This is a genomic window from Streptomyces sp. NPDC031418 (assembly GCF_055581605.1).
On sequence record NZ_JBVIJC010000013.1, the window covers coordinates 167,576 to 220,942 of the forward strand.

54 protein-coding genes and 3 pseudogenes (2 of these 57 only partly in view) are annotated in these 53,367 nt (G+C 73.0%); 16 read left to right on the forward strand and 41 right to left on the reverse strand.

Features of this window, described 5'->3' with window-relative positions:
• The 4 genes in view from ACZ5CZ_RS21270 to ACZ5CZ_RS21285 are tightly spaced (at most 35 nt apart) and all read right to left on the reverse strand, a layout consistent with a single transcriptional unit that may run on beyond the window.
• Positions 1-363: the start of an acetoacetate--CoA ligase gene (locus ACZ5CZ_RS21270; protein ID WP_468944927.1), read on the reverse strand. 1,608 nt of this gene lie to the left of the window's left edge; 363 of the gene's 1,971 nt are visible here — the first part of the coding sequence; it begins with the start codon at positions 361-363; its stop codon lies off the left edge, out of view.
• Positions 360-1,940, reverse strand: coding sequence for a bifunctional 3-(3-hydroxy-phenyl)propionate/3-hydroxycinnamic acid hydroxylase MhpA (gene mhpA, locus ACZ5CZ_RS21275; RefSeq protein WP_468944930.1), 1,581 nt, complete (start codon positions 1,938-1,940; stop codon positions 360-362). The genes ACZ5CZ_RS21270 and mhpA overlap by 4 nt, the downstream gene beginning before the upstream one ends.
• Before the next feature lie 19 nt (positions 1,941-1,959).
• On the reverse strand, positions 1,960-2,898 hold the full coding sequence (locus tag ACZ5CZ_RS21280; RefSeq protein WP_385841154.1) for a fumarylacetoacetate hydrolase family protein: 939 nt from the start codon (positions 2,896-2,898) through the stop codon (positions 1,960-1,962).
• 35 nt (positions 2,899-2,933) lie between these two features.
• Positions 2,934-4,076, reverse strand: a complete 1,143-nt coding sequence (locus ACZ5CZ_RS21285) for a VOC family protein (RefSeq protein WP_385841155.1) — start codon at positions 4,074-4,076, stop codon at positions 2,934-2,936.
• Between the two features lie 134 nt (positions 4,077-4,210).
• Here ACZ5CZ_RS21285 and ACZ5CZ_RS21290 point away from each other — a divergent pair, with 134 nt between their 5' ends.
• On the forward strand, positions 4,211-4,846 hold the full coding sequence (locus ACZ5CZ_RS21290) for a TetR/AcrR family transcriptional regulator (RefSeq protein WP_468944934.1): 636 nt from the start codon (positions 4,211-4,213) through the stop codon (positions 4,844-4,846).
• 2 nt (positions 4,847-4,848) lie between these two features.
• Here the strand turns inward: ACZ5CZ_RS21290 and ACZ5CZ_RS21295 are convergent, their stop codons facing one another.
• The gene (locus tag ACZ5CZ_RS21295) at positions 4,849-5,520 is read right to left on the reverse strand and encodes an LmeA family phospholipid-binding protein (protein ID WP_468944937.1); all 672 of its coding nucleotides are present in this window, start codon (positions 5,518-5,520) and stop codon (positions 4,849-4,851) included.
• A gap of 262 nt (positions 5,521-5,782) precedes the next feature.
• Between ACZ5CZ_RS21295 and ACZ5CZ_RS21300 the strand changes: the two genes are divergently transcribed.
• Positions 5,783-7,384 (forward strand): MFS transporter, encoded by a 1,602-nt coding sequence (locus ACZ5CZ_RS21300; RefSeq protein ID WP_385841158.1) that lies wholly within the window; start codon positions 5,783-5,785, stop codon positions 7,382-7,384.
• A gap of 153 nt (positions 7,385-7,537) precedes the next feature.
• Here ACZ5CZ_RS21300 and ACZ5CZ_RS21305 read toward each other — a convergent pair whose 3' ends face one another.
• From ACZ5CZ_RS21305 to ACZ5CZ_RS21315, 3 genes are all read right to left on the reverse strand, one after another.
• A complete protein-coding gene (locus tag ACZ5CZ_RS21305; RefSeq protein WP_468944940.1) occupies positions 7,538-8,164 on the reverse strand; it encodes a TetR/AcrR family transcriptional regulator in 627 nt (208 codons plus the stop codon).
• Between the two features lie 102 nt (positions 8,165-8,266).
• Complete coding sequence (locus ACZ5CZ_RS21310; protein WP_468944943.1) at positions 8,267-9,355, reverse strand: catalase family protein; 1,089 nt, start codon at positions 9,353-9,355, stop codon at positions 8,267-8,269.
• Positions 9,356-9,382: 27 nt separating this feature from the next.
• The gene (locus ACZ5CZ_RS21315) at positions 9,383-10,723 is read right to left on the reverse strand and encodes a Dyp-type peroxidase (protein WP_468944945.1); all 1,341 of its coding nucleotides are present in this window, start codon (positions 10,721-10,723) and stop codon (positions 9,383-9,385) included.
• 196 nt (positions 10,724-10,919) lie between these two features.
• On the opposite strand from ACZ5CZ_RS21315, the gene ACZ5CZ_RS21320 reads away from it, so the two are divergent.
• Positions 10,920-11,645 carry a response regulator gene (locus ACZ5CZ_RS21320; RefSeq protein WP_385841163.1) on the forward strand — a complete coding sequence of 242 codons (726 nt, stop codon included), beginning with the start codon at positions 10,920-10,922 and terminating at the stop codon, positions 11,643-11,645.
• Between the two features lie 12 nt (positions 11,646-11,657).
• On the opposite strand, the gene ACZ5CZ_RS21325 is transcribed toward ACZ5CZ_RS21320, so the two are convergent.
• Positions 11,658-11,780, reverse strand: coding sequence for a hypothetical protein (locus ACZ5CZ_RS21325; protein ID WP_468944948.1), 123 nt, complete (start codon positions 11,778-11,780; stop codon positions 11,658-11,660).
• Between the two features lie 658 nt (positions 11,781-12,438).
• Here ACZ5CZ_RS21325 and ACZ5CZ_RS21330 point away from each other — a divergent pair.
• From ACZ5CZ_RS21330 to ACZ5CZ_RS21340, 3 genes and pseudogenes are all read left to right on the forward strand, one after another.
• Positions 12,439-12,729, forward strand: a complete 291-nt coding sequence (locus ACZ5CZ_RS21330; protein ID WP_468944951.1) for a DUF1918 domain-containing protein — start codon at positions 12,439-12,441, stop codon at positions 12,727-12,729.
• Positions 12,713-13,589, forward strand: a pseudogene (locus ACZ5CZ_RS21335) (universal stress protein). Before ACZ5CZ_RS21330 ends, ACZ5CZ_RS21335 begins: the two are co-directional and overlap by 17 nt.
• Positions 13,590-13,619: 30 nt before the next feature.
• Positions 13,620-14,609 carry an Acg family FMN-binding oxidoreductase gene (locus ACZ5CZ_RS21340; protein ID WP_468944954.1) on the forward strand — a complete coding sequence of 330 codons (990 nt, stop codon included), beginning with the start codon at positions 13,620-13,622 and terminating at the stop codon, positions 14,607-14,609.
• Between the two features lie 392 nt (positions 14,610-15,001).
• Here ACZ5CZ_RS21340 and ACZ5CZ_RS21345 read toward each other — a convergent pair whose 3' ends face one another.
• Together ACZ5CZ_RS21345 and ACZ5CZ_RS21350 are read right to left on the reverse strand one after the other, a co-directional pair.
• The gene (locus tag ACZ5CZ_RS21345) at positions 15,002-16,057 is read right to left on the reverse strand and encodes a DUF2599 domain-containing protein (protein ID WP_385841168.1); all 1,056 of its coding nucleotides are present in this window, start codon (positions 16,055-16,057) and stop codon (positions 15,002-15,004) included.
• Between the two features lie 218 nt (positions 16,058-16,275).
• The gene (locus ACZ5CZ_RS21350) at positions 16,276-16,587 is read right to left on the reverse strand and encodes a SpoIIE family protein phosphatase (protein ID WP_468944957.1); all 312 of its coding nucleotides are present in this window, start codon (positions 16,585-16,587) and stop codon (positions 16,276-16,278) included.
• 14 nt (positions 16,588-16,601) lie between these two features.
• On the opposite strand from ACZ5CZ_RS21350, the gene ACZ5CZ_RS21355 reads away from it, so the two are divergent.
• On the forward strand, positions 16,602-16,805 hold the full coding sequence (locus ACZ5CZ_RS21355) for a hypothetical protein (protein ID WP_468945082.1): 204 nt from the start codon (positions 16,602-16,604) through the stop codon (positions 16,803-16,805).
• A 54-nt stretch (positions 16,806-16,859) separates the two neighbouring features.
• Here ACZ5CZ_RS21355 and ACZ5CZ_RS21360 read toward each other — a convergent pair.
• The 7 genes and pseudogenes from ACZ5CZ_RS21360 to ACZ5CZ_RS21390 all read right to left on the reverse strand — a co-directional run bounded on the left by ACZ5CZ_RS21360 (position 16,860) and on the right by ACZ5CZ_RS21390 (position 22,311).
• Positions 16,860-17,302, reverse strand: a pseudogene (locus ACZ5CZ_RS21360) (universal stress protein).
• Between the two features lie 161 nt (positions 17,303-17,463).
• Positions 17,464-17,580 (reverse strand): annotated as a pseudogene (locus tag ACZ5CZ_RS21365) (universal stress protein); the annotation flags it as partial.
• 33 nt (positions 17,581-17,613) lie between these two features.
• Positions 17,614-18,093, reverse strand: a complete 480-nt coding sequence (locus ACZ5CZ_RS21370) for a hydrogenase maturation protease (RefSeq protein WP_385841171.1) — start codon at positions 18,091-18,093, stop codon at positions 17,614-17,616.
• Entirely contained in the window at positions 18,090-19,436 is a 1,347-nt protein-coding gene (locus ACZ5CZ_RS21375; RefSeq protein WP_468944959.1) for a Ni/Fe hydrogenase subunit alpha, read from the reverse strand. The genes ACZ5CZ_RS21370 and ACZ5CZ_RS21375 overlap by 4 nt, the downstream gene beginning before the upstream one ends.
• A gap of 25 nt (positions 19,437-19,461) precedes the next feature.
• Positions 19,462-20,310, reverse strand: a complete 849-nt coding sequence (locus ACZ5CZ_RS21380) for an NADH-quinone oxidoreductase subunit B family protein (protein ID WP_385841173.1) — start codon at positions 20,308-20,310, stop codon at positions 19,462-19,464.
• Position 20,311: 1 nt separating this feature from the next.
• The gene (locus ACZ5CZ_RS21385; RefSeq protein WP_385841174.1) at positions 20,312-21,130 is read right to left on the reverse strand and encodes an FAD/NAD(P)-binding protein; all 819 of its coding nucleotides are present in this window, start codon (positions 21,128-21,130) and stop codon (positions 20,312-20,314) included.
• A complete protein-coding gene (locus ACZ5CZ_RS21390) occupies positions 21,127-22,311 on the reverse strand; it encodes a 4Fe-4S dicluster domain-containing protein (protein ID WP_468944963.1) in 1,185 nt (394 codons plus the stop codon). The genes ACZ5CZ_RS21385 and ACZ5CZ_RS21390 overlap by 4 nt, the downstream gene beginning before the upstream one ends.
• A 366-nt stretch (positions 22,312-22,677) precedes the next feature.
• Between ACZ5CZ_RS21390 and ACZ5CZ_RS21395 the strand changes: the two genes are divergently transcribed.
• Positions 22,678-23,121 carry a universal stress protein gene (locus tag ACZ5CZ_RS21395; RefSeq protein WP_468944965.1) on the forward strand — a complete coding sequence of 148 codons (444 nt, stop codon included), beginning with the start codon at positions 22,678-22,680 and terminating at the stop codon, positions 23,119-23,121.
• 529 nt (positions 23,122-23,650) lie between these two features.
• Positions 23,651-23,779 carry a hypothetical protein gene (locus ACZ5CZ_RS21400; protein WP_385841176.1) on the forward strand — a complete coding sequence of 43 codons (129 nt, stop codon included), beginning with the start codon at positions 23,651-23,653 and terminating at the stop codon, positions 23,777-23,779.
• A gap of 253 nt (positions 23,780-24,032) precedes the next feature.
• Here the strand turns inward: ACZ5CZ_RS21400 and ACZ5CZ_RS21405 are convergent, their stop codons facing one another.
• The 3 genes from ACZ5CZ_RS21405 to ACZ5CZ_RS21415 are packed head-to-tail and all read right to left on the reverse strand — an operon-like array spanning position 24,033 to position 26,885.
• The gene (locus ACZ5CZ_RS21405; RefSeq protein ID WP_468944968.1) at positions 24,033-25,253 is read right to left on the reverse strand and encodes a cytochrome P450; all 1,221 of its coding nucleotides are present in this window, start codon (positions 25,251-25,253) and stop codon (positions 24,033-24,035) included.
• A gap of 13 nt (positions 25,254-25,266) precedes the next feature.
• Positions 25,267-26,661, reverse strand: a complete 1,395-nt coding sequence (locus tag ACZ5CZ_RS21410; protein WP_385841178.1) for an NAD(P)/FAD-dependent oxidoreductase — start codon at positions 26,659-26,661, stop codon at positions 25,267-25,269.
• Positions 26,658-26,885 carry a ferredoxin gene (locus ACZ5CZ_RS21415; RefSeq protein WP_385841179.1) on the reverse strand — a complete coding sequence of 76 codons (228 nt, stop codon included), beginning with the start codon at positions 26,883-26,885 and terminating at the stop codon, positions 26,658-26,660. The genes ACZ5CZ_RS21410 and ACZ5CZ_RS21415 overlap by 4 nt, the downstream gene beginning before the upstream one ends.
• 435 nt (positions 26,886-27,320) lie before the next feature.
• Between ACZ5CZ_RS21415 and ACZ5CZ_RS21420 the strand changes: the two genes are divergently transcribed.
• Positions 27,321-28,160: an SDR family oxidoreductase gene (locus ACZ5CZ_RS21420; protein WP_385841180.1), complete on the forward strand. Its 840-nt coding sequence runs from the start codon at positions 27,321-27,323 to the stop codon at positions 28,158-28,160.
• Between the two features lie 516 nt (positions 28,161-28,676).
• Here ACZ5CZ_RS21420 and ACZ5CZ_RS21425 read toward each other — a convergent pair.
• Both ACZ5CZ_RS21425 and ACZ5CZ_RS21430 read right to left on the reverse strand, forming a co-directional pair.
• Positions 28,677-29,855: an acyl-CoA dehydrogenase family protein gene (locus tag ACZ5CZ_RS21425; protein ID WP_385841181.1), complete on the reverse strand. Its 1,179-nt coding sequence runs from the start codon at positions 29,853-29,855 to the stop codon at positions 28,677-28,679.
• Positions 29,856-29,942: 87 nt separating this feature from the next.
• Positions 29,943-30,317: a four-helix bundle copper-binding protein gene (locus ACZ5CZ_RS21430; RefSeq protein ID WP_385841182.1), complete on the reverse strand. Its 375-nt coding sequence runs from the start codon at positions 30,315-30,317 to the stop codon at positions 29,943-29,945.
• Between the two features lie 108 nt (positions 30,318-30,425).
• Between ACZ5CZ_RS21430 and ACZ5CZ_RS21435 the strand changes: the two genes are divergently transcribed.
• On the forward strand, positions 30,426-30,791 hold the full coding sequence (locus tag ACZ5CZ_RS21435; protein ID WP_385841183.1) for a DUF6479 family protein: 366 nt from the start codon (positions 30,426-30,428) through the stop codon (positions 30,789-30,791).
• A 56-nt stretch (positions 30,792-30,847) separates the two neighbouring features.
• On the opposite strand, the gene ACZ5CZ_RS21440 is transcribed toward ACZ5CZ_RS21435, so the two are convergent.
• From ACZ5CZ_RS21440 to ACZ5CZ_RS21510, 15 genes are all read right to left on the reverse strand, one after another.
• A complete protein-coding gene (locus ACZ5CZ_RS21440) occupies positions 30,848-31,303 on the reverse strand; it encodes an RpiB/LacA/LacB family sugar-phosphate isomerase (RefSeq protein WP_385841184.1) in 456 nt (151 codons plus the stop codon).
• Between the two features lie 85 nt (positions 31,304-31,388).
• Positions 31,389-32,918: an ANTAR domain-containing protein gene (locus ACZ5CZ_RS21445; protein WP_385841185.1), complete on the reverse strand. Its 1,530-nt coding sequence runs from the start codon at positions 32,916-32,918 to the stop codon at positions 31,389-31,391.
• An 84-nt stretch (positions 32,919-33,002) separates the two neighbouring features.
• On the reverse strand, positions 33,003-33,473 hold the full coding sequence (locus ACZ5CZ_RS21450) for an STAS domain-containing protein (protein ID WP_468944976.1): 471 nt from the start codon (positions 33,471-33,473) through the stop codon (positions 33,003-33,005).
• Between the two features lie 128 nt (positions 33,474-33,601).
• The gene (locus ACZ5CZ_RS21455) at positions 33,602-34,510 is read right to left on the reverse strand and encodes a glycosyltransferase family 2 protein (protein WP_468944979.1); all 909 of its coding nucleotides are present in this window, start codon (positions 34,508-34,510) and stop codon (positions 33,602-33,604) included.
• Positions 34,507-35,559 (reverse strand): glycosyltransferase family 2 protein, encoded by a 1,053-nt coding sequence (locus ACZ5CZ_RS21460; RefSeq protein WP_468944981.1) that lies wholly within the window; start codon positions 35,557-35,559, stop codon positions 34,507-34,509. The genes ACZ5CZ_RS21455 and ACZ5CZ_RS21460 overlap by 4 nt, the downstream gene beginning before the upstream one ends.
• Positions 35,549-36,541: a glycosyltransferase family 9 protein gene (locus ACZ5CZ_RS21465; RefSeq protein WP_468945085.1), complete on the reverse strand. Its 993-nt coding sequence runs from the start codon at positions 36,539-36,541 to the stop codon at positions 35,549-35,551. The genes ACZ5CZ_RS21460 and ACZ5CZ_RS21465 overlap by 11 nt, the downstream gene beginning before the upstream one ends.
• Positions 36,542-37,107: 566 nt before the next feature.
• Positions 37,108-38,526: a PfkB family carbohydrate kinase gene (locus ACZ5CZ_RS21470; protein ID WP_468944984.1), complete on the reverse strand. Its 1,419-nt coding sequence runs from the start codon at positions 38,524-38,526 to the stop codon at positions 37,108-37,110.
• On the reverse strand, positions 38,523-39,266 hold the full coding sequence (locus ACZ5CZ_RS21475) for a D-sedoheptulose-7-phosphate isomerase (protein ID WP_468944986.1): 744 nt from the start codon (positions 39,264-39,266) through the stop codon (positions 38,523-38,525). Before ACZ5CZ_RS21475 ends, ACZ5CZ_RS21470 begins: the two co-directional genes overlap by 4 nt.
• Complete coding sequence (locus tag ACZ5CZ_RS21480; protein WP_385841192.1) at positions 39,263-40,495, reverse strand: glycosyltransferase; 1,233 nt, start codon at positions 40,493-40,495, stop codon at positions 39,263-39,265. The genes ACZ5CZ_RS21475 and ACZ5CZ_RS21480 overlap by 4 nt, the downstream gene beginning before the upstream one ends.
• Positions 40,492-41,454 (reverse strand): glycosyltransferase, encoded by a 963-nt coding sequence (locus ACZ5CZ_RS21485; RefSeq protein WP_468944990.1) that lies wholly within the window; start codon positions 41,452-41,454, stop codon positions 40,492-40,494. Before ACZ5CZ_RS21485 ends, ACZ5CZ_RS21480 begins: the two co-directional genes overlap by 4 nt.
• Entirely contained in the window at positions 41,451-42,461 is a 1,011-nt protein-coding gene (locus ACZ5CZ_RS21490; protein WP_468944993.1) for a glycosyltransferase family 9 protein, read from the reverse strand. Before ACZ5CZ_RS21490 ends, ACZ5CZ_RS21485 begins: the two co-directional genes overlap by 4 nt.
• Entirely contained in the window at positions 42,458-43,636 is a 1,179-nt protein-coding gene (locus tag ACZ5CZ_RS21495; RefSeq protein WP_468944996.1) for a D-glycero-alpha-D-manno-heptose-1,7-bisphosphate 7-phosphatase, read from the reverse strand. Before ACZ5CZ_RS21495 ends, ACZ5CZ_RS21490 begins: the two co-directional genes overlap by 4 nt.
• The gene (locus ACZ5CZ_RS21500) at positions 43,633-44,634 is read right to left on the reverse strand and encodes a glycosyltransferase family 2 protein (protein WP_468944999.1); all 1,002 of its coding nucleotides are present in this window, start codon (positions 44,632-44,634) and stop codon (positions 43,633-43,635) included. Before ACZ5CZ_RS21500 ends, ACZ5CZ_RS21495 begins: the two co-directional genes overlap by 4 nt.
• Complete coding sequence (locus tag ACZ5CZ_RS21505; RefSeq protein WP_468945001.1) at positions 44,631-46,265, reverse strand: carbamoyltransferase family protein; 1,635 nt, start codon at positions 46,263-46,265, stop codon at positions 44,631-44,633. The genes ACZ5CZ_RS21500 and ACZ5CZ_RS21505 overlap by 4 nt, the downstream gene beginning before the upstream one ends.
• Before the next feature lie 31 nt (positions 46,266-46,296).
• Positions 46,297-47,298, reverse strand: coding sequence for an NAD-dependent epimerase/dehydratase family protein (locus ACZ5CZ_RS21510; RefSeq protein WP_468945003.1), 1,002 nt, complete (start codon positions 47,296-47,298; stop codon positions 46,297-46,299).
• Positions 47,299-47,812: 514 nt separating this feature from the next.
• Between ACZ5CZ_RS21510 and ACZ5CZ_RS21515 the strand changes: the two genes are divergently transcribed.
• Together ACZ5CZ_RS21515 and ACZ5CZ_RS21520 are read left to right on the forward strand one after the other, a co-directional pair.
• Positions 47,813-48,460: a polysaccharide pyruvyl transferase family protein gene (locus tag ACZ5CZ_RS21515; RefSeq protein ID WP_468945006.1), complete on the forward strand. Its 648-nt coding sequence runs from the start codon at positions 47,813-47,815 to the stop codon at positions 48,458-48,460.
• Positions 48,461-48,571: 111 nt separating this feature from the next.
• Positions 48,572-49,135, forward strand: coding sequence for a hemerythrin domain-containing protein (locus ACZ5CZ_RS21520; protein ID WP_385841201.1), 564 nt, complete (start codon positions 48,572-48,574; stop codon positions 49,133-49,135).
• 87 nt (positions 49,136-49,222) lie between these two features.
• Here the strand turns inward: ACZ5CZ_RS21520 and ACZ5CZ_RS21525 are convergent, their stop codons facing one another.
• From ACZ5CZ_RS21525 to ACZ5CZ_RS21535, 3 genes are all read right to left on the reverse strand, one after another.
• Positions 49,223-49,561, reverse strand: coding sequence for a DUF3040 domain-containing protein (locus ACZ5CZ_RS21525; RefSeq protein WP_468945009.1), 339 nt, complete (start codon positions 49,559-49,561; stop codon positions 49,223-49,225).
• A gap of 110 nt (positions 49,562-49,671) precedes the next feature.
• A complete protein-coding gene (locus ACZ5CZ_RS21530; protein WP_468945012.1) occupies positions 49,672-50,202 on the reverse strand; it encodes a MarR family winged helix-turn-helix transcriptional regulator in 531 nt (176 codons plus the stop codon).
• A gap of 103 nt (positions 50,203-50,305) precedes the next feature.
• Positions 50,306-50,710, reverse strand: coding sequence for a DUF302 domain-containing protein (locus ACZ5CZ_RS21535; protein ID WP_468945014.1), 405 nt, complete (start codon positions 50,708-50,710; stop codon positions 50,306-50,308).
• 164 nt (positions 50,711-50,874) lie between these two features.
• Here ACZ5CZ_RS21535 and ACZ5CZ_RS21540 point away from each other — a divergent pair, with 164 nt between their 5' ends.
• The 3 genes in view from ACZ5CZ_RS21540 to ACZ5CZ_RS21550 are tightly spaced (at most 41 nt apart) and all read left to right on the forward strand, a layout consistent with a single transcriptional unit that may run on beyond the window.
• On the forward strand, positions 50,875-52,239 hold the full coding sequence (locus ACZ5CZ_RS21540) for an MBL fold metallo-hydrolase (RefSeq protein ID WP_468945017.1): 1,365 nt from the start codon (positions 50,875-50,877) through the stop codon (positions 52,237-52,239).
• Positions 52,240-52,280: 41 nt separating this feature from the next.
• Entirely contained in the window at positions 52,281-52,631 is a 351-nt protein-coding gene (locus ACZ5CZ_RS21545; protein ID WP_468945020.1) for a rhodanese-like domain-containing protein, read from the forward strand.
• Positions 52,628-53,367 carry the 5' portion of a sulfite exporter TauE/SafE family protein gene (locus ACZ5CZ_RS21550; protein ID WP_468945023.1) on the forward strand. The gene runs 7 nt beyond the window's last position, so 740 of the gene's 747 nt are visible here — the first part of the coding sequence; it begins with the start codon at positions 52,628-52,630; its stop codon lies beyond the right edge, outside the window. Before ACZ5CZ_RS21545 ends, ACZ5CZ_RS21550 begins: the two co-directional genes overlap by 4 nt.

Sequence of the window (53,367 nt, forward strand, 5' to 3'; positions counted from 1 at the left end):
TGCCACCAGGGCACGCAACCGGGCGCCGGTCACCTCGTACCCGGAGCCGGTCTCGTCGAGGGCGAGGATCGCCACCTCGTCGTCGGCCAGGTTGCGCAGGGCGTGGTGGGCGTAGTTGAGGGTGGCGCCGGGGAACCAGCGGGCGCCCGGCATCCGCTCCTCGGCCAGCACCTGCTCGTAGGGGGTGGCGGCGTCGATGTCGAAGTACTCCCACACCGCGCCCCAGAAGCCCTCCAGGTCGGTGACCGACCAGCGGTGCAGGGCGGCGTAGTCCTCCGGGTCCACGCCCTGGAGCCGGGCGAAGTCCGCGATGCGACTGGCGGCCGCCGTCTGCGGATCGGGGGCGAAGAAGGGCGTGCTCATCGCGTCGTACTCCTCAACAGGCTTTGCGGGGCCGTCCGTGGGGAAGGGACGGGGGTTCGTGTGGTGTGCAGCAGGGAGGCCCAGGCGGCGGTCGACGTGAAGTCGCGGCCGCCCGAGGGGACGACGTCCATCACGACGCGGTCGGGCCGCAGCAGGACGGCGTCCGCGCGTCCGGCGCGCAGCCAGCCGGCGAGGGTGCCGTCGTCGCCGAGGCCGGCCACCGGGACCGCGTGCACGCCGAGACCGTGCGCGAGCGCGGTCAGGGAGGGTCCGGGTTCGGTGGCGGTCAGCACGGCGAAGGAGTCGCCGAGCGCCTCGTCGAGACGGGTACGTCGTCCGCCGGCGCTCACCCACGGCTGGGGGCAGTGCGTGCCTGCCAGGCCCCGGCGGACCCCGCGCCGCACCAGGGGCCCGGCGGTGAGGGGCGGGCTGAGGTCGCGGCCGGCCAGCTCGGCCAGGCCGGGTATGCGGCAGGCGGCGGCCAGCGCCCTGCGGCGGATCGCGGCGGCGCCGTCCTGGCCGCCGGTCATGGCCCAGCCCATGGCGACCGCGACGCGGACCACATGGAGTGCGTGTGGCTTGCGTTCGCTCTCGTAGGTGTCCAACAGCCGTTCGTCGCCGCCCTGTTGGAGGACGCGGGCGAGTTTCCAGGTGAGGTTGTAGGCGTCCCGCAGTCCCGAGCACAGGCCCTGCCCGACGAACGGCGGGGTGAGGTGGGCGGCGTCGCCGAGCAGGAAGACGCGTCCGTGGCGCCAGCGGTCGGCGACGCGGGCCCGGAAGGTGTACTGTGTCTCTCGGACGACCTCGAAGTCCCCGTCGTACGTGGGCGGCAGCCACGGGGCGATCAGCTCACGGACCGTCTCTTGTCCTTCCCCGAGCCGGAACTCCCAGCGGTAGCGGTTGTCGCTCACGCGCATGAAGGTGGCCGGCCGGACCGGGTCGCAGATCTGGTCGACGCCTTCCCAGCAGCGGACGGGGCCCGTCGTGTCGACGTCGATGACCTTCCAGCGTTCCTCGAAGCGCAGGTCCTCCCAGGCGCCGCCGATGGCTTCGCGGGTGAGGCTGTTGGCGCCGTCGCAGCCGAGGACCGCGTCGGCCCACAGTTCGTGCTCGCCGGTGTCGTCGCGGTAGGTGACACGGACGGGGCCGGTGGAGTCCGGGCCGACGCCGGTGACCTCCACGCCATCGCGCAGTGCGCACTCGGGGCGCCGGGCCAGGGCGTTCCGCAGTACGCGCTCCAGCTCGGGCTGGTCGAACATGCTGGTCTGCGGGTAGCCGTGCCGGCCGTGCTCGGTGCGCCGGAACTCGGCCATCACCCGGTGCCGGGCGTCCAGCAGCCGCAGCCCCTTCGCCGGCCGGGCGATCGCGGCGAACTGCTCACCGACGCCTGCCGCTTGGAGGATCCGGTGGATCTCGTCGTCGGCTGCGACGGCGCGGGGAAGCGGGTAGACGTCCTGGTGGCGTTCGAGGACGACACTGCGGACTCCGCGCCGGGCCAGGAGCAGGGCGGCGGTCACGCCCACCGGCCCGGCCCCGACGATCACGACGGGCACACGGGCGGCTTCATCGACGGTCATGTGCGGCTCACCTCGGGGTTTAGTTCGCGGCCGCGACGGGCGTGCGCTGCTCGCCGAGGTCGATGCGGCCGTCGGGGGTCGCGATCGTCGCCGTGATCATGTCGCCCGGGTGCAGGTAGTGCGGGTTCTTGGCCTGGCTCTTGAAGAAGGCCTTCCACTTCACCGCCGGGGGCAGCAGCGCGCCGATCTTCTCGACGGCCTTCGGCGGCGCCTTCAGGGCCGTGCCGCCGGGAGTACCGGTGAGCAGCAGGTCGCCGGCGTCCAGGGTCTGGAAGCGGGCCAGCAGGGTGAGCGCCTGCGCCGGGCGGACGATCATGTCGGCGAGGGTGCGGTCCTGGCGCAGCTCGCCGTTGACGCTCAACTTCAGCCGCAGGTCGAGGAGATGAGCGAAGTCCTCCGGCTCCAGCAACGCCAGGTACGGACCGGTCGGCGTGAAGGTGGGGTACGACTTGCTCTCGTAGAACTGGGTCTTGGTCAGCTGCACCTCACGGGCGCTGACGTCGTTGGTGATCACCAGTCCGGCGACGTACGACGGCAGGTCCCGCTCCTCCACGACGGTGCCGACGGGCAGGGGCGCGCCCATGACGAGGCCCAGCTCGATCTCGTAGTCGAGGAATTTCACGTGTGACGGCCGGACGACGGTGTCACCGGGGCCGCCGACGGAGCCGGACGCCTTGCGGAAGAAGGCGGGCGGGATGTCGCCCTTGAAACCCGAATCGCGGGCGTGGCTGCGGTAGTTGACCATCTGGGCGACCACCCGGCAGGGCGTGGTGACCGGTGAGAGCGCCACCAGGTCGGCGACAGGCGTGCCCGGTTCGCCGGAGGCGGCGGCCTCGCGGACGGCCGGCCGGTCGGCCAGCAGTTCTGCCGTGGTCACGGCCTTGGTCTCGACGGGGACGGCTCGGTCGCCTCGGACGACCCACCAGCCGTCGGCGGTGCGCAGGACATTGGTGCTCATGTCAGTGCCTTTGTGAGGGATTCGCGTGCGGGGGTTCAGGATGTGGCGGCCTTGAGCAGGCCGAACAGTCGTGCCGGGTCCATTTCGTTGTCGCCGCGCAGGGCCTCGATGACATCGCGGACCCGCTGCGGGGAGGGGTTCGCGCCGAGGAAGTCGCGGGTGGCCGGCGGGCCCCACTGAGCGAGGCCGCTGGTGGACATCGGCGCCCAGCCGGGCTCGACGTCGCTGGAGAACAGGTCGCCGTCGGCGAAGTGCTCCAGCATGAAGCGGTCGGGGTCGCGCCAGTAGTCGAAGAGCTGGCTGCCCTGGATGTGCCGGCCGATGCCCCAACTGCGCTTGTAGCCGCGCTCCTTGAGGTATTCACCGCCGGTGGCGATGGAGTCGAGGTCGGTGACCTGGTAGGCGGAGTGGATGTATCCCGTGCCCGGCCCCAGGTGCATCGCGAGGGTGTGGTGGTCGGCGGGCACACCGCCCAGGTCGCAGCGGATGAACGCCATCGTCGGGCCGCGATCGCGCTGTCCGTCCAGGAACAGGAAGTCGGACACGATCATGCCGAGCGTGTCCAGGTACCAGTCCAGGGCCCGGCCGAACACCCGTGTCTCCAGCACCACATGGCCGAGCCGCTGGATGCGGGACGGCTCGCGCGGCGGCCGCTGGGGGGCGTTGGTACGACGGTGCTCCGTGCCGAAGTTGAGGAGCAGCGGCTGCTGTTCCGGCAGTGCGGGGAGCTGTTCGCCACAGTGCACGACCCGGACCGGGAAGCCCGACGGGTCGAGCAGATCGACCACCTTGCCGCCGCCGGGCACGTCGGAGTCCCGTACGGACGATCCGGTGGCGCGGGCCAGCCGGTCCAGGTCGGCCCGCTCGGCGGCGCGGAACGCCGGGCCGATGAAGCGGGACGTACGGCCGCGTCGGATCACCATGCAGGGCGAGCCCGCGAAGGTACCCCGCAGCCACAGCTCGCGCTCGGTACGGGCGGCGACGGAGAAGCCGAAGTCGCGGGCGAAGACCTCCGCCCGGTCCAGGTCGGGCTTCTCGAACTCCAGCCAGGCCAGGTCCGCCACCTTGATCACGGGGTTCCGGGAGCGGCCGGGGTGTTCGCCGCGCCGGGCGCCCTGCTCGCTGTGGAGGTCCTGGTGGGCCGTGATGACGTCCCCCTTGACGTGCATGTCAGACATGGTGCCCTCCGAGCAACATTGCCGTAATGAGGAAATCATCAACTGTGACAGTTCCGTCGTCAAGAAGTTCGCCGCAGGAAATGATGAATTCATCAGGACTGCGATCCCCTCGGGGCAACCGTTAGACTCCACGCATGTCCACGTCAGCCCCGCCCAGCAACCGGTTCGAGCGGCGTCGCGCGGAGACCCGTGGGGCTCTCGTGCGAGCGGCCCGGCAGATACTCGCCGAGAGCGGTGACACCACCGCGAGCATCCAGGCGATCGCCGAGCGCGCGGACGTGGGCTTCGGCTCCTTCTACAACCACTTCGACTCCAAGGCGGAGCTGTTCGAGACGGCGGTGGTCGACGCCCTCGAGGAGTTCGGGCAGGCCTTCGACGAGCGTCTGACGGGCATCGACGACCCGGCGGAGCACGTCGCGGCCGGCTTCCGGCTCAGCGCCCGCATGGCCGCCTCCCACCCGGAGCTGATGCAGGTCGTGCGCCGCCGCGGCCTCGGGCACATCCACTCGGACAACGGACTGACCCGACGCGCCCTGCGTGATCTCCAGGTCGGCATCGCCTCCGGCCGCTTCACCACTTCCGACCCCGTGGTCGCGCTGACCGCCCTGGGCGGAACCCTGCTGTCCCTGGTGGAGCTGCGGTTCACCCGCCCCGAGGCGGACGGCGACGAGGCCGCGGTCAACCTCGCCGAGATGGTCCTGCGGATGCTGGGCCTGCCCGCGGACGAAGCGCACGAGGTCGCCCGGCGCCCCTTGCCCGATGCCACCTGACCTCACGCGGACGACGCGTCCGGGCGGAAGGTGACCGAGCGGCCCGTGAAGCGGGCGTCGATTCCGTCCTCGCCGGTGGTGACCGAGCGCAGACGGAGCCCTTCGGGCACGATATGTAGCGGAACGGGCTCGTCCAGGGCCCTGTCGAGGAGTGACTTCAGCGGCGGGGGCGGCTCACCCTGCTCCGCGCGTACGTCCGTGAAGGCGATGCGGTTGCCGCCGGCCGCCGAGACGGCCGCGCTCACGGTCACGTCGCCGACGAGCGGCAGACTCGCGGTCGCGTCGACCCGGCCGGACTCGTCCCCTTGTGACACCTGCACGCCGAGCGCGTTCGACACGTCCGCGTACGACAGGAACGCAGTCGCTGTGACGCCGTCCGCGTGAGCCTCGTCGGCGCTCCCCGAGGTCTTCAGCCCGTCCATCCCCACCGTCAGCTTCGTCACCGGGAGCGGCCGGGTGGTGCCGCGGGCCGGAATGTCGTGGGCGGTCAGGTCGACATGGTCCAGGCTGCCCGCAGCCAGTTGGTTCAGTACGGGAAAGCCCCTGACGTGCACCGACGGCCGATCGGCGGTTCCCATGCCGTCCTGGAACGCCTGGGCCGTACGGCTCTCCGCACGAGCCGCGGCGATCCGGTCGACCGAGACTCCGCCGACCAGCAGGGCCACGAGGGACACAGCGGCGATGATCGTGCGCCGCCTGGTCCGAGCCGGGGCGCTCACATCCGAGGCGGCTGTCACGGGTGCGTGGATCATGTCGGACCTCCGGTTGACGGGGCAGGGCAACTCGATAGTTGCACACCGATGAGCAATAAACTAGTCTGCACATCGATGGGCAATTAACTGGCCCCCGACGCCGGGTCCTCTTGGCCCGCGCGCACCGATCCCCTTGATTCCGTCCCCGAAGCCTCCGCTTCACCTCCTGCCGAGGAGCCTGACCATGCCGCTCTTTGCGAAGACGCCCGTCGAGAAGATGACGGAGCCCTACCACCGGCGCTGGTGGGCCCTGCTGGTCCTGTGCCTGAGCCTGCTGATCGTCGTCATGGCGAACACGTCACTGATCGTGGCCGCCCCCGACATGACGAAGGACCTGGGGCTGAGCAGCAGTGACCTTCAGTGGGTCATTGACGGCTACACCGTCCCCTACGCCGCGCTGATGCTCGTGCTGGGCGCGATCGGCGACAAGTACAGTCGCCGCGGTGCCCTCGTCCTCGGCCTGCTGATCTTCGCCGGCGGTTCGGTGATGGGCGGCCTGGTCGACGAGACGAACCTCGTCATCGCCGCCCGCGCGATCATGGGCGTCGGTGCCGCCGTCGTCATGCCGGCCACACTGTCGCTGCTGGTCGCGATGTTCCCGCGCGCCGAGCGCGCCAGGGCGATCACCGCCTGGTCCGCGACCTCCGGTCTCGCCATCGCCGCCGGCCCGCTGGCCGCCGGCTGGCTGCTGGAGAACCACGCCTGGGGCTCCACCTTCCTGATGAACGTCCCCCTCGCCGTCCTCGGCGTCATCGGCGCGCTGCTGCTCGTGCCGCCGTCGAAGGCGGAGAACATGGGCCGGATCGACTACGGCGGCGGTCTGCTGTCGATCGTGTCGGTCGGCTGCCTGGTCTACGCGACCATCGAGGGCCCGCACTTCGGCTGGGGCGTCGGCCCGATCACCGCGGCCGTCGTCGCCGGCGTGGGCCTGCTGGCCTTCGTCGCCTGGGAGTTGAAGCACCCCAACCCCATGCTGGACGTGCGCAAGTTCACCGAGCGTCCCTTCAGCGGCGCGATGCTCGCGGTGCTGTTCTTCTTCTTCGGGACCTTCGGCTCGATCTACTACTCCACCCAGTTCCTCCAGTTCGTCCTCGGCTACAACGCCCTGGAGACCGGCATCCGCCTGCTGCCGCTGGCCGGGTCCGTGTTCGTCGGTGCCGCGGTCACCGGCAGGCTGGCTCCGAAGCTCGGCGTGAAGCTGGTGGTCGGCACCGGCATGGTGATCGGCACCGTGGGCGTCTTCCTGCTCAGCCGGATCGACTCCGGCTCCGCCTACACCGACTTCGTGGCCCCGCTGCTGCTGCTCGGCTTCGCCATCGGGCTGAGCCTGTCCCCGGCCACCGACACCATCATGGGCTCCTTCCCCGAGTCGGAGCTGGGCGTCGGGGGCGGCGCCAACGACACCGCCCTGGAACTCGGCGCCTCGCTGGGCATCGCCATCCTCGGTTCGCTGCTCGCCACGTCCTACAAGGACAAGCTGACCGACCTGGTCGGCGGCCACCTCCCGGCCGCCGCCATGGACACCGCCAAGGACTCCGTCGGCGGCGGCATCGCGGTCGCCGAACAGGTCGCCAAGAACCCCCGGGGCGGCGCCGAACAGGCCCAGACTCTGCTCGGCGCGGTGCACGAGTCCTTCGCCCACGCCATCGCCCACACCAGCATCATCGGCGGCATCATCATGGCCGCCGGAACCCTGATCGTCGTCGCCGTCCTGCCCGGCCGCAAGCACGGTGAGGAAGATGCGGCACCGGCTGCTGAGGAGCAGACCGAGACCGTGGGCGCCTGAGCCCCGTACGCCGGAGGCCGGAACCCCGATTCCGGCCTCCTCCATCCCCAGGACGGGCCGTGCCGTGAGCGGCGCACGGCCCCGGGACGGTGCCGGGAGGGGACACCCGGCACCGTCCCCCCTCTTTTTGTCAGGGATTGTGCAGGGGCGGTCTCACCCCTCGGCGGCGGCCACCTCGTCGACGACGATCTGCGCCCGCTTCTCCGGCACACCGGCCGCGATGAGCAGGGTGACGGCCACCCGGGTGCCGTCGTCCTCCAGCGCCCCGGTGTTGACCTGTTCCAGCAGGGCGATCGTCATCGCCTCCAGACCGGCGCCCAGCACCGGGGCCGGCAGCTGGGTATGGAAGAGGCCGTCCCGTTGTCCCTGCTCCACGATGGCCGTGACCCTGACCCGGGCGGGCTCCAGGATCCCGGCGACACGGTCCATGCCGAGGTCCCTTCGGGCCAGCGCCAGGAGCATCCGGTAGCGGTCGCCCACGGGCCAGAGCGCCAACGTGGAGTGGGCGAGCGCCCGGTCGGCCGGTTCCGTCACCCCCGCGCCGTCCGCGACGGCGGCCTGGAGCGCCTCGGTGGCCTCCTCGGCCAGCGCGTCCAGCAGCGCCGCCCGCCCGGGGAAGTGCCCGAACAGTGTGCGCCGTACGACACCGGCGGCGCGGGCGAGTTCCTCCAGGGTGATGTCGGGGTTCCGCCCGAGCTCCTGGCGGGCGGTGGCCAGGATGCGGGCCCGGTTGGACCGTGCGTTGCGTCGCTGGGGCACACGGCCGACGGGCTGGGACACGAAAGGAACCTCGAAGAAGACAGAGCGGAGAACGGTCTTCTCCATTCTGGCACGCGAGTCCCGGCCGACCCGCGGCCGCATCCGGGGTCGGTCGGGACCTGGTCAGGCGGGCAGCTCCTTGATGTCGGACGGCTCCTGCGGCTCGATGCCGTTGAAGCGGTGCCGGAAGTCACTGGAGGCGGGGTACGCGGCCCGGCGGGAGCGCATGATCGAGCCCAGTGGGCGGTGGGCCTCCAGGGCGTGCCAGGGGCTGAAGGAGAGGACGTCGTCGGCATAGCGGCGGCGGGCGTCGCTGTAGGCGTCCTGGGCGGGCAGATGCAGCACGGCCACGGTCTGGTGCGGTGACAGTTCCTCGGGCCACAGGACCGAGGCGTCCTCCACCGGCATCCGCTCGATGTCCGTGCACAGCTGGGCGCGGAGGTCGTACTCGGCGCTGTTGTGTGCGAAGAAGTCGACGACGAGGTCGCGCAGAGCCGACTCGCCGGCCTTCTTGTCGACGTGGACGCCGGTGAGGGCCCTGACGTTCGCCGAGCGGGGTGCGGCGGACATCTTCGCCACATGGTCGCCGTAGCGCAGCGCGGCCATGGAGTGGAAGGTCTCGCCGAGGATGTGGTCGTTGGCCGCGGCCAGGGTCTCGACGGCGGGCGGAAGCGGACGTCCGACGCGCGTGAGGGCCTTGGCGGCCACGCGGGCGGCCGCGCCGGTGAGCTGGAGCTGCTGGTCGCTCTGGCCGGGCTGTTTCTCCAGGATGCCCTGGAGTTTGGCGTACTCGGCGATGTTGCCGAAGGGCAGGGTGGGGTGGTTGACGAGGAGGAGGTCCTGGGTGGTGAAGCCGTCGTCGAGGGCCCGGGGCCCGGGGGCGCCGATCACCTTCATCGCGAGGCCGCGCTGGACGGGCACCTGGTCGGAGCGCAGGTCGCCGGGGGCGGAGGAGAAGCGGACGATCACCGGGTAGACGGCCGGTTCCGCGAAGAGGCCCTGGGCGAGGTGGGCGGGCAGGTCGGACTGGACGCGCAGCTCACCGGCGAGGACACCGTGGCTCTTGGCGTGGGCGTCGCGCAGGCCGTGGCGGTGTTTGTCGGCGACCTGCTGGTTGGCCTTGCCCATGGCCGCGACGACCTGGCGGACGAGTTCGTCCTCGTCCGGAAAGGGCTGTTCGAGGTCGGGGCTGTAGCGGACGTACGAGGTCATGGGGCGTGTCTCCGCGTGGGGTGGGGGTCAGGTGCTGCCGAGCCAGCGGATGGCGGACAGGCTGGGCATGAAGAAGTACTCGCCGCCGAGGAGCGTGTTGAAGGACTGGATGTTCTGCACCCGGCGCGGCGGGGTCCCGGGCACGGTGAAGTAGGCGCCCTTGTCCTGGAGCGAGATCATCGGGTCCTTCTCCTTGCCCAGGCCCATGAAGTTACCGGAGCCGGCCCATTCGCTCTGGAGGAACTCGACGTTGTCGATGGCGCGGGCGCCGAGGGCGATGAAGTCCAGGCCGCGCGGCCGGCCGTCGTCCTTGAGGCGGTCCGGGGGGAGCGGAGTGCCGTAGGAGGTGCCGCGCCGGATGATGCGGCGGATGTTGACGTCGGTGAGGGCCGTGAGCTTGGTGTCGCGCGGGTTCATCCGGCGGATGTGGGAGCCGAGCGGGGTGCGCAGTCCGCGCGGGTCGGCGGAGTAGTCGAAGTCGTTGATCCGGTTCGGGTCTGCGCCGATGGCGGGGGTGTCGCGGTCGGGCGAGAGGGCGAGGGGTGCGCCGCTGCGCCAGCGGCCGACCAACTTGGCGGCCAGCAGCTCGCGTTCGGCCTCGGTGGAGGCGTTGTCGTGCAGCCACTTGTTGAAGGCCGCGACGTGGGAGTGGTACTTGCGGAAGACGACGTACGTGCCGTTGCGGCCCAGGACGTCCGGAGCCGGTACGGGCAGCGGCACACCGGTCTCGCTCGGGTAGCCGAGGACGAACTCCCCGGCCCTGATGGGGCGTCCGTCGCCGGGCAGCGGTTCGGCGCCGCTGCCCTCGACCACCGGCTGGCTGAAGCCGTCCCGGTAGCCGAAGACGTTGAACCCGTCGGCCGCGAAGTCCTGGTGCGACAGCAGCCGGACGCCCGGCACCTCGCCCAGTTCCTTTTCGTAGGCGGCGACTTCGGCCCGCCAGTCGTCCTCGCTCGCGGCAAACACCGTGACGGCGACATGCACCCGCGGCGTGCCGAAGGGGAACTCCCAGCGGTTCGGCGCGTTCACGCCGGTGTCCCGCAGCCGCTCGGCGCGGGCGGCCATCCCGGCGCGGAAGTTGGCCGGGAAGGAGGCCAGTGAGGTCTCCGGCAGCCCCAGTGCGACCAGTCCCTGGTAGCTGAGGGCGAGGGCCAGCCAGGACGGCTGCGGTTCGTCCCAGCGTGCCGCCGAGGTCACCCGCGGCGCCAGTCGGCGCAGCAGTTCCCTGCCCGCGGCCGGTTCGGTGATCTCCAGGATCGCGTGGGTGCCGAAGTAGGGCTCGGGCCGGGCCCGCAGCACGGTCGCCTGGATGTCGTCGAGGTCCAGGGTGGGCGGGCGGCGCAGCCGCCGGAACAGCGGGGACGGCATGGCGTGCCGGGAACCCAGCACCAGCAGTTCGGCGAAGCCCGCCGACCTCGCGCGTGACAGCCGGTCGCAGTAGCCGGAGGGTTACCGCCGCAGGGTGACTGGGGCCGGACGGCCCTGGTGCGATGGGCACCGTCAGGTGATGATCGGCATCGAGGACATTCGGCAGCGTGCCATCGCTCGCGGAATCGAGGTCTCCATGGCCGAGACACGCACCTTCACCGAGCAGGATCCGATCCGCGTGTTCCTGCTCGACGACCACGAGGTGGTACGACGTGGGCTGGCCGACCTCCTGGAGGCCGAACCGGACATCTCCGTGGTCGGCGACGCGGACACCGCCGAACACGCACTCACCCGGGGCCCCGCTCTGCGACCGCACGTCGCCGTGCTCGACGTCCGCCTGCCCGACGGCGACGGCATCACGGTGGGCCGCCTGCTGCGCGACCGGATGCCGGAACTGGCGTGCCTGATGCTGACGTCCTTCGACGACGAGGACGCCCTGCTGGACGCCATCATGGCCGGGGCGTCCGGATACGTGCTGAAGCAGATCAAGGGCTCCGACCTCGTGTCGGCGGTGCGCACCGTCGCTTCGGGCCAGTCGATGCTGGACCCGGCCACGACCGCCCGCCTCATGCACTCCCTGCGTGCGGACCCGACCGCGGTTCCGTCTCTGCCCCCTGAACTGGCCGGCCTCTCGCCCCGAGAACGCGACATTCTCGCACTGATCGGCGAGGGTCTGACCAACCGCGAGATCGGCAAGAAGCTGTATCTGTCCGAGAAGACCGTCAAGAACCACATCTCACGGCTGCTGGCCACACTGGGCGTGCAGCGCCGCGTCCAGGCGGCGGTCCTCGCCTCCCACGTGGACCAGCACGGATCCGGCCCGCACGACTCGCACGAAGTCGAGGATCATCCTTTCCGCTGAGAGCGGCCGGGATCAGGCGGCGGTGGGCAGGTTCTTCACCTCGACCACGTCGGAGATCTCCTCGACCTCCGCCACCAGCCGGGCCAGTGTCGCCGAGGGCATCCGGCCGGTCAGCTCCACGATGCCGTCGTGCACGGCACCTCGACGTTTCCCGGTCACCCGGTGGGCCGGTGGGCCGGTGGGCACGAAGGTGGGTGTGGCTGCGAGGCCCCTTAACCGGACGCCGCCTACAAGCTCGTCGGGTACGCCGGCCACCCCGGGATGAAACCGTCCTCGGCGAAACTCACGGCCCCGGGCCGCAAGCAGGTCTTCCGCCGCGCCGGACGACCCGACGTGATCGCCCTGGCCGGGGAAGAGCCACCGCATTCCGCTCAGCCACTGTTGCACATGGTCGTGGGCGGTGGGCGGCAGACATGGCCGCCGGACCACGGGCGGGATGCCCGCAAGCGATTCCTCGAGGACCTCGCCGCTCTTCCCGGCCCGGCACTCCGGATCAAAGACCCCGAGCCGGTCCCGCCGATATGGTCCGAGGCTCTTGTGCGGCTCACCGCCTCGGTGCGCGCTGACTTCGAAGCGCGACTGCCCCCGGAGCAGTGCGTCGTCCCCTCGGACACGCCGGCTTCCCGCTCCTTACCACTCTCGGCGCACACACACTGACCGTCCCCGCGCAAGCAGAGGGTCGACAGGGCCGCCACGGGGACCAATGGCCCCTGTCAGGCCGACAGCCCCGAAGACTTCCATGGAATTGGTGGCGGCATTCCCTCCGCGCTACAGCAGGGAGGAGGCGAGGGCGATGTCCGCTCCCGCACCACTGAGGAAGAGCAATCAGGCCGTACCGACCACCGGCATCGAGGCAGCAGGCGCCTCGATGCGTGCCCGTGTGGGCGACGAGATCGCCGTACGGGGGACCACGGCCGGAGTCATCGCACGTGACGGCGAGATCGTCGGCCTCCAGCACCCGGACGGCAGACCGCCCTACGGCGTGCGCTGGGCCGACAGCGGACCGGTGGCCCTGTACGTCCCAGGACCTGATGCCTGCATCCGCCATCCGGTGACCGGAGACGGCCATGTCCGGGCCCGTTGACCACCGGCCGGTCGTGGTGGGTCCCGATCCTGATCCCGGCCATCGGATGGCGCTGGCCTGGGCGGCAGACGAAGCCGCCCGTCGGCGGTTGCCGTTGCGCCTGGTCCATGTGGAGGGCATGCCCACCCGGGGCTACCGCGGGCGGGAAGTCCCACCGTCGTGGGAGGAGTGGAACGAGGCGCTGCACAAAGGCGGCCAGCAGGTGCTGGAGGAGGCCGCGGTCTTCGTCGAGACCCGGCACCCACAGTTCGAGGTGGGGTCTCTGCTCGCGGAGGGCGACCCCGTGCGGGTGCTGCGCGAGCAGAGTCGCGGCGCCGCCGCCGTAGTGCTGGGATCTCGGCACCTGAGCCGCAGGCAGGAGGTGTTCGGCTCGCACTCGGTGGCCCTGCCGGTCATGGCCGATACTCGATGTCCCGTGGTGGTCGTTCCCGAGCCGGAACACATCACCCAGGAGCCGGCTTACTTTGTCGTCGGCGTCGACGGCAGCGAACACTCCGCTCCGCGGTCGACGTGGCGTTCGAGGAGGCGGCCCTGCGCGGCGCCGAGCTGCGGGCCCTGCTCGTCTGGGAGCCCGGACCGCTCCGGATCTTCGATGAGCGCGAGCCGCAGCAGGAGTGCCGCCGCTTGCTCTCCGAGATCGCGGCAGGCCGCCATGCCCGCTTCCCCGAGGTCGACTGCGTCACGAAGTGGTCCGCGGGCATCCCGTCAAAGTCCTCACCGATGCCTCGGCGCATGCACTGGGTCTCGTGGTGGGAACCCGGGGCCGTGGAGGTTTCACCGGCATGTTGCTGGGCTCGGTCAGCCAAGGCGTGTTGCGCCACGCCGCCTGCCCTGTCATCGCCGTCCCGGCACCGGGGTGAAACCCAGGTCCGGCACAAAGGGAAGCCGTCATGACTGCAGAACCCCTCGACGTGAACACCGTCACCGCACTCGTGTCGGACGCCGCCGCAGCGCCCTCCCTGCACAACGCACAGCCCTGGACCTTCCGCTACCTGCCGGACATCGGCGTGCTCCGCCTGTACGCCGACCTGGAACGCACCATGCCGCGGACCGACCCCGCCAATCGGGGCCTGCACATCGGTTGCGGTGCCGCGCTGCTGAACCTGCGCGTGGCAGCCGCGGCGGCGGGCCTGGCGCCGCTGGTCCGCCTGCTGCCCGACTCGGCCTACCCCGACTTCCTCGCCGAAGTACATCTGTGCGGCACCGAACCACCCGACGGAGCGCTCGCCCGGCTGGGCCCCGCGATCCGGCGCCGCCACTCCAGTCGGCTGCCCTTCCGGGACGAGGAGATCCCAGCCGATGTGCGGGAGGGGCTGTCCGAAGCGGCCCGCGGCGAGGGGGCCCAGCTGTTGTTCCCCGGCGCATGGCATGCGCAGTCGATCCTGGAACTGGTGCGGGACGCAGAAGACAGAGAGGCGCGCGCGCCGGACGTGCGTGAGGAAACGGCGCGCTGGACGCACACAGAACTGCCCCATGCCGCTGGGGTGGCCGACGGTATCCCGGGCGAGGCGTTCGGTCCTCGGCAGCGCGGCACCTCGGTTCCTGTGCGTGACTTCGGCGTCGGTCGTCCGATGCCCGGCCGTGGCTGGGCGCCCTTCGAGAAGAACCCGAACATCGCCCTGCTGGGCACGGCCCGCGACGGGCCCGTGGACTGGCTCGTGGCCGGTCAGGCACTGGAACGGGTGCTGCTTCAGGCCACCGCGGACGACCTCGTCGCCTCGGTCACCTCGCAGCCCCTGGAATGGCCTGAGATCCGGTGGGCCGTCCGCGACCCCGTCTCGTCCATGGCACACGTCCAGATGGTGATCAGGCTCGGCTACGGCCCCGAAGGCCCCGCGAGCCCACGTCGGCCGGTGGCCGATCTGCTCGAAATTCTCTGAACAGCCCCATCAGAGGGCATCGGGCACCGAGGAGTGGTCGCATGAAGGGGGCGAGGCCGCGCCGTCGACCATCTCGCAACGGGCCCCAGTTGACGATCGATCTGCCAGCGGGCGCTCTCGCGGACGGGGTGCGGACGGTGAGCCATGACCCCCAGCATGTCAAAGTGTTTGTTTCTGAAGGGGAGCCGCTGACCTGCCGGGGTTGTGCGGTTTGCCTGTTTCGGGGAAGTCGAGGTGTGTGAGCACTGTGTGCGCGCTTGCATGGGGGACCCCGGCCGCTGCCGATAGGGATGAGGCTGCCGGATGCGGCCGGGGAATCAGTGGTCATCTACGTCACCGCAGGTCATAGCGGTGGCGGCTCGTTCAGGCGGCTTCTGCGGAGCGAAAACGCCCTACTGGGGGAAGTCGGGGCCCCAGTTGCACTTGGACTGGAGCATCTTCAAGTTGTCCATGCCGATGTCCGGGCGCCACACCTCAAGGTCCCAGGTCGGGCCGCCGAAGTGTTCCGCCGAGTTCTTGGCGTAGGAGTACTTCGCGTGGCAGTACAGCTGCTCGTACACCGAATTGGTCTCGGTCTGCGTCGCGTTGGGAAAGTAGATCGGGTCCAGGTTGGACCAGGTCTGCTTCCACAGCCCGCTCATGTCATCCACCGCACTGTCGACGAGGGGGTTGACCGTCTTGTACGCGGCGTTGGTGGGAGTGATGTCGACGGTGCGGGCGCGCTGGTCTCCCAGGTTGACGTACACCTCTGTCTTCACGACCCACCTTGAGTTGACGGCGGCTCCGTAACCGATGCACGCGTTGCCGCAAGAGTCGAAGGCGGCCGGAGCGGAACCCTGGCCGGGACTGTAGAGCAGGTAGCGGCTGTGCTCGAAGTCCTGGCGCACACCGGCGTTGGCGTCCTCCGGGCCACCGATCTTGGTGCCGGGGTACTCGTCGCTGGTGGGGTAGCCGAAGAAGCCGCCTTCGTAACCCTGCTTGCCCCAGTACCAGCCGATCAGTCCCCAGACGGGGTGTGCCCCGGTGGAGGGACTCCAGTAGATGGAACCGCGCTGGAACTGCTGACGCACACCCCGGCCGTCGGGGTTTTTGATCTCATCGGTCAGGGGGTAGCCAAGGTTGCCGCCCTCCCAGCCGTATTGGCCCCACTTGTCGCCGATGACGCCCCACACGGTGTGGGCGCCGCTGTCGGGGCTCCAGTAGATGGAACCGTGCTCGAAGACCTGACGGCGTCCCACACCGTCGGGAACAGCGAGTTCGTCACTGGTGGGGCAGCCCAGGGCGCCCTGCATGCCGGGAGTCTGCGTGTACTGGGTCCAGATCGCGCCGTCGACCGAGTGAGTGCCGCAGAAAACCTGCGCGGAGGCCGGGACGGCCTGGACGCCCAGCAGCACGAGACAGCTCGTAGCGAGCAGGATGATGAGGCGCACGCCTCTTGCTCTGATCATGCCTGGAAGTCTCTCCTGTGGGGTTCCTGTGGCACAGGGAAGAAAGAGCCAGAATTCGGGCCTCACTTGGGAAAAGGCACACGATGCACCCACCCCGGGGACGGATCTCGGCGACGCTCTGGCAGGCATGGCTCACCCCTTCTTTGCAAGCCTCTGATGGGGAGCGGGCAGAACTGCCAAACCCACATGGTCAACCGCCGCTTGCACACCTGCAACTGTCAGAGCCGGATGTCGACCAGAGCGATGTCGCCGCGGGCGCCGGCCAGGCCGAGGCGGGCCAGCACGGCATCGGCCAGGGCCTCCGGGGCGAGGGTGGCGCAGTGGCCGAGGGCATCGGGGGTGTCGCCGAGCGCGTAGGACACGTCCGCCTGAGGGCGGGGGACGTGCTGGTTGCGGGCGCCCAGAGGTGGGTCGGTGGCCCGGTCCAGCAGTTCACAGCCCGCGTCCGGGTGCACCAGGATCGGCGGGGGGTGACCCGCGCTGCTGCAGAGGATCAGGCGGCTGCGGGGATCCACCATCGCCTTGACCACGGTCGTGTTCCAGCCTGAATCCGCGGAAAGGGGCCCGGGCTGCCCGGGTGGCCGAGCATCCCTTCGACTCCACGCGCAAGCTCATGAGCACCGTGCACCACGACGGCGTCTTCTTCGCCTGTGTCGAAGGCGCACCGCTCGAACTGCTCGCCCGCTGTGACGCCATGGACCGGGGTGGCACGAGAACACCACGGACACGGTGGCGCTCCTGCGGCTGAGCAAGGAGATTCACGCGGCGCTCCAGTGAACCGGCTGCACACCCTGGCCTCGGATCACCGCTTCTGTGAGCGCACGATCACAACCGGGCAGCTCGCATGCTGGGACACGTGCTGGCTGACGGAGCCGAGCAGGGCACGCGCGAACCCGCCCCTGCCGCGGCTGCCCACCACCAGGGCCTGGGCTCCTTCGGCGGCCCGCAGCAGGACCTCGGCGGGGTTGCCGTGCACCACACGGGTCCGGACAGAGCCCACGGCCTCCTCGCCCAGCACGTCGGTCAGCTCCTGGCTCATCCTCTCCGGGTCTCCTCCTCGTCGACGTCCATGTCCACCGCGGGCCCCGACCAGCCGTACAGGCCCGGCAGCTCCCACACCGCGACCGCTTCCACGGTGCCGCCGACCAGCCCGGCGTAGCGCACGGCCCAGCGCAGGGCCTCGTACGAGGACTGCGCCCCGTCGACCCCGACCACGACCCGTGGCTCCGAGACATCCGTGTCCACGCGTCCCACCTCTGCTCACGTGTCCGTGCCCACCGGCCGGTCCGCCCCCTGCTCTCCACACTGCGGGACCCGTCGCCACCCCGCCGACGATGGGCATCCGGCCGCATGGCGGACAGCAGGGGCGACGGTGCTGTCAGCGCTCGAACATGCCTTGGAGCGCCTCACTGCCGTCCGGGCACAACCGCGACAGGGCACTGTGCTTGGTGGAGGAGTGCATGGCTCACGCGGCCGAGCTGGAATCCGAGGTGCCCCGTTCTGCGCCGTGCTCCGACGACCATGGGCCCGCGCCTGCGTGCGGCGTTGAGGTGGACCTAGTCCTCGTGGTTCGGTCCGTAGGCCTGCCGAACGGAAGCGGCGACCCGGTCGATCAGTTCGGGGAGCGCCGACCGCACCGCTTCGCTCAGGGGGGCGCCGAGTTCGACGTCCGCCACCTCCATGGCGTGCACCACGAGCCTCTGCGGCAGCTGCCCGAGCGCTTCCGCCAGCGCAAGGCACTCGCCCAGACCGAGCGCATGGGTGCTCGCCGTAGCTGCTGTCCGGGAGGCCGCGTCCGCCGCTGTCAGAGTGTGCAGCTCCCCCGGCCGGGCCGGCCGGGCCCGGAGGGCTTCCACCACGACCACCGTGTCCGCACCGCGCCACAGGTCGAGCATCCGTGCGGGTTCGCCGTCGCTGACCGTCAGGACGGTTCCGTCCGGGACCCGGTCCCGCAAGGCCTCCACTGTCGCCGGGCCGACCCCGTCGTCCCCGCGCAGGGTGTTGCCCACGCCGATCACCACGACCCGGCTGTTCATCGACGTTCCACGGTCAGGTCGAGGAAGTGGGCGGCGCAGGAGATGCAGGGGTCGTGGTTGCGGATGGCCCGTTCGCACAGATGGGTGAGCTCTTCGTCGTCGGCGGCGGGCCCGGCCGCTTCCAGTCGCGTCTGGACCGCCTTGCGCACGTCCTCCTCGATGGCCGTCTGGTTCTGGGCCGTGGGTGGGACGATGCGGGCCTCGGTGAGCGTGCCGTCCTCGGCGAGGGCGTAGCGGTGGTACAGCAGGCCCCGGGGCGCCTCGGTGGCTCCGGCGCCGACGCCCTGGCGCGGTGGGACGTCGACGGCTGGCCGGGGAGGTCGTTCGTATCCGTCGATGATCCGCAGGGCTTCCTCGATGGCCTGTACCACTTCCACGGCTCGTACGACGATGCTCCGGAAGGGGTTGTCGCAGACGGCGCCGGTCAGGGGGTCGCCCAGTCCGGCGTCTCGCGCCGCCTCGGCGGCCACGGGGTGCAGCCACCGGCCGTTGATCGCATAGCGGGCCAGCGGACCGGTGAGGTAGCGGCGGCCGTCGAGCGTGGCCGTCAGGGCGGTGGAGTGGGGTACCTGCTCTTCCCGGACGTGCTGTTCGAACTCGGACAGGGGGAACTCGCTCGACGCCCCGCCGTGGCCGTCGGCGGCCAGGACCGCCGGTGTTCCGGAGTCGATGGCGTAGCGGCCGGGATCACGCAGTGCGAACAGGTCGTGGTCACACACGGCGTCCGGAAAGTCGAACGCCGCCACCCAGCGGACGGTCTCCAGCGCGTCCTCCCGGGCTTGCCGCAGCCGTTCCGCCAGTGGACGGAGTTCATTCGGTGCCGGCGTCCGGTAGAAACCGCCGATCCGAACGTTCACGGGGTGGATGGGGCGGCCGCCCAGCTGTTCGAGGATCGCGTTGCCGGTCTGTTTGATCCGCAGGCCTCGTTCGACGGCGGCACGCTGATCGCGGGCGAGTTCCACGGCGTCCGCACGCCCGAGGAAGTCCGGGGCGTGCAGCAGATAGATGTGCAGGGTATGGCTCTCGATCCACTCGCCGCAGTACAGCAGGCGGCGCAGGTCTGCGAGAGGGCCGTCCACCGTGGCGCCGCAGGCGTTCTCGATCGCCTGGCAGGCGCTCATCTGGTAGGCGACCGGGCAGATGCCACAGATGCGGGCGGTGATGTCGGGAGGCTCGGTGTGGCCCCGGCCGGTCAGGAAGGCCTCGAAGAAGCGCGGTGGTTCGTAGATGCGCAGCCGCGTCTCGGCGACCGTGTCCCCATCGACGCGCAAATGCAGGGAGGCCTCGCCTTCCACCCTGGCCAGCGCGTCCAGGCGCAGGACGCGGGTTTCGCGATGGTTCATGCGAGCCTTTCCGGGCGGGGGTCCGTCAGGCCGGAGGGCTCTGCTGCTCCGCGGCCGCGAGGTCGGGTACGGGTGCATACTCCGGCGACGCGGCGTTGAAGGTGCGGAAGACACGCTGGATGTCCCGCTCGCTCATCCCGTCGTGGCGCAGCTGCGCGATCATGGACCGCAGGTTGGGCTTGCTCGACGGTCCGAAGCAGCCGTAGCAGCCGCGTCCGTAAGCGGGGCAGATGGCGCCGCAGCCGGCATGCGTGACCGGGCCCAGGCAGGGGGTGCCGTGGGCGACGGTGATGCAGGTGGTGCCGCGTCTCTTGCACTCGAAGCAGACGCTGTGGTTGGAGATCTGCGGCTTGCGTCCGGCGAGGAAGGCGGTGATGACTTCGAGGAGCTGGTGGCGGTCGATGGGGCAGCCGCGCAGTTCGAAGTCCACCGGCACGTGGGACGAGATCGGGGTCGAGGTCTCCAGGGTGGCGATGTACTCCGGCTGAGCGTAGACGGCGGCGAGGAACTCGTCGACGTCGGCGAAGTTGCGGAGAGCCTGTACGCCGCCCGCGGTGGCGCAGGCCCCGATGGTCACCAGATACCGGCTGATTCGACGGACGTGCTGGATCCGCTCGGCGTCCTCGGCGGTGGTGATCGACCCCTCGACCAGGGACAGGTCGTACGGCCCCCGCCCCTCCAGCCGCGCACGCCCGCCGTCGGCGCCCTCGGCCGGGGTCATCTCCAGGAAGTGGTCGATCCGGACGCGTTCGGTGAGGCCGAGGAGTTCGTCCTCGCAGTCGAGCAGGGTCAGCTGGCAGCCGTCGCAGGAGGCGAACTTCCACACAGCGAGCGTCGGCCGTGTGCGGATGACCGGGCCGAGGTCGGTGACCATGTCACAGCTCCCTCACGAGGAGCAGGTCTGCCACGCGGTCGTAGCCGACGACCGGCCCGTCCCGGCACAGCAGGAGCGGACCGAGCTGGCAGTGGCCGCAGTGGCCGGTGGCGCAGTGCATGTTGCGTTCCAAGGACACCTGGATGCGGTGCGGGGCCAGGCCCCGTGCCACGAGGTCGCGTGCGGTGTGACGCATCATCACCTCGGGTCCGCACACCAGTGCGCAGGTCTGTTCGGGGTGCAGATCGAGGCGGTCCAGGAGCGTGGTGACCACGCCCACCGCACCCTGCCAGCCCGGGCCGGGCCGGTCGACGGTCACCTCCACCTGGGCCCTGTTGCGCCAGCAGTCGGTCTCGTCCCGATAGACAAGATCGGCGGGCGTCCGCGCGCCGACGAGGACCGCGAGGCGACCGTGCGCGGCCGGTCGGCCCAAGAGCGCGTGTACGACCGGTCGCAGCGGAGCCAGCCCGATGCCTCCGGCGACCACCAGCACATCCTGGTCCGCTGCCGCTTCGAGGTCCCAGCCGGTGCCGTACGGCCCGCTGAGCCCGACCGTGTCCCCCGGGCGCAGCCGGTACAGCGCGGTCGAGACGGCGCCCACCGCGCGGACGGTGTGCACGAGACCCCCGTGGCGGCCCCGCAGCGCGCTGGCGGAGACAGGCACCTCACCGATCCCGAAGGCATAGATCATCGCGAACTGCCCAGGCGAGAAGGGCACCAGGCCTTCCCCTGCCGGTACCAGCTCGATCGACCGGGTGTCGCCGGTCTCGTCCCGGGTATCGGCGACCCGATACGGCAGCGGGGGCGTCACGGTGCTCATGGTGGCTCCGGCACGGATGCCGGCCCCCCGGACCGCGTCCAGTCGTGCAGGGCGGCCGCTTCCTCGGTGATGTCGATACCGACCGGACACCACACGATGCAGCGTCCGCAGCCCACGCAACCGGACGACCCGAACTGGTCGTACCAGGTGCCGAGTTTGTGGGTCATCCACTGCCGGTAGCGGCTGCGCGAGGAGGCACGGACCGGGCCGCCGTGCAGCTGGGAGAAGTCCAGGTCGAAGCAGGAGTCCCACAGCCGCCACCGCTCCGCGTGGTCCCCGGTGAGGTCGGTGACGTCCTCGGTGGTGGTGCAGAAGCAGGTGGGGCACACCATGGTGCAGTTGCCGCAGGTCAGGCACCGCCCTGCCACGTCGTCCCAGCGGGGGGCGTCGAGGGTTCCGGCCATCAGCTCCCGCAGGTCTGCCTCGGGCATGGTCCGGCCCATGTGGTCCGCGGCGGCCGTGACGCCTGCGCGAGCCGTCTCCCGGGTTTCCGGGTCGGCCGGGCGGCCGGGCAGTTCGGCCAGGATCTCCGCGCCTTCCCGGCTGCCGCCGCGGACCCAGAAGCGGTGCCCGTCATCGTCGGCCACTTCCGTCATCACCAGGTCGTAGCCGGGACCGGCAGCAGGTCCGGTGCCCATCGAGACGCAGAAGCAGGTGGCGCCGGGCTCCGTGCACTCGACCACGATCAACAGGGCCCCGGAGCGCCGCCCCTCGTAGCCGTGGTCGCGGTACGCCCCACCGGTCAGTACCCGGTCCTGGACGGCGATGGCCCGCAGATCACAGGGGCGCACCCCCAGGAAGGCATACCGAGGCGGCGTGGCCTGGTCGGCCGTGAAAACCAGCTCGCCGTCCTCGCGGTCGGCGCTCCACTGACGCACTCGCGCCGGGTGCAGGAAGGACTTCCACGACTGGGGGCCCGCCGCATTCGCGAAGGCCGCTCCGTCCGACCGCTCCCGCAGCCGGTACCGACCCGCCTCCAGCTCCACTCCCCACCCGTACGGCAACTCGTCGGCGGACCGCAGCTCCGCCAGGACGATGGCGCCGTCCCGCGCGGTGGGTCCGACCACGGTGAAGCCGCGCCGGATCAGCACGTCCACGAGCGCGGCCATGCCGTCCTTGCCCATGACGAGCTCGTCGCACGCGGGCGGCCGGGAGGCGTTCACATCGGCGTCGGCACTCATGACCGGCCTCCTTCGGCGCAGCGGACGGCATGTGGAACCTCGCCGTCCCCTCAAGTCCAACGATCGCAGCATTTCCCGTACGGCGCCGCGCCGACAGAGCCACGTGGGCAGCTGCGGGAGTCCAATGGTCCCTCTGCCCCGTGTCGGCAGCGCCGGCGACGATCTTGCGGAGACGGACGAGCTCGGCCTTCACCTGGTCCAGCCGGAGACCAGGTGGACTCCGGCGAGCGCGAGGACCTGGCGGGTCGGTAACCGGCCGGAGAGCCGCCCTGTCTCGGCTCGGTGGCGTGTCGCGGCGCCGGGCAGGCGGTGCGACGGTATTCACAGGAGAATCTCGGCTGCCGGACGAGAAGGCGGTGGCCGGCTATGGAACTCCCACTCGTCGTGGGCGTCGACGGATCCGACTCCAGTCTGGCAGCGGTCGACTGGGCCCTGGACGAGGCGGCACGGCACGGTCTGCCCCTCAGCCTCGCCCATGCCTCCCTCTGGGAGCTGTACGAGGGGCCCAACCGTCCTTCTGCACCGACCGTCCGGCCGAGGAGGTATGGCCGAGCACATCGTCGCGTCGAGCGTGGAACGGGCCCGGACCCAATCCAGACGTCATGGTGGCCGCCGTGTCCGCGCTGCTTCGGACGGCGCCCGAGGATTTCGCGCTGGTCATGGGGTCATGTGGGCGCTGCGAGATCGCGGGATGCTACTGGGACCCGTCAGCCTCGCGGTCGCGGCCCGGGCCGTCTGCCCGGTCGTCCGTGGTCCGGGGCGCGAACGCCAACCGCCGGAGGGCCTACGGCCGCGTGGGCCACATGCTGATCGCTGACGACGCCGCCCGGCTGCGCGCGGAACAGGCGGCAGCCGGCCTCGAAGATGCCCTGCGCGAAGCGGTACGAGAGCGACCTCAGGCCGGGCTGCCCCAGGTGCGCTCCGCCCGTACGAAGACCAACCTGGACACCGCGATGTACGGCGAGGCCCTTGCCTGCGCCACGTACATGCTGTTCGCAGCCCAGGCGAAGCAGACCGGCCCCCCACTGACCCGCCTGCAGCCTGTGGGAAGGCACAGCCGCAGTGGAGCTGCACGAGCACTTGGCCGACGGGGCGGGTAGGGCACCACGAAGGATCCGCCGCCTTCCGGGCGGCGCTGAACCGGATGCACTGAGCACCACGCCCTGGCTGAACCCCATGGCGGCCAGGTGGCTGACCGACTTCCGTGCCGGTACGACGGGGTGGGACGGACAGTGCGCTACAGGGGCGAACGGCCCTGCCGTCGAATTCGGCGCGAAGGGCGGGCTGCGGGTCGGGGTTGTACAGCTGATCTCCCCGTCGGCGGGGGCGGACGACGGGCATGAGCGCCAGGGACACGGGCGTGGCCGAGAAAACACGGGAGTTGGTCGTCGAGGACGACCGAGGCATCGCGGAGGCCCTCACACCTGCCACGGCCGTAGCCGGCACGGGCTCCGTGGCCGCGCCGTAGCACAACCAGGCCATAGTCCGCCGGGTCCTGCGGACATTGAGCCTCCGCCAACTTGAAGCCACTGGTCAAAAGGGTAGTGCGACCGGTTCTCTAACTCGTTCTGGGCGCACTCCTTGCCGTCTTCGGTGCTCGTCAGTGGCAGCGCCGCCCCAAGGACGCCACCCAGGCGCAGCTCCCGAAGCGGATGGCGGCGATCGACCGCTTCACGCCCATCAAGATCCTCGGTCTGGCGCTGCTGTTCTCGGCGGGCGCGCTATGCGCCGCCTTGCTCGATGTGCAGGTGGATCGGACCACGAAGGACGGGACTGCGCCGGTACGGCGGCGGGTCGGCGACCAGCCCGGGCCGGTCGAGGCGGCGTACCAGCTCGGTCAGCGCGATCTGGGTCTCCCGCCGGGCCAGCGGGCCGCCGAAGCACAGGTGGATGCCGCTGCCGAAGCCGAGGTGCTGGTTGTCCCGGCGATCGGGGTCGAAGCGGTCGGGCTCGTGGAAGCGCTTAGGATCACGGCTGCCCGAGGCCAGGATGAGCATGACCTGCGAACCCCTGGGAATGACGGTGTCGTCGACGGTGATGTCGCTGTAGGCCGCCCGCCAGGGGATGATGTGCACGGGGGGTTCGTAACGCAGCAGTTCCTCGACCAGTGGTACGACGAGGTCGGGTTCGTCGCGCAGGCGCTGCAGCACCGGCGGGTTGCGCAGCAGCGTCAGCATGCCGTTGGTGATGAGGTTGACGGTGGTCTCATGGCCGGCGACCAGCAGCAGGTTCGCGGTGGCGACGATCTCTTCGTCGGTCATCCGCCCGTCGGGCCCGTCGTCGTTGGCCAGCCGGGACAACAGGTCGTCACCCTGCCCACCGTGGCGTTGCTCCAGCAGCCCGCCGAGGTACTCCCGCAGGTCCTTGCGGGCCTGCACGCCCTTGTCCAGCTTTTCCTTCGGATCGGTCTTGGGGTCGTAGTCGATCGAGTTGATGAGGTCGTTCACCCACAGGTGGAACCTCGGTTCGTCCTCGCGTGGCACGCCGAGCAGGTGGCAGATCACGGCGACGGGGAACGGGTAGGCGAAGTCGTCGACGATGTCGATCTGCTCCTTGCCTGCGAAGTCGTCGATCAGGCCGCTGACGGTGGTGGTCAGGGCCGGTTCCATGCCCGTCACCAGCCCCGGGGTGTGCGGGGGACCGAAATGGCGCATCGCCATGCGCCGCAGGCGGTCGTGCTCGGGCGGGTCGAGGTTGATGAACGCGGGCGTGGCCTGCTCCCCGGCTCCCGCCATCGGGTGCGCGAGATTGCGGGCGTCGGAGCTCAGGTGCGGGTTGTGCAGGAGGTCCGTGATCTCGCGGTAGGTGCTGACGACGTAGCTGCCGTCCTCCTGCCGGGCCACCGGCGTCCTGCGCAGTTCGGCGTACAGCGGGTACGGGTCGGCCCGGGAGGAGTAGTCGAGGATCCGACGCAGCATGCCAGGCGTCTCGGTCGTGGTCATCTCCTTTTCCCTCCTACCGGTGGTGCTGGTGTACGGCCGTGACGCGTCGCTCGCTCGGGTCGTGACCGGTGACGACCACGGTGGCGCCCTGGGCGAGCAGGGTGGGGCCGGGGAAGTCCACGGGCACCGGCTTCATGTCGACGGGCTGGTCAGCCGCGGGGCAGGGCGGCGGGAAAGGTGCGGCCGTCTCGATCAGCGTGCGGTAGTGGTCCAGCCACTTGGCGTTGTTGAAGCTCACCGCCGCGGTGACGCGGCCCCGGTAGCCGTACGCGGCGACGAAGCGGTGATCGGGCACCGATCCCTGGGCGACGACCACCTCGTCGGCGAAGGTCGGTACGCCGACGGACTTGATGTTGACGCCGAACTGGATCGACCAGAACCGCGGGATGGACAGGTGGGGCCAGCGGTCCGCCTGGCCGCTGACCATGTTGTGCGCCGCGACCTCGGCCTGCTCCACCGCGTTGGCCCAGTGCTCCAGCGAGATGAGCCGGTACTCGTAGACCGGGTTCGGGCAGCGCGCCACGTCCCCGGCGACGAAGATGTCGTCGGTGACCAGGCCGTTGAGGTCCATCGCGCGGCAGCCGGTGTCACAGGCGATACCCCAGACGCCCGCCGCCAGTCCGGAGCCTTGCAGCCACTCGGTGTTGCGGATGCCTCCGAGCGCCACCACCGCCACGTCGGCGTCGACCGTGCTGCCGTCGTCGAAGTGGGCCCGGCGAAGCCGCCCCTGCGCGTCGCCCTCCAGCCGGGTCACCTTGACCCCGCAGCGTAGGTCCACACCGTGGGCGCGCTGCAGGTCCGCCGCGACCTCACCGATCATGGCGCCGAGCGCCCCCACCAGCGGAGCCGGCGCGAGTTCGGCGACGGTCACCGGGATGTCCCGCTCTCGGCAGATGGACGCGATCTCGGAGCCGGTGAATCCCGCGCCGATGACCAGCACCCGGGAGGGTCCGGCGGCGAGGGCTCGCTGCAGACCCTCGGCATGCTCGCGGGTCCGCACGACGAACACCCCGTCCAGGGCTGCCTCGCTCTCGACGAACCACGGCCGGGCCCGGACACCGGTGGAGATCAGAACTCGGTCGAAGGGCACCTCACGGCCGTCGGCCAGTCGCACGTGGTTGGTCGCCAGGTCCAGTCCGCTGGCGGGCACGCCCAGCAGCCACTCCGCGTCGATCTCACGACGTCGCGGCAGCTTGGTCCCGTCGGCCGGCACCCACCCGGTCAGTACCTGCTTGGACAGGGGAGGCCGGTCGTAGGGCTCGCCCAGCTCGTCACCGATCATGGTCAGCGACCCGGTGAAACCCTCCTCGCGCAACGCCTCCGCGGCCCGCAGTCCCGCCAGTGACGCCCCGACGACCACGATACGGCCGTCACGCTTGAACGCTTGCAGATTGTCGGCGCTGGTCATGGTGTCGACGCCTCTGCCGGTGCGCCCCGTCCCTCCAGCTGGTCGACCAGAATCGCCTGGACCGGGCAGGCCGCCGCGGCGCGCAGTACCTGGTCGCGCCGGGCGTCGTCGGGGTTCGGGTCGTACATCAGCGCTTCCTCACCGTGCATCCGGAACGCTTCCGGAGCCAGGAAGGCGCACTGTGCATACCCCTCGCATCGGGAAAGATCAACGACAACTCGCATCCCAACCTCCACGGGGACTGCAAGCTGCGGGCCCAGAAGCCGGCGCCATTGCGGCGCCCCAGGCGCGAGACGGCTGGAGAGAAGGACTTGGCCGTTGCCCACCTCGGCGGACTGCGAGGAGGGTGCACCCCGCTTGTCGGGTCGCCGCAGAAAGAGCTGGTTATCGCATACAAGGCGACCGGCGGGTAAACCGCTCAGAGATCCTGACCTTCCTGCCGGTCAGCCTATCCCGCGCATATCTGGCCCGCACCCGGAAAAGGGCTGCCCTGTCGGCTGGAGTGGATCCCGCGTCCAGGCCCGGCCGTGTTCGGCCGATCGGCGCAATCTGCCCGCGGCCGACGTGTGGCCCCGGCTTCCGGATGGTTCGGTGTCGACAGGAGCCAACCGGACTCACATAAAGGTCCCGCGGCCGGCCAGCCGAGGAGGAGAACCAGCGTGAGCGTGACTCAGGGAGCCCCGCAGGGTGTCATTCCCGCGCAGCTGCTGAAAGGCCAGAAGGCACTGGTCACCGGCGCGAACTCGGGCATCGGCAAGGCGACGGCCATCGGCCTGGGACGCGCCGGAGCCGACGTGGTCGTGAACTACGTCGCCGGACGCGAAGAGGCCGAGCAGGTGGTCGAGGAGATCTCCGGGTTTGGAGTGCGCGCGGCGGCGTACGAGGCCGATGTGTCCCAGGAGGACCAGGTCGTCGCGATGATCGAGCGGATGGTCCAGGAATTCGGGACCATCGACATCCTCGTGGCCAACGCGGGGCTGCAGCGCGACGCCGCTTTCACCGAGATGACGACGGCCCAGTGGCAGAAGGTGTTGGACGTGAACCTCACCGGCCAGTTCCTCTGCGCGCGTGAGGCGACGAAGGAATTCCTGAGACGGGGGGTCGTCCCGGAGGTGTCGCGAGCCGCAGGAAAGATCATCTGCATGAGCTCGGTGCACCAGCTCATCCCCTGGTCCGGCCACGTCAACTACGCGGCCTCCAAAGGCGGCGTGCAGATGATGATGGCGACACTCGCCCAGGAACTCGCACCCCACAGGATCAGGGTCAACGCGATTGCTCCGGGCGCCATCAGGACGCCCATCAATCGCGATGCCTGGGACACTCCCGATGCCGAGAAGGACCTGTTGCAACTGATCCCTTACGGGCGCGTCGGTGATCCAGACGACATCGCCCACGCGGCCGTCGGACTCGCCTCAGACCTCATGGACTACGTAGTGGGCACCACCCTCTACGTGGACGGCGGCATGACCCTCTTCCCTGGCTTCGCCACCGGCGGCTGACCTGCTGGTCGAGGGCGTCATCCAGGGTGGTGGCTGCCATGATCAGTGACAGATGGGTGAAAGCCTGCGGGAAGTTGCCCAACCGCCGCGAAGTCCACTTCCCGCACATTTGCGGACGTGTCAGTGCCACGACCGAGGCTGTCCGTGGCACTCCCGGCACCGCGGCTGCCACGGACCAATCCCACGGGCCAATCCAGCTCCTGCTGATCCGCGAGTGCGGGGGAGGTCTGTGGCGCCTCACCGACGCCTGCGTCGCCTGCGCCGCCGCGACGTCGCAGGCGTCCGTCGTCCCCGAAACGGTCCATGCACTTCACGGCGCACTTGAGCACCTGAAGAAGACACACGTCCACCTGCGCACGACACCGGCTCACCGCCGAACCGAACTGACTGCTGGCCGTTCGCCACGTCGTAGCGCCACCGTCAAGGGCGGTGTGGGCCGCGTACCCTGAGACATTCGGTGATCTTGGTGCCAACCATCCCCGGTTTGTGACAACTGAAGACGGTGGTCACAGCAGGCTAGCGCCGCACCCGGGGCATCCCCAGGCCGAGCCAGGAGATGATCTCGCGCTGGATCTCGTTGTTGCCGCCGCCGAAGGTGAAGATGACGGCCGAGCGGTAGCCGCGTTCCAGTTCGCCGTGGAGGACCGCGCCCGCCGAGCCCTCCTTCAGCGGGCCGGCTGCGGCAACGATCTCCATGAGCCAGGCGTAGGCGTCCCGGCGGGCCTCGGAGCCGTAGACCTTGACGGCGGAGGCATCCTGCGGGGTGAGGGTGCCGTCCTGGACGGCCGTGACCATCTGCCAGTTGAGGAGTTTCAGGGCCTCGAGCCGGGTGTGGGTGCGGGCGAGCAGCCGGCGCACCCAGGCGAGGTCGGCGACCCGGCGGCCGTCGCCGAGCTTGGTCTGGAGGGCCCAGCGCTGGACGTCGTGCAGGGCGCGGACGGCCATGGTGCCGTGGGCGGCGAGGGTGACGCGTTCGTGGTTGAGCTGGTTGGTGATCAGCCGCCAGCCCTGGTTCTCCTCGCCGACCCGGCGGGAGACGGGGACGCGGACGTCCTCGTAGTAGCTGGCGGTCGTGTCGTGGGAGGCCAGGGTGGTGATCAGGGTGCAGGAGTAGCCGGGGTCGGATGTCGGCACCAGCAGCATGGTGATGCCCCGGTGCGGTGGCGCCTCGGGGTCGGTGCGCACGGCCAGCCAGACCCAGTCGGCGGTGTCGCCGTTCGTCGTCCAGATCTTCTGGCCGTTGACGACATATGTGTCGCCGTCCCGTACGGCCCTGGTGCGCAGGGCGGCGAGGTCGGTGCCGGCGCCGGGCTCGCTGTAGCCGATCGCGAAGTCGATCTCCCCGGAGAGGATGCGGGGCAGGAAGTACGCCTTCTGCTCCTCGGTGCCGTACCGCATCAGCGTCGGCCCGACGGTGTTCAGCGCCATCAGCGGCAGCGGTACGCCGGCCTGCGCGGCCTCGTCGAAGAAGATGAACTGTTCCATCGCGGTCATGCCGCGCCCGCCGTACTCCTTCGGCCAGCCCACGCCGAGCCAGCCGTCGGTGCCGAGCCGGCGGATGGTGGCGCGGTAGAACCGCTTCTGCTCGGCCGGGTCGGCGTACCGGGCGTAGACGTTGTCCGGGACCAGGTCAGCGAAGTAGGCGCGCAGTTCCGCGCGCAGCCGCTGCTGCTCGGGCGTGTGGTCGAGGTGCACGGCGCCTCCAGGGTCCCCAAGGGTGGTCCTGACGGCGCACACCGTAGAACGTGTTTCAGAAATTGGGAAGGCCGGTCACCTCACCGGTCATCTGAGGGTCTCCAGGAAGTCCGTGCACGCCGCCGCGCAGGCGCGGCAGGACGCCGCGGCCGACTCGGCGCCGGACTGCGCGTCGAAGGCATGGGCGCATTCGAGGCAGACCGAACGGCACCACTCCAGCCGTACCCGGATCGACTCCTCGTCCTGGCGGTTCTCCTCGCACAGCGCCCGGCAGGTGGCGTCGCAGACCTCGGCGCACATGATGCCGAGCCGGCGCACCCGCTCCCGGCGCTCGGTTCCGTCCGGGTCGACCAGACTGGCGCGCACGGCGCAGGCCCGGGCGCATTCCGTGCACGCCTGGGCACAGGTGAAACGGTCCTCGAGGAACCGGTAGAGCTGCGCTTGCGAAGCCGTCGGGGTCACCCCCTGCGGGTAGCCGGGGCACCCGCCCGCAAACCTCTCCGGACGGCCCGCTACAGGACACATAATTATGTCCGGTTCATCCCGTTCTGGGCTGGGTACCCCATTCCTATGACTACCGCATCGACGCAGCTGGCCGCAGCGAGCGGCCTGATGAGCCTTGTGCTGTTCATCGTGGCCATGGCCGTGCTGGCGCTGCTCGCCGGCGGCTTCTGGATGACCTCCCGGGTCAGGTACCGCGAGTCCCCCCGGCCGCGGCCCGAGGACCAGCCCCATCTGCCGCCGGACGGACCGGTGCGGGAGGTGCGGGAGAACAGGGAGGCCGCCGAGATTCCCAAGGTCCCCAAGGGCGGTCGCGCGCTCACCCCGTACGAGCTGAGCAACATGGACTCCAAGACCAGCGCCAACCAGCAGCGCCCGCGCTGGAGCAGAGGGTCCAGCGGCTCGTTCGGCGGTGGCGGACTGGGCGCCCACTGAGCCCGGACCCACACCCTCCCGACGCACACCCGGCCCGCGCCGGCCGCCGTACCCGCCTAGGAGTCCTTCCGGGCGGTGTCCAGGCGGTCGACGCGGGCCACGTTCTGCCGGTCCTCGGGGTCCTGGCTGGGTTCGGCCGCGAACCAGGCGTCCAGGATCTCCTTGAGCAGCGGTTCGGAGGTCAGGCGCAGGCTCAGGGCCAGCGCGTTGGCGTCGTTCCAGCGGCGCGCTCCGTCCGCCGTCACCGCGTCCGTGCACAGGGCCGCGCGGACGCCGGGCACCTTGTTGGCCGCGATGGAGGCCCCGGTGCCGGTCCAGCAGCACACCACCGCCTGGTCCGCCGCGCCCTGGGCCACGTCCCGGGCGGCCGCCTCCGAGCAGACCGCCCACTGCGGGTCGGCCCCGGGCCGCAGCGCGCCGTGCGCGCGTACCTCGTGGCCGCGGCGCCGCAGCTCCGCCACGAGGAGGCGGGCCACGGGTTCGTCCATGTCGGAGGAGACGGAGATGCGCATACGCGGGAGGGTACGCCGGGTCCGGGCGCCGGAGCACACGCCGGGTCCGGGCGCCGCAGCAGCGGGCCTGGACCCGGCGCCGAGGTCAGGGGTGCTCGGGCTGCTGTGCCGGAGGCACTCCGCCGCCCTCTCCCCCGCCCTTCTTCCCCTTGTCGGTGCCGTGCGGGTGGGCGCCGGTGCCCTTGCCCGCCTGCTGGCGGGCCCTGAGCTCGCCGCTGTCCTGCGGGGTGGCGCCTCCCTTGTCACTGCGCCGCTGTTCGGGCTGCTGCGGATTGGACATGTGCCGGACCCCCTCCGGGTGATGCGTGCTCCTCGCGGCTCCGGGTTCCCCCGGGGCGGCGGGTGACGCACCCGCCGGGGAGCCGCCAGGGGCGGCGGCGGCCAGGGTGTGGTGGAGGTGTTCCAGTGCGTCCAGCAGCACCGTGCGGTGGTACCAGCTCAGCCAGGCCGCGGTGTCGGCGGCCAGCACGCCGAAGGCCTCGGCCTGGGCGGCGGAGGGCCGGTGCCCGGGCTCCGGCCAGTGCAGGGTGATCGCGCCGGTGCAGGAACCCGCGGCGGACAGCACCGGGAGGCTCTGGAGGGCGTGGGTGCCCGTGGTGAGCAGGGCGCACCGGCTCTCCTCGGACAGGAGCGCGTCGGCCGCCACGTCGGGCACGCTCACCCGGCGTCCCCGCGCCCGGGCGAGCCCGTCGGCCGTGCCCTCGTCCCGGCCGCGTGCCAGCAGGTCGAGGAAGGCGTCCGGGCAGCCGTACTGGGTCTCCAGCACCAGTGTGTGCACGGCGGGGTCGACGAACCGCACGTATCCGGCCGGCGCCTGTCCGATGGCCAGCGCCTCGTGCAGCACGGCGTCGACCATCTGCCGCCGGTAGCGGGGGTCCCGGCCGCCGCGGGCGAGGATCCGCAGCGGGGGCACGGGCAGCGGGCGGCGGCCGGGGAACCACTCCCCGCCCTCCGGGGGCCGGGCCGCCACCACGGCGGAGACGAGGACCCGCAGCGGCACGTTGAACCGCTGCGAGGCCTCCCGCAGCGCCCGGAAGGCGCTGCCCGAGTCGGGCAGGCCGTAGCGGACCATGAGCGTGCCCTGGGCCATGCCGATCACCGGCGCGGTGCGCACCCGGGCGCGCAGGGCCCGGACCTCCTTGTGCAGGTCCTCGTACGAGGGCCGCAGCGGGTCGGCGAGCTGCGACCGCCAGGCGGGCAGCTCCTCCACCCGGGCGGCGGCGCGGGCCAGTTCGCGCTGCGCCTCGTCGAGGGTGGCGTACAGCCGGACGCCGTCCAGCCGGGCCAGGTGCACCGCCTCGCGGACGCCCGGCCGGGCCCGGACGATGATCAGGTCGGGGCGGCCCGAGCGGGTTCGGGTCGTCTCGCTGAGCGCGCGCAGCACCGCGGCGCCGCCGAGCTGGACATGCGCCATGTCGAGGACGGGGCGCAGTCCGGCGCGGTCGGCGCGCTCCAGATGGTCGCGCAGCTCCTCCGACCAGGTCTCGGCCGCGTCGGCGTCCAGGTTCCCGGACATGCGCAGCAGCAGGGCGCCCTCGGCGGGCAGGCCCTCCACGACGGAGGACTCGATGACGAGCGCGGCCGGGGTGCCCGGCCGGCCGGAAGCGGGGTTCATGGCATCACCCGGACAGGACGTCGCAAGGAACTCGATCGGCCGCTGCCTGACCGTGATCCACCTTGCCCGGCGGGGGCCCGGCCATCAACCGCGCCGGGCCGGGTCGCGCTCCCCGCCCTGCCCCGCCGGTGCCACCGGTCCTCGCACCTCCAGGGCGTCCAGGGCGGCCGCCGGCGTGGCGTGCACCCGGACGCCGGGCAGCCCGGCGGCGCGCAGCGCCTCCCGGACGTGCGGCCGTGGCTGTACGACGGCCAGCGCGCGGCCGGAGAAGGCCAGGACCGCGGTGGCCCGGTCCAGCGCCCGCACCGCGGCGGGGCAGGCGAGATACGCCTCGGTCAGGTCCAGCAGGGGGTGGGCGCCGGCCCGGTCGGCGTCCTCGATGTGCTCGGCGAGGGCCCGGGCGAAGTCCTGGGCGTTGGCGGCGTCGACCGTGCCCCGGGCCTTCAGGACACTGACCGCGCCGGTCTCCGGGCGGTGCTCCGGCACGGTCTCCAGGAGCAGGGGGGCGGGGCCGCCGGGGCGCGGGCGGGCACGGGGCTGTCGGCCGTTTTCCATGGGCAACGCTTCCTGGGCGGGGGGAAGGATCATCCAGCCGCGTCCTGACCGGGGGATCACTGTGCCCCGCCCCGGGGCCCGGCGCAACGACTGTCCGGGCGTGTCGCAGTCCGGGCGGCGGCACGCGGTCAGCCGACGTACCGCCGTGCGGGTGAGTTCCGGCGCGCCCGCTCCAGCACGGCGAGCCGGCGCTCCAGCTCGGGCGGCACCGGATCGCGCTGGCGCAGCACCCAGGGCAGTCCGGCGGTGGCCCGGGCGAAGGCGCGGGCGGAGGCGGTGTCCCGGGGCACGGTGCGGCTCAGGTGCCCGGTGCGGCGCAGCGCGGACGGCAGCGGGCGGCGCAGCCAGGTGAACCACAGGGTGTTGCGGATGCCGAGGACCCGGCGGGCGGTGCCGTCGCGCAGCCGGGAGGCGTGGTGGTGGACGGTGAGGTCCTCGGCGTAGGCGAGCCACCAGCCCTGGCGGAGCAGGTCGCAGGCGAGCAGCTCCTCCTCGCCGCCGAGCCAGAGGCCGGGGTGGAAGCCGCCGCCGGCGCGGAAGGCGTCGGTGCGCAGCACGGTGGCCGCGGCCAGGAAGGAGCCGAGGGCGGGGCCGGGGAGCCAGCCGGGGCCGGGCAGCGGGGACTCGCGCAGTTCGCGCACGACGGGGTCCTCGGTGCCGCCGGGCTCGACGAGGATCCGCCCGGTGACGGCGGCGAGCCGGGGCCGGGGGTCGAGCAGGTCGGCGGCGCGGCGCAGGCTGCCGGGCTCCCACCAGGTGTCGTCGTCGCAGAACGCGACGTACGGGGTGTCGACCTGCTGGACGGCGAGGTTGCGGCCGACGGCGCCGAGGTTGCGGCCCGGGCGCAGCAGCGTCACCTCGGGGAAGTCCCGGGCGACGGCCTCGGCGGTGCCGTCGCCGGAGGCGTTGTCGGTGACGATCACGCGGGGGCGTTCGGGGAGCCGGCGCAGCAGGGTGAGGGTGCGCAGGAGTTCGTCGCGCCGGTTGTGGGTGATCAGGACGACGGTCGTACGGCCGTCGGGTCCCGGCCCGGTCATGGCGGCGCACCTCCCTCGGCGGGTGTGTCCGCCTGCCGGTCCAGGAGGCGGGCGGCGGCTTCGACGTGCGGGGGCAGGGTGTGGCGGCGGGCGAGGGTGGCGGGGAGGCGGGCGAGGGTCTCGCGCAGGGCGCGGCGCGCGCCCGGGCGGTCGGCCGCGGCGGCCCGCGCCAGGTCGGCACCGGCGCGCAGGGCGACGGGCCAGGGGCGGCGCAGGCAGCGGGTGAGGACGTGGTTGCGCTGGACGAGGTAGGGCCGGCCGGTGCGGCCGCCCTGCTGTTCGGGGTGGTGCCGGGCGCACAGCGCGGGTTCGTAGCTGACGCCCCAGCCGTGGGCGGCCAGGTCGTAGGCGAGCAGGGTCTCCTCGCCGCCGAAGAACAGCAGCGGGTGGAAGCCGCCCGCGTCGAGGAAGGCCGCCCGGCGGACCACGCTGGCGCAGGCGAGGAAGCCGAGGACGGGACGTCCGGGCAGATCGGCCTCGCCGGGCAGCGGGGAGGCGGCGAGGACGGCGTTGAGGGGATCGTCGGCGCCCTCTTCGCCGACCAGGGTGCGGGCGGCGAGCAGACCCAGCCTGGGGTGGCTGTCGAGCAGGTCGGCGGCCCTGCCCAGGCTGCCCGGCTCCCACCAGGAGTCGTCGTCGCTGAAGGCCACGTAGGGGGTGCGGGCGTGGCGCACGGCCAGGTTGCGGCCGACGGCGCCGGTGTTGGCGGCGGGCCGCAGCAGGCGGCTGACGGCCGGGTGGCCGAGGACGGCCCTGCGGGTGGTGTCGTCCCGGGAGTTGTCGACGACGATGACGGGCGGTTTCTCGGGCAGTGCGGCCAGCGCGTCGAGGGTGCGCAGCAGGCTGGCGCAGCGGTCGCGGGTGATCACCGCGACCGTGGTCCGCGGGTCGCCGCCCGCGGCCCGGCCCGGGAGCCGGGCCGCCTGCTCGGCGGAGACCGGCCGCCTGCCGGCCGCCGCCCGGGCCGGGCGCTGCTCCGCGGCCGGTGCGGGCGTCGGCGGTGCGGCGGCGGGCCGCGGGGCGTCGCCGTGGGCGTGGTCAGCGGGCATGTGCCGTCTCCCGTTCGGCGTGCGGGCGGGCCTGGCGCAGCAGGGTCAGGCATACGGCGGCCACCTCGCCGGTGCCGATGCGCAGCAGACGGGCGTCGGGGGTGCGGCCGTGCGGGTCGCCGGGCGGGCCGGGCTGCCACAGGGCCACATGGTCGGGGCCGGGCGGCGGGCCCCATAGGCGGGGCGACACCGGCCCGAACAGGGTGACCGAGCGGGTGCCGTGCGCGACCGCCAGATGGGCGAGGCCGGTGTCGCCGCTGAGCACCAGGGACGCCTCGGCCACCAGCGCGGACAGCTCGGCGAGGGGCAGCCCGCCGGTGAGCACGTCGGCCGTGTGCTGCCCGCTGCGGTCGGCGATGGAACGGACCAGGGGCTCCTCGCCCGGTCCGCCGGTGAGCACGACCCGGTGTCCGGCGGCGCGCAGGCACCGTACGACCGTGGCGAACCGCTCCCCCGGCCAGCGGCGCGCACCCGACGCCGCCCCGGGGTGCACCACCACCGCGCCCGGCGCCGGGGACGGCGTGCGGGGCGGGGGCAGGCGGAGGTCCAGGGGGTCGGCCGGGATGCCGTAGGCGTCCAGGAAGGCGCACCAGCGGTCGCGTTCGTGGAGCTGGGCGCGCCAGGGCGGGCCGTCCGGGCAGGCGTGGGCGAGCAGCCGGGCGGGGCGCAGGGCGGCCAGCGCGTCCCGGCTCTCGGGGCCGTTGCCGTGCAGGTCGATCGCCAGGTCGGGCGGCGGTCCCGGCCAGTGGGTGAGGGAGGGCACCGCCCGGCCCGGCGCCTCGGCCGGGAAGACGGTGTCGACCGCGCCGGTGGTCAGGGCGAGCGCGCCGAGCCCCGGCGGCTGCGCGAGCACGATCCGGTGCTCGGGAAAGGCCCGCCGGATCCCGCGCAGCGCGGGCACACCGGCCAGCAGATCACCGAGCCCCAGCGCGCGCAGCACCAGGACGGTCGGGGGGTGCGGGGTGGGGGTCACCGGGTGGATCCTCCAGGTGGGTTCGGCGGGGCGCGAGCGGGGGTGTCCTGACCGCCGGGACGGGAGCGCGGCCCCGGGTCACGGCCTCGCGGCTGAACGGGGGTACGAGCCGAGGCACGGCCTCACCTCCGGGACGGGCACGCGAGCCGGGCACGGCCTCGCCACCGGGGCGGTTCGGGCCGGGGTCGTGGCCTTGCCGCCGGGGTGGCGGCGCGGTGCGGGGCATGGCCGTACGACCGGGACAGCTGCGCGAGCCGGGCAGGGCCGTGCGGAGGCGCCGACCCGGGGCATGGCCTCACGGCCGGGACAGCGGGCGCGAGCCGGGCAGGGCCTCGGGGCCACGGCAGGCGCGCGAGCCCGGCAGGGCCGGGCCACCGGAGCGGCGCGGGACGGGCCATGGACGTGCCACCGGGGCAGCGGCACGGCCCGGGGCACAGCCGCCCGGCCAGGCGGGAGCACGAGCCGAGGCATGGCCTTACCGGCGGGGTGGAGGCGCGGTCCGGGGCGCGGCCGCGTGACCGGGACGGGCAGGCGAGCCAGGCAGGGCCGGGCCACCGGAGCGGCGCGGGGTGGGGTCATGGGTTTGGCGCCGGGGTGGGGGTGTGGGCGGCTCGGTGGGCGAGGGTGGTGGTGGAGCGGCCGTCGAGGTAGGGCAGCAGCAGGACCTGGCCGCCCCAGCTCTCCACCAGGGGCTGTTCGGGCAGCATGGTCCGGGCGTAGTCGCCGCCCTTGGCCCAGATGTGCGGGCGCAGGTCGCCGAGGATGCGTTCGGGGGTGTCCTCGGCGAAGACGGCGACCGCGTCCACGCACTCCAGGGCGCGCAGCACCCGGACCCGGTCGGCGACCGGGACGAGCGGGCGGCCGTCGCCCTTGCGGCGGCGTACCGACGCGTCGGAGTTGACGCAGACGATCAGGCAGTCACCGGCCCGCCGGGCGGCCTGGAGCAGGGCGACGTGTCCGGCGTGCAGCAGGTCGAAGCAGCCGCCCGCGGCGACGACGGTGCCGCCCGCGGCGCGGACGCGGGCGGCGGTGCGGAGGGCGTCGGCGGTGGTGTCGCCGTCGACGGCTGCCTCCGCTGGCGGCCCGGACTCCTCGGGCGCGGCGACCGCGCGGGCGCCGCCCTCGGCGACGTAACGGGTGGCCGCGTGCACGCCGGCCTGGACGGCGTCCTCGGTGAGGGCGCCGTCGGCGAGCAGGCCCGCGGCGGCCGAGGCGAACCGGTCGCCCGCGCCGCAGGGATCGCCGGAGGCGGCGGCCGGCGTCGGCACCAGCAGCGGCGTCTCGCCGTACGAGAGGAGCGCACCGCGCTCGCCGAGGGTGACGGCGACGGCCTGCGCCTGCCAGGCCCGTACGAGGGTGCGGGCGTCGCGCGCGGCGGTGCGCAGCCCGGCCTCCTCGCCGGGCCCCTCACCCTCGTCCAGGTGCCGGGCGAAGGCGCGGGCCTCCTGCGCGGAGGGGGTGGCGAGGCGGACGCCGGGCACCGGCGGCCGGCCGCGTACATGGGGGTCCCAGACGATCGGGGCGGGCGTGTGTGCGAGGGCGTCCCGCACGACGTCGGCGGTGCCCCGGCCGTAGTCGGCGACCAGGACGCCGTCCGCTCCGGTCACGGCGGCCACGGCCGCGTCGGTGGCCGCGCGGGCGCGTCCGTCGCCGTCGTCGAGGCGCAGCAGCGGCCGGTCGCCGGCCAGCACCCGGGTCTTGCTGCTGAGCGCGCCGTCCAGCGGCACCTCCACCAGTTCGACCCGGTCGGCGAGGAGTTCGCGCAGGGTGGTGCTGGCCGGGTCGTCGCCGAGGGCGGTGACGAGGGTGACCGGCCGGCCGTCGGCGGCCGCGAGGCAGGCGGCGAGGGCCGCGCCGCCGGGCCGCGAGCTGCGCCGGGTGCCGTGCACGACCGGCACGGGCGCGTCCGGGGCCAGCCGCTCGGCCCGGCCGCACAGGTCGTGGTCGAGCAGGGCGTCGCCGACCACGACCAGACGGGTGTGCGAGGCGTTCATGCGTGTCCCTTCCTGGGGGCCGCCGGGGTGCCGTCCACGGACCGGCCGACGGTCCGGGCGCGGCCGACGAGCCGCCCGACGACACCGGGTTTGCCGTCGGTGCCGTTCGCCTCCCCCGGGCCGGCCGTGCCGCGCTCGACCGCCCGGTCGAAGGACTCGCAGAGCATGTGCACGGCGACCAGGTGCAGTTCCTGCACGGTGGCGGCGACGGGGGCGTCCACGCACACCGTGTCGTCCGCCCCGAGCTGCAACGGATTGGGGGCCCGTCCGGTCAGCGCCCACACGGTCAGACCGAGCCGGTGGGCGCGCTCGGCGGCGGCCAGCAGGTTGGCGCTCGCACCGCTGGTCGACAGCAGCAGGAGCACGTCCCCGGGACGGCCGTGGGCGGCGGTCTGCCGGGCGAACACCTCCTGGACGCCGTAGTCGTTGGCGATCGCGGTGGTGGAGGAGGTGTCGGCGTGCAGGGCGACCGCGGAGAACGGCGGCCGGTCCTCGCGGTAGCGGCCGACGAGTTCGGCGGTCAGATGCTGTGCCTGGGCGGCGCTGCCGCCGTTGCCGGCGACCAGCAGCCGGGCCCCGGAGCCCAGGCGGCGGGCGAGTTCGGCGCCCCAGCGTTCGATGCGCGGGCCGTGCTCGCGGAACGCCTCCAGGGCCTTGGCGAGGTCGTCGCAGTGCGCGCTGTCCTGGGCGGCGCACGGCTCGGCGCGCCGGTCGGTGCGCAGGTGGGCCGCGGCCTTCATCGGACCACCCCCGACAGGGAGCGGACCGGGGACACCTCGCTGTAGACCCCGGCGACCCCTTCGGCGACCCGGTCCCAGGTGTAGTGCGTCAGCACCCGTTGCCGGCCGGCGGCCCCGTAGCGGGCGAGCCGGTCGGGGTCGGCGAGCAGGGTGCGGACGACCGCGCCGAGGTCGTAGTCGTCGTCGGCCGGCACCAGGACGCCGGTGGTGCCGTCCACGACCGTGTCGAGCTGGCCGCCGACCGCGGTGGCCACGACCGGTGTGGCGCAGGCCATGGCCTCCAGCGGGACGATGCCGAACGGCTCGTACAGCGGCAGGGACAGCACCAGGTCGGCGCCGGCCATCAGCCGGGGCATCCGGGCCCGGCCGACCCCGCCGAGCAGGGTGACGCGGTCGAGGACGCCGTACTCGCCGGCGATGCCGTACAGGCGCGCCGCCTCGGGGTCGGAGCCGAGCAGGTCCGCCTCGGGCCCGCCCGCGATGAGCAGTTCGGCGTCGGGGACGCCGGCCAGGGCGCGGATGGCGCGGTCGAAGCCCTTGCGGGGCACGAGCCGGCCGACGGCCAGCAGCCGGCGGCGGGCGCCGGGCGGGCGGGTGCGGCCGGCGGGCGCGAACTGGTCCGGGTCGACACCGCACGGTACGACGCTGATCCGGTCCTCCGGCAGGCCCATGGCCTTCAGCTCGGCCACCTCGTCGCTGCACGTGGCGATGATCCGGGCGCACTCGTGGCCGATGGCCTCCTCGATGGCGAGGCGTTCGGCGGGGCTGGTGTCGGCGGCGCCCTGGTAGCGCTTCTTCACGGTGCCGAGCGCGTGGTAGGTCTGGACGACGGGGATGCCGAGGCCGCGGGTGCCGGTGAGGGCGGCGAGGCCGGACATCCAGAAGTGGGAGTGCACCACGTCGGGCGGGTTCGCCGCCCACTGCCGGGCCAGGAAGGCGCCGAACTCGGCCATGTGGGGCAGGAGTTCGTCCTTGGGCAGGGGTGCGGGCGGGCCGGCGGGCACATGCACCACCTGCACTCCGTCGATGAGGGTCACCCGGTCCGGCAGGCCCGCCGCGTCCCGCCGGGTGTACACCGTGACCCGGTATCCGTTTCTGGCGAGTTGCCGGGCGGTCTGTGCCACGTACACGTTCTGGCCGCCCGCGTCCGGTCCGCCGAGCGCGGCCAGCGGGCTGGCGTGCTCGGAGACCATGGCGACGCGCCCGGCCGTGTGCGGAATGCGGCTCATCGGGTGACCTCCTTGATCAGGCGTTCCCAGTCGTCCAGGAAGCGCCGCTCTCCGTAGCGGGCCTGGGCCGCGGCCCGGGCGGCCGCGCCGGTGCGGCGGGCGTGCTCGGGGTCGGCGAGGAAGGTCCGTACGGCGTCCTCCAGTACGTCGAGGCGGTTCGAGACGACCCCGGCTCCCTCGGGTACCGCCTCCCGCACCTCGGTGGTGTCGAGTGCGACCACGGGCATGCCGAGGAACATGGCCTCCAGCAGGGACAGGCCGAGCGAGGTCCAGCGCACGGGGTGCAGATAGAGGCGGCAGCGGGCCAGCTCGCGGTGGAGTTCGTGCTGGGGCAGGTCGCGGGTGCGGCAGCGGTCGGGGGGCAGTCCGAGGTGCTCGGCGAGTCCTTCGGTGCGCATCCCGAAGACGTCCAGGGGTGCGGACCGGGCGAACCGGGGCAGCAGGTCGGTTCCCGTCGTACGGCCCCTGCGCACGGGGTCGTTGACGACGACGGCGGCGCGCCGCTCGGTGCCGGTCCAGCGGTGGCCGGGGTCGATGATGCCGTGCTCCACGACCTCGGTGGGTGCCCGGCCGTTGTCCCACATCAGCCGGTTGAAGTGGGTGACATGGACGAGGGGGATGCGGGACTGCCCGGCCAGCGGGTGGAGTTGCCGCTCGGCGCTCTCGTCGGGGCTGTTGTGCTCGACGTACACGGCGGGCACGTCCACGCCGGGGCGGCGGCCGGTCCAGCGCAGGGCGAGGTCGGGTTCGTGCGGACGCTGGAGGACCATCAGGTCGATCGGGGTGTCCCGCAGCTCCCGCGGGGTCCGCTCCCGCACGGTGCTCGGCCAGTCCCAGGTGACGGCCCGGCCCAGCCCGTCGGGTCCGCGGTCCTCGGTGACCGGGACCAGGTAGGTGTGCGGGCCCTGCACGAAGGCGGTGAGCCAGGATCCGTGCACGTGCCAGACGAGGATGTTCATGAGCGGCGCTCCTGGATGAGCTTGTGCACCGCGCGCACCACGTCCTGTCCGGTGACCTCGTCCAGACAGGGGTGGCCGGGCACCGGGCAGGTCAGCGCCCTGGTGCCCGCGCACGGCGCCGACTGGTCGCCGAGCAGGATCACGGGGACGCCGTACGGCGCCCAGCGGTCGGCCGGGACGACCGGCGCGAACAGGGAGACGACCGGGGTGCCGACGGCGGCGGCGAGATGGGCGGGGCCGGTGTTGGCGCTGATCACCACGTCGGCCATGCGGAGCACGCCGGCGAGGGTGCGGGGGGTGGTCCGGCCGCCGAGGTCCACGGCCAGGTCGCCGCTCACGCACCGGGTGAGCACGGTCTCGTGGGGTCCGCCGGTGACGACCACGCGGTGCCCGGCGTCGGTGAGCAGGGCGACCGCCTCGGCGCAGCGCCGCGGACTCCAGGCCCGGGCCGGGGCGCTGGCGCCCGGGTGCAGCACGAGGTACGGACCGTTGCCGGTCAGGCTGCCGGTGTCCGGGGGCGGCAGGACGCGCAGCCGGCCGTCGTCGCCGGGCGGCGGCAGGAACCCCATGGCGGCGGCCGTGTCCCGGGCCGCCTCCGCCTCGTGGCGGCCCGGGATCCGCCGGTGGCGGACGTCCAGCAGCCGTCCGGCGTGGTCGACGCTGTCGGCGCCGATCCGGTCGATCCCGGCGAGCCGCAGCAGCAGCGCGGTGGGCAGCGGGCTCTGGTGGAAGGAGGTCAGGATCAGGGCGGCGTCGTAGGCGGCGGCGCGCAGCCGGCCGACCAGGGCGTCGATGTCGGCCGGGATCACCGGGGGCGGTTCGAAGCCCTCCCAGGGGGCCTCCCACACCAGGACGTCGTCGACACCGGGCAGTAGTTGGGCGGCGTCCGCACCGCGCGGGCCGCAGAGCAGGGTGACATGCGCGGAGTGCGCGGCGACGGCACGCACGGCGGGCCCGGCGAGCAGAACGTCCCCGAAGCTGTCGAGCCGGACGACGAGAGACCTCACGCCGACCACGTCCCGGGTATCAGGGGTGCGTGCGTTGCCGCCTGGCCCGTCTCGGGCGCGCCGGGCGGGGCAACTCCCGGAGGCTCGCCCCGGGAGAGGGACCAGCCCGGTGCCGGAGGGCTGTCGGATACGGCGGGCGTGGCGGCCACCGGACGGCCCTCCCGCGAGGGGCGCCAGCCCGGCGTCGGGCAAGCCTCGGGCGCGGCGGACAGGGCAGCTCCCGGGCCTTCGTCCCGCGAGGAACACCGGCCCGGGGCCGGGCGACCATCGGGCGCCGCAGGCGTTCCGGCCCCCGGGCCTCCGGCCCGCGAGGAGCGCCGGCCCGGGGCCGGGCAACCATCGAGCGAGGCGGGTATCGCAGTCGCCGGGCCTTCGTCCCGCGGGGAACACCGGCCCGGGGCCGGGCGACCATCGGGCGCCGCAGTAATTCCAGCCGCCGGGCCGCCGGTGGGCGGCTCAGGCGTCGCTGTCGCCGGGCCCCCGCCCCACGTGGAGCACTGTCCCGGTGTCAGGCGCCCATGGGCCCGGAGGGTGTCGCGCCCATGGGCCCGGAGGGCGTCGCGCCCATGGGCCCGGAGGGCGTCGCGCCCATGGGCCCGGAGGGCGTCGCGCCCATGGGCCCGGAGGGCGTCGCGCCCATCTGCCCGGAGCGCGTCGCGGACCGCGGTGTGGATGTCCGGGGCGGTGACGGCGGCGAAGCGGGTCGTCTCCTCGGGGGCGGTGGCCGCGTTCGGGACGAGGACGGCGCGGGCGCCCGCCGCCTGGGCCGCCAGGACGTCGGCGGCGATGTCACCGATCACCAGGCAGGCCTCGGGCGGGACGCCGAGCCGGGCGGCGGCCGCGAGGATCAGCCCGGGCCGGGGCTTGCGGCAGTCGCAGTCGGCCTCCGGGGCGTGCGGGCAGAACAGCCAGGTGTCCAGGCCGCCGAGCAGCGCATCGGCGCGCGCGTTGACCCGGTGCACCTGCGCCGTGCTGAGCAGACCGCGGCCGATGCCGGACTGGTTGCTGACCACCCCGGTGGCCAGCCCGGCCGACCGCGCCAGGGCGACGGCCTCGGCCGCGCCGGGCAGCAGCCGGACCCGGCCGGGATCGCCGTTGTACGGCACGTCCGCCACCAGGGTGCCGTCGCGGTCGAACAGGACGGCGGCGAGCGGTACGGCGTGGACGGTACTCACTCGGCCGCACCTCCCAGGGGGCCGGCGTTGCGGTGGCGGACCGCTCCGCGCAGCCAGTGCCGTACGGCGAGCGGCGGGATCAGCACGCTGGTGCCGAGCATGCCGGCGATCTCGCGGGCGGTGCGGGGGCCGGGCAGGATGCGGGCGAGGGCGAACTCGGCGGTGCCCAGCGTCCACAGGGCCGCGCAGGCGGTGGCGGTGCGGCGGCGGCCGGCCAGGGCACAGCCGGCGGCGGCGAGCGCGGCGCCGGTGACCATGACATGGCGGGGCAGCCGGCCGCGGGGTGCCTGGGCGCGGGCCCACCAGTCGCGGCCGTGCAGGCGGTTCATCAGCGCGTCGTCGGCGTTGCCGCGTTGCGCGGGCAGCGAGGCCCACCAGTGGGCGGGGCGGACCGGGTGCCGGGTGACCCGGGTGCCGCGGACCAGCTCCCAGCCGGCCCGCTGGATGCGCAGGGCGAGATCGGCGTCCTCCCGGAAGGCGCGGGGGAAACGTTCGTCGAAGCCGCCGACGCGGGTGAGCGCCCGGGTCCGGTAGGCCATGTCGGCGGTGGCCCAGGCGGCGTTCTCCAGGCCCTTGGTGGTGCGTTCCCAGTCGGTGGGCCGGCGGTCCAGGGGCAGGGGGACACGCAGCTGCCCCTGGATGCCGCCGACGTCCTCGCCGGCCGCCCGCAGGTCCGCGGCGAGCAGCCCGGACCAGTCGGGCAGCACCTGGACGTCGTCGTCGAGGAAGACGGTCCAGGGGGTGCGCACGGTCCGCCAGCCGGCGTTGCGGGCGGCGGCCGGTCCGCGGCCGCCGGTGCGCAGGGTGCGGACCCGGTCGAGCAGCTGCCCGGCCTGCTCCAGCGGCAGGTCGCCGTCGGGCGCGGGCCGGTCGTCGACGACGACCACCTCGTGCGGGGGGTGTGCGGTGGTGCCCTCGGCGAGGGCGCGCAGGCACTCGGCGAGGCAGGGGCGGCCGATCGTCGGGACGACGACGGTGTAGGCGGGCGCGTCGGTCATGCGAAGGCCTTTCCGCGCCGGACCGCGAACGGGCCGAGGACCAGCAGGTCGACCGGTGCGGAGCCGAAGCACTCCAGGGCGTCCCGGGGGTCGTCCACCATGGGCCGGCCGGCGGTGTTGAGGCTGGTGTTGACCACCACCGGCAGCCCGGTGCGCCGTTCGAAGCCGTCGATCATCCGGGCCACCAGCGGCTCCTGGGCGCGGTCGACGGTCTGGATGCGGGCGGTGCCGTCGACGTGCACGACCGCCGGGATGCGGTCCTTCCAGTCGGCGGCCACCTCGTGCACGAACAGCATGTGCGGGCTGGGCAGCGGCCCGTCGAAGATCTCGGCCGCGCGTTCGGCGAGCACCATGGGCGCGACGGGCCGGAACTCCTCGCGTCCCTTGACCGCGTTGAGCCGCTCCAGGTTCACCGCGTGCCCGGGGTGGGCGAGCAGCGAGCGGTGCCCGAGTGCGCGCGGCCCGTACTCGCTGCGCCCCTGGAACCAGGCGACGATCCCGTCGGCGGCGAGTGCCTCGGCGGCCGTCTCGGCGATGTCGGCGGGCTCCTCGTACGGTACGGCCGCCCGCTCCAGCCAGGCGCGCAGTTCGTCGTCGCTCCAGCCCCGGCCGAGCGCCGCGGTGGGCATCGGCTCCAGGGTGTCCTTCTGGCCGGCGATGTGCGCGGCCGCGCCGAGGGCCGTACCGGCGTCTCCGGCGGCGGGCTGGACCCAGATGTGCCGGAAGCCGCTCTCCCGCCACAGCCGGGTGTTGGCGACGCAGTTGAGGGCGACTCCGCCGGCCATGACCAGGGCGTCCTCGCCGGTGCGGGCGCGCAGCCAGCGGGCGAGGGCCAGCATGGCCCCCTCCAGGCAGAGTTGGGCGCTGGCCGCGAGGTCGGCGTGGTCCTGGCTCCAGGTGCCGCCGGGCGGGCGCGGCGGGACGAGGTCGGCCCAGGGCACCGGGCGGGCCCGGAAGCCGCCGTCGTCGCCGGCCTCGACGTACGCGCGCAGCCGGCCGGCGAAGCGCGGGGTGCCGTAGGAGGCGAGCGCCATCACCTTGAACTCGTCGCTGCTGCGCAGGAAGCCGAGGTGCTGGGTGAGGTCCTCGTAGAACAGGCCGAGGGAGTCCGGGAGTTGCTGGGTGGCGAGCACGGTCAGCTCGCGGCCGGCGTAGCGGCCGGCCAGGTGGGAGCCGCACTCGCCGCGGCCGTCCAGGACCAGGACGGCGCAGTCCGGGTACGGCGAGACGGGCCCGGCGGAGGCGGCGTGCGCCACGTGGTGCGGGACGAAGCGGACCTTGGCGGGGTCGAGTCCGGGCAGGGCCTCGGCGAGGAAGTCCGGGGCCTCGCGGGCGTAGGTCTGGCGCAGCTGGTCCCAGGGGTCGTGCAGGCCCATCTCCTCGGCGGGGCGGGCGAGCGCGGGGTCGTAGGAGTAGGCGACGGCGTCCAGGTCGGACGGGGTGAGGCCGGCCTGCTCCAGGCACCAGCGGGCCGACTGCTCGGGCAGCTCCCAGGCGGAGAAGGGTACGGGCCGCTTGCCGTGTTTGCGGCGCGAGAACCGCTCTTCCTCCGCCGCCGCCACGACCGTGCCGTCGGTGATCAGGGCGGCGGCCGGGTCGTGGAAGAGGGCGTTGATACCGAGGACGTGCATGCGCTGTCTCCTGGGCGGCGAGGGGGCGGGGTCAGGACCGCGGCACCGGCTGGCCGTCGGGCGCCGGCGGCTGCTGGGCGGCGAAGTAGGCGATGGTCTGCTTCAGGCCCTCCTCCCAGGGCACCTGCGGCGACCAGCCGAGCAGCTCGCGTGCGAGGGCGGTGTCGGGGCGGCGCCGGCCGGGGTCGTCGACGGGCCGGTCGACGAACGCGATCGGGGAGCGGGAGCCGGTGAGGGCGACGACGCGCCGGGCCAGCTCGGCCATGGTGATCTCGTCGCTGCCGCCGATGTTCACGGGCCGCACGGACCTGCTCTGGGCCACCCGCAGGATGCCGTCGACGGTGTCGTCGACGTAGCACAGCGAGCGGGTCTGGCTGCCGTCGCCGGTGACCGTGAGGGGTTCGCCGGCCAGGGCCTGGCAGATGAAGGTGGGCACCGCGCGGCCGTCGTGGGCGCGCATGCGCGGCCCGTAGGTGTTGAACAGCCGCACGATCCCGGCGTCGGTGCCACGGGTGCCGGCGTGGGCGGTGACCAGGGCCTCGGCGAAGCGTTTGGACTCGTCGTAGACGCTGCGCGGCCCGATCGGGTTCACGTTGCCCCAGTAGCCCTCGTGCTGCGGGTGCACCAGCGGGTCGCCGTACACCTCGGAGGTGGAGGCGAGCAGGAAGCGGGCGCCGTCGCGGGCGGCGATCGCCAGCGCGTTGCGGGTGCCGAGGCTGCCCACGTCCAGGGTCTCCAGGGGCAGCCGCAGATAGTCGGCGGGCGAGGCCGGGCAGGCGAAGTGGAGGACGAGGTCGTACGGCCCGGTGAGCAGCTCGGCGCAGCCGGTCGCGGAGACGTCGCAGTGCACGTACCGGAAGCCCGGCCGGTCCTGGAGGTGGGCGATGTTCTCGCGGCGCCCGCAGGCCAGGTTGTCGGCGCAGTCGACTTCGACGCCTGAATCCAGCAGCCGCTCGCACAGATGCGAGCCGAGGAAGCCGGCGCCGCCGGTCACCAGGGCGCGCCGCCAGGAGAACGGTGTGTCACCAGTCATGGGAGCTGTTCCTTACGTCCGCGTCGCCCGCGGCGTCCGCGTGGTGCCGCGCCTGGTCGGCGCCCCTGTCATGGGCGTTCGGCGCGTGCCGCGTCCGCGGGGCCCGATGTCGTCGGCCCGCTCGGGAAGGGAGAACACCGGGGCCGGTCCCACAGATTCTCGAGGACCGCCCGGGTCGGCCGCCGCTGGCTGGACGGCACTGGCAGCTGAGTTTCCCTGCCAGTTGGTTTCACACGTTGGATTCTAATTGTCCGCAATGCCGGGTACTCGCGCGACTCCGGAGATCTCATAGCACGGTGGAGAGGGTCATGCACGACGACACCGCGGCGGCGGTGCTGCGCAGGCTGTGCGCGCCCGGCCGGACCCGCAACGGGTGCTGCTGACCGGCTGGTTCGGCTTCCGGGACGGTGGCGCAGGCGCTGACCCGGGGGGGCATCCGGTACCACCCGGTGTCCCGGCCCGCCTTCCGGCCCGGCGCGCTGTCACCGGAGACGGCGCGACCGGGGCGTACGGCGTGCTGCTCTTCGTGTGCGGTCCGGTGCACGGGCCGCAGGTGGCCGCGCTCCATGACGGATTCAGGACCTGTCGGCGACTGGCGGCCGGGGTCTCGGTCGTCGATCCGGCGGATCCCGCGGTCACCGGTTTCCACGAGATCCTGGCCCGGGACGGCACGTCCGCCCCGGCCCGGCCCGACCTCGCCGCCGGCGCCCCGGTGGGTCCGCCGCCGCCGGTGGCCGGCGTGGTGTTCTCGTCCGGGCAGGGCGAGTACGGCGCCCGCGGCCGGCACGAGGAGGTGAACGCGCGGATCACGGGCCGGCTGGCCGGCAAGGACTGCGCCCGGGTCGCGGCCGACACCCGGCCGGCCGCGGGCGACTGGCGGCTGTGCGGCACGGCCGAGCAGTTCCTCGCCCTCGTGTCCCGCTTCGACGTGGTGGTCACCACGCGGCTGCACGGCCTGGTGCTGGCGCTGCGCACCGGCACTCCGGTGATCGCCGTGGACCCGGTGGCGGGCGGCGCGAAGGTCGGCGCGCAGGCGCGGACGCTGGGCCGGCCGGCGCTGATGGAGGCGGGGGCGCTGGACGAGGAGGTGCTGGACCACTGGTGGGAGTGGGCGCTGTCGGAATGCGGCCGGACGGCCGCGGCCCGCCACTCGATGCGCTGACCGGCGGCGGGAGGGCCGTGTAGCGGGCCGTACGCGGGGCACTCGGCGCGGCGACGGCGGGCCGGTCACGGCCCGCCGTGATGCCCCGCAGATCTCGCAGGAGGTAATGACATGGGTCACGGCGGAAACGTCATCAATGAGCTGACCACCGACCACCGTGAGGTCGAGGAGCTCTTCGGCCGTATCGAGGCGCTGCCGCCCGGCTCCCCGGAACGCAAGAACCTCGCCGACCAGGCCACGATCGAGCTGGTGCGGCACTCCGTCGCGGAGGAGGCCTATCTGTACCCCGCGGTGCGCGAGCATGTACCGGGCGGGGACGCGCTGGCCGACAAGGAGCTGGAGGATCACGCGCAGGCCGAACAGATCATGAAGGATCTGGAGGGCTGCCAGGCGGACGACCCGCGGTTCGACACGCTGATGACGCAGCTGATGCGCGAGATCCGGTCGCATGTGCAGGACGAGGAGCAGAACCTCTTCCCGAGGCTGGAGTCCGCCTGTCCGCCCGACGCGCTGATGGACCTGGGCGACAAGGTGCGCCGGGCGAAGAAGACCGCGCCGACCCGTCCGCACCCGTCGGCGCCCGACACCCCGCCGGCCAACAAGCTGCTGGCGCCGGGGGCGGGCCTGGTCGACCGGATGCGGGACGCGCTGAGCGGCCGGGGCAAGGAGGGCTGAACGCGCCCGTCCCGAGCGTCGACACACCCCGGCGCCCGCCTGCTGGAAAAGCGGGCGGGCGCCGGGGTGCATCAGGCAGGGGTGCCGTCACGTCCAGGGGGTGACGCGGTCGGTGGAGCCCGGCCGGTGCCGGGCCGCCCGGCACAGCAGCCGGAACGCCTGGCAGAGGGTCATCGGCCACAACACCGCGAAGCACCACAGGAGCCCGGCGTCCGAGGTGCGGACGCCCATGACGGCGACGAACAGCGAGGCGACCGCCAGCAGCGCCACCGCCAGCGGCAGCCAGACCTCGCGCCGTGCCGCGCCCATCCGGCGGGCGAACCCGCGGTCCCGGCTCAGTTCCGCCTCGATCAGCACCAGCGTCAGCCGCTCACGCGACGACAGCGGTACCTCGTCGCGCATCTCCCACATCTCCCAGTCGTCCACGGCGACGGCACCTCCTCCACCGGTCGGCGTTCCGCCCGTTCCGGACGCCGAGTTCCCCACCGGGCACCGGCCGAAGCGGCGTGCCGGGGGATGGCGGACGCGGTGGCCGTTCAGGCCGGCGGCGTGCCCTCGCCCGGTTCGCCGAGATGTTCGGCGAGTTGGAAGAGGGCGGGCAGCGCGTCGGCGATGGCCGCCCGGGCGGTGTCGTCGAGGGCGGCGAGCGCCGCGTCGATCCGGCGTTCGTGGGCGGTGGTCCAGGCGTCGAGCTTCTCCCGTCCCGCGTCGGTGAGGGTCACGACGGAGGCCCGGCGGTCGGCGGAGTCGACGTCCCGGGCGACCAGCCCGGCGGTGATCATCTGACCGATCAGCCCGCTGACCGTGCTCACCGCCAGGCGCCGCCGGGACGCCAGATCGCTGATCCGCGCGGGCGAGTGCTCGCCGAGCACCTGCAACAGCTCGACCTGCGCCATGGGCAGGGTCTCCCACGGGTAGTCGGTGCGGATCGAGGAGCGCAGCGCGCGCCGCAGCCGGGTCACCGCCTCGGTGAGAAGACGGGCCTGCGGCTCCCCGCCCCCGGGGCCGGGCGACGAACCGCCGCCGGGAGAAGGCGAGGAGACGTCGGTACGGGGCTGCGCGGACATGCGGCAAGCCTAGCCGTGCCGCCGACCCGCCCGGCCCGGCTGTCCGCGGCTCGGACGGCCGGTGCGTCCGCCGTGCCGGTGGGTGTCGTGCGTACGGGGCGGCTCAGTGCCCCGGGTCGGCTGCGGTGAGTGCGGCCAGGGCGGCGTCGAGGCGGCGGGTGGCCTCCTCGGCGACCGGCCGGAGCGCGTCCAGTCCGGTCAGGCCGACCATCGTGTCCGGGTCCAGGGCCTGTACGGCGGTACCGTCGCCGTCGGTACGGACGACCACGTTGCAGGGCAGCAGCAGGCCGACGGTGCGGTCCGCGTCCAGAGCGCGGTGGGCGAGCTGAGGATTGCAGGCGCCGAGGATGACGTAGTCCTCCATGTCCTGGTCGAGCTTGGCCTTGAGCGTCGCGGTGACGTCGATCTCGGTGAGGATGCCGAATCCCTGGGCGGCCAGGGCCTCCCGGACCCGGGCGACGGCGGTGGCGAAGTCGGTGTCGAGGTGGACGCTGCGGTCGTAGCGCATGACCTGGCCTTTCTGTGCGGTGCGGAGCTGTGCCGTACCGGTCCGCGGTGTAGATGGGTACCCGACACCGGACCCAAAATACCCCCCGGGGTACTCATGCTACTGTCGAATTAGATACCCCCGGGGGTAATTTTTCACCGGATTCACCGGAAGGGAGCACTCCCGTGTTCTTCATCGACACCATCGAGATCGCTGGGCTCGGCAACCGCAGCTATCTGGCCGGCGGTGCGCACAGCGCCGTAGCGGTCGACCCGCCACGGGACATCGACCAGGTGATCGCGGCAGCGGCACGGCGCGGGGTGCGGATATCCCACGTGGTCGAGACACACCTGCACAACGACTACGTCACCGGCGGCCTGGAGCTGGCCCGCCTCACCGGCGCCGCCTACCTGGTGCCGGCCGCGGCCGAGGTGTCGTACGAGCGGACCCCGGTGCACGACGGCGACCGCACGGAGATCGACGCGGCCGCCGCGCTGACCCTGCGCGCGCTGGCCACCCCCGGCCACACCCCGCACCACACCTCCTACGTCCTGGAGGAGAACGGCACGGCCGTCGCGGCGTTCACCGGCGGCTCGCTGCTGATCGGCGCGGTCGGCCGGCCCGACCTGGTCGAACCCCGGCTGACCCGGCACCTCGCCCGCGCCCAGCACGCCTCCGCGCACCGGCTGGCCGCCGAACTGCCCGACGACACCACGGTGCTGCCCACGCACGGCTTCGGCAGCTTCTGCTCCTCGGGGCGGGCGGAGGGCGAGGCCACCACCATCGGCAAGGAGAAGGCGTCCAACGCGGCCCTGACCCGGGACGTGGACACCTTCGTCGCCGAACTGCTGGCCGGGCTGGACGACATCCCCGCCTACTACGCCCACATGAGCCCGGCCAACGCCGCCGGGCCCGCGCCCGTCGACCTCACCCCGCCCGCCGTCGCCGACGCCGAGGAGATCGCCGCCCGGCTGGCCGCCGGCGAGTGGGTGGTCGACCTGCGCGACCGCGTCGCCTTCGCCGCGGGCCATGTCGCGGGCTCCTTCAACTTCGAGGCCGAGGGACAGCTCGCCACCTACCTGGCCTGGCTGATCCCGTGGGGCAGGCCGGTGACCCTGCTCGCCGAGTCACCCGGGCAACTCGCCGCCGCCCAGCGCGAGCTGGTGCGCGTCGGCATCGAACGTCCGGCCGCCGCGGCCACCGGGGAACCGGCGCGCTGGGTGCGCGAGGGCGAGTCCCTCGCGTCCTTTCCGCGGGCCCGCTTCGCCGACCTCGCGCGCCACTCCGGGCACGGCGTCGTCGTCCTGGACGTCCGCAGGGACTCCGAGCGGGCGAACGGCTTCATCGAGGGTTCGGTGCACATCCCCGTGCATGCGCTGCGCGGGCGCCTCGGCGACGTCCCCGAGGGGCAGGTGTGGGTGCACTGCGCGGGTGGCATGCGCGCCGCCGTCGCCGCCTCGCTGCTCGACGCGGCCGGCCGGGGCGTCGTCGCGGTGGACGACTCCTTCGACGCGGCCGAGCGGGCCGGGCTCGCCGTGCGGACCCCGTGACCGGGCGCGCGGAGCACCCGGAGCGCACAGGAGTGAGAGAGATGAACATCTTCCGAGGCCGCGGCGGCCCCGGGCACGCAACCGTGCAGGAGGCGGCCGACCGCACCGGGCATGCCGCCGGGAGCGACGGCACGGCCGTACTGCCCGACGTCCGCGAACCCCACGAGCGGCAGGCCGGGCGCGCGCCGGGTGCCGGTGCCGGGCTGCCGTCGGTGGCGCAGGCCGGGCCCGTCGCCGTGATATGCCGCTCGGGCAACCGGTCCCGGCGGGCCGCCGGACTGCTGCACGCGAGGGACATCGAAGCCGTGGACGTCGTCGGCGGCATGCCGGTCCGGGCCGCGGCGGGACTGCCGACGGTGGACGGGGACGACAGGGCAGGGACCGTCACGTGAGCGCGGTGGTGCTGGCGCTGGTGGCGGGGGCCGTCATCGGTCTCGCGCTCGGCGCGCTCGGGGGCGGCGGCAGCGTCCTGGCCGTCCCCGCCCTGATCTATCTGCTCGGCTTCACCCCGGTCGCGGCCACCACCGCCAGCCTGGTCATCGTCAGCGTCACATCGGGCACCGCGCTGTTCGCACACGCCCGCGACGGCCGGGTCCAGTGGCGTACGGGGCTGTTCTTCGCCGCGGCCGGGATCGGGCCGGCGATGCTCGGCGGGGCGCTCGCCGGGCGGCTGCCGGCCGCCGCCCTGACCGTGGCCTTCGCCGGGGTCGCGGTCGCCGCCGCGCTCCCCATGCTCCGGCGCCACCCGGCGCCCGGAGCCTCCGCGCCGGTACGGCCGGGGCGGGCGGCGGCGGCCGGTGCCGGGCTGGGCACGGTCACCGGCGTCCTCGGTGTCGGCGGCGGCTTCCTCGCCGTCCCCGCGCTGGTCAACGTGGTCGGCCTGCGCATGCGGGCGGCGGTGGGTACCAGCCTGCTGGTCATCAGCGTCAACTCGCTCGCCGCGCTGGCCCTGCGCGCCGGTACGGCGAGCGGCCTCGACTGGTCCCTCATCGGCCCGTTCGCCGGGGCGGCGGTGCTGGGCGCGTGGGACGGCAAGCGGCTGTCGGCGAAGCTGCCCGGAGCCGCGCTGCAACGGGTGTTCGCTCTGGTGCTGCTGGCCGTGGCCGGGTTCATGCTGGTCGACGCGGT

What these genes read in the sequence shown, in the direction of transcription:
- ACZ5CZ_RS21535 (WP_468945014.1), bottom strand. Translation starts at nt 50,710, where the DNA reads ATGCGCTACGACCGCAGCGTCCACCTCGACACCGACTTCGCCACCGCC.
- ACZ5CZ_RS21455 (WP_468944979.1), bottom strand. Translation starts at nt 34,510, where the DNA reads ATGACCGGGCCGGGACCCGACGGCCGTACGACCGTCGTCCTGATCACC.
- ACZ5CZ_RS21470 (WP_468944984.1), bottom strand. Translation starts at nt 38,526, where the DNA reads ATGAACGCCTCGCACACCCGTCTGGTCGTGGTCGGCGACGCCCTGCTC.
- ACZ5CZ_RS21375 (WP_468944959.1), bottom strand. Translation starts at nt 19,436, where the DNA reads ATGAACCATCGCGAAACCCGCGTCCTGCGCCTGGACGCGCTGGCCAGG.
- ACZ5CZ_RS21520 (WP_385841201.1), top strand. Translation starts at nt 48,572, where the DNA reads ATGGGTCACGGCGGAAACGTCATCAATGAGCTGACCACCGACCACCGT.
- ACZ5CZ_RS21480 (WP_385841192.1), bottom strand. Translation starts at nt 40,495, where the DNA reads ATGAGCCGCATTCCGCACACGGCCGGGCGCGTCGCCATGGTCTCCGAG.
- ACZ5CZ_RS21390 (WP_468944963.1), bottom strand. Translation starts at nt 22,311, where the DNA reads ATGAGTGCCGACGCCGATGTGAACGCCTCCCGGCCGCCCGCGTGCGAC.
- ACZ5CZ_RS21450 (WP_468944976.1), bottom strand. Translation starts at nt 33,473, where the DNA reads ATGGAAAACGGCCGACAGCCCCGTGCCCGCCCGCGCCCCGGCGGCCCC.
- ACZ5CZ_RS21445 (WP_385841185.1), bottom strand. Translation starts at nt 32,918, where the DNA reads ATGAACCCCGCTTCCGGCCGGCCGGGCACCCCGGCCGCGCTCGTCATC.
- ACZ5CZ_RS21330 (WP_468944951.1), top strand. Translation starts at nt 12,439, where the DNA reads ATGTCCGCTCCCGCACCACTGAGGAAGAGCAATCAGGCCGTACCGACC.
- ACZ5CZ_RS21460 (WP_468944981.1), bottom strand. Translation starts at nt 35,559, where the DNA reads ATGCCCGCTGACCACGCCCACGGCGACGCCCCGCGGCCCGCCGCCGCA.
- ACZ5CZ_RS21310 (WP_468944943.1), bottom strand. Translation starts at nt 9,355, where the DNA reads ATGACCTCGTACGTCCGCTACAGCCCCGACCTCGAACAGCCCTTTCCG.
- ACZ5CZ_RS21290 (WP_468944934.1), top strand. Translation starts at nt 4,211, where the DNA reads ATGTCCACGTCAGCCCCGCCCAGCAACCGGTTCGAGCGGCGTCGCGCG.
- ACZ5CZ_RS21340 (WP_468944954.1), top strand. Translation starts at nt 13,620, where the DNA reads ATGACTGCAGAACCCCTCGACGTGAACACCGTCACCGCACTCGTGTCG.
- ACZ5CZ_RS21405 (WP_468944968.1), bottom strand. Translation starts at nt 25,253, where the DNA reads ATGACCACGACCGAGACGCCTGGCATGCTGCGTCGGATCCTCGACTAC.
- ACZ5CZ_RS21400 (WP_385841176.1), top strand. Translation starts at nt 23,651, where the DNA reads ATGAGCGCCAGGGACACGGGCGTGGCCGAGAAAACACGGGAGTTGGTC.
- ACZ5CZ_RS21530 (WP_468945012.1), bottom strand. Translation starts at nt 50,202, where the DNA reads ATGTCCGCGCAGCCCCGTACCGACGTCTCCTCGCCTTCTCCCGGCGGC.
- ACZ5CZ_RS21440 (WP_385841184.1), bottom strand. Translation starts at nt 31,303, where the DNA reads ATGCGCATCTCCGTCTCCTCCGACATGGACGAACCCGTGGCCCGCCTC.
- ACZ5CZ_RS21545 (WP_468945020.1), top strand. Translation starts at nt 52,281, where the DNA reads ATGAACATCTTCCGAGGCCGCGGCGGCCCCGGGCACGCAACCGTGCAG.
- ACZ5CZ_RS21385 (WP_385841174.1), bottom strand. Translation starts at nt 21,130, where the DNA reads ATGAGCACCGTGACGCCCCCGCTGCCGTATCGGGTCGCCGATACCCGG.
- ACZ5CZ_RS21500 (WP_468944999.1), bottom strand. Translation starts at nt 44,634, where the DNA reads ATGACCGACGCGCCCGCCTACACCGTCGTCGTCCCGACGATCGGCCGC.
- ACZ5CZ_RS21395 (WP_468944965.1), top strand. Translation starts at nt 22,678, where the DNA reads ATGGAACTCCCACTCGTCGTGGGCGTCGACGGATCCGACTCCAGTCTG.
- ACZ5CZ_RS21410 (WP_385841178.1), bottom strand. Translation starts at nt 26,661, where the DNA reads ATGACCAGCGCCGACAATCTGCAAGCGTTCAAGCGTGACGGCCGTATC.
- ACZ5CZ_RS21510 (WP_468945003.1), bottom strand. Translation starts at nt 47,298, where the DNA reads ATGACTGGTGACACACCGTTCTCCTGGCGGCGCGCCCTGGTGACCGGC.
- ACZ5CZ_RS21315 (WP_468944945.1), bottom strand. Translation starts at nt 10,723, where the DNA reads ATGCCGTCCCCGCTGTTCCGGCGGCTGCGCCGCCCGCCCACCCTGGAC.
- ACZ5CZ_RS21345 (WP_385841168.1), bottom strand. Translation starts at nt 16,057, where the DNA reads ATGATCAGAGCAAGAGGCGTGCGCCTCATCATCCTGCTCGCTACGAGC.
- ACZ5CZ_RS21280 (WP_385841154.1), bottom strand. Translation starts at nt 2,898, where the DNA reads ATGAGCACCAATGTCCTGCGCACCGCCGACGGCTGGTGGGTCGTCCGA.
- ACZ5CZ_RS21285 (WP_385841155.1), bottom strand. Translation starts at nt 4,076, where the DNA reads ATGTCTGACATGCACGTCAAGGGGGACGTCATCACGGCCCACCAGGAC.
- ACZ5CZ_RS21320 (WP_385841163.1), top strand. Translation starts at nt 10,920, where the DNA reads ATGGCCGAGACACGCACCTTCACCGAGCAGGATCCGATCCGCGTGTTC.
- ACZ5CZ_RS21415 (WP_385841179.1), bottom strand. Translation starts at nt 26,885, where the DNA reads ATGCGAGTTGTCGTTGATCTTTCCCGATGCGAGGGGTATGCACAGTGC.
- ACZ5CZ_RS21370 (WP_385841171.1), bottom strand. Translation starts at nt 18,093, where the DNA reads ATGAACAGCCGGGTCGTGGTGATCGGCGTGGGCAACACCCTGCGCGGG.
- ACZ5CZ_RS21380 (WP_385841173.1), bottom strand. Translation starts at nt 20,310, where the DNA reads ATGGTCACCGACCTCGGCCCGGTCATCCGCACACGGCCGACGCTCGCT.
- ACZ5CZ_RS21435 (WP_385841183.1), top strand. Translation starts at nt 30,426, where the DNA reads ATGACTACCGCATCGACGCAGCTGGCCGCAGCGAGCGGCCTGATGAGC.
- ACZ5CZ_RS21485 (WP_468944990.1), bottom strand. Translation starts at nt 41,454, where the DNA reads ATGAACATCCTCGTCTGGCACGTGCACGGATCCTGGCTCACCGCCTTC.
- ACZ5CZ_RS21475 (WP_468944986.1), bottom strand. Translation starts at nt 39,266, where the DNA reads ATGAAGGCCGCGGCCCACCTGCGCACCGACCGGCGCGCCGAGCCGTGC.
- ACZ5CZ_RS21505 (WP_468945001.1), bottom strand. Translation starts at nt 46,265, where the DNA reads ATGCACGTCCTCGGTATCAACGCCCTCTTCCACGACCCGGCCGCCGCC.
- ACZ5CZ_RS21300 (WP_385841158.1), top strand. Translation starts at nt 5,783, where the DNA reads ATGCCGCTCTTTGCGAAGACGCCCGTCGAGAAGATGACGGAGCCCTAC.
- mhpA (WP_468944930.1), bottom strand. Translation starts at nt 1,940, where the DNA reads ATGACCGTCGATGAAGCCGCCCGTGTGCCCGTCGTGATCGTCGGGGCC.